The sequence below is a fragment of the Clostridium sp. genome, assembly GCF_050717515.1.
Lineage (GTDB): Bacteria > Bacillota > Clostridia > Clostridiales > Clostridiaceae > Clostridium_AD.
In genome coordinates this window covers 1-57671 of the sequence record NZ_JBOITL010000022.1, presented here as the reverse complement: position 1 = coordinate 57671, position 57671 = coordinate 1, and the positions used below count along the sequence as shown (strand labels likewise).

Genomic DNA, 57671 nt, shown 5'->3' with positions numbered 1-57671 from the left:
TATACCTACTGTGGGTTGGAGTTTCATGTTTGGATGGGGAGAACCATTTACCTTTATGCAGATAGTACAAATAGTTGCCGTGTTTGCTAGCGCTACAGTGGTAGGAATGGGGATTATTTCATTATTAATGCTGCTAGCAACATTAGTAAAAAGTAATGGATCAACTATAGGAATAGGAACAGTAGTAATGTCTATTTTACCAATAATAATTACACTTTTCTATGGAAAATATGTTTGGTTTGATAAAATGTACGAGGATACATTATCTTATAATTGGGCTTTGGCAACATCTATAAGGTCAACTAATGGTGAGATTTTAAAGGCTGTAGTGGTTGGATTTATAACATTAGTAATAGCTACTGCCGCTGGAATAACTATATTTAAGAAACAGGATATCAAATAGGGTTTATTTTAAAAAAGGAGTGAGTAAAATGCGTTGGTTAATTATGTTTCTGATTATAATCATTGTTATTTTGGTTACTCTTATTTTTAGATATAAAAGAGATATTAAATATATTTCAAAGCAAATTACAAAAAATAAAGATGGATATCCTAATATTAGAATAAATACATTAGATAAGGATATTGAAAATTTAGTTTTGTGTATTAATGATTTATATGAAAAGAATCAAAAGATAAATATTAAAGTAAGACATAGAGAAGAAGAGCTAAGGCGCAGTATAGCTAATTTATCCCATGATTTAAGAACCCCTCTTACATCTATAATGGGATATATGCAGCTGGTAAAGACTAAAAATTTGAGGGTAGAAGACAGTGCAAAATATATTGATATAATTGAAAGAAGAACTGTAACATTGCAAAGTCTTATTACAAGCTTTTTCGAATTATCAAGAATTGAATCCAATGAATATAAGTTTGATTTGAAGGCTGTTAATTTGAGTGATTTGTTATGTGAAACTATAGCATTGTTTTATAATGATTTTGTTAATAAGGCTATTGAGCCGGATATCAAAGTTAATGAAAAGGTTCCTTCTATAATTGCTGATGAAAAAGCAGTAATGCGCATATTTTCAAATTTGATAGATAATATGCTCAAATATGGGGAAAAGAATGTAATTATAGCCTTAAGAAAAGAAAAAGATTATATAGTTACAGAATTTAAAAATTATGCTCCAAACTTAAAAGGAGAACATGTAGAGCATATTTTTGACAGGTTTTTCACTGCAGATTTAGCAAGGAGTGATAAGCATACGGGGCTTGGACTTAGTATAACCAAGGCTCTGGTTGAACATTTGGGTCACAAAATAGAGGCTGTGCTTAATGATGGAATGTTAATCATAAAAATAATATGGAAATAAGGTTCTTCTAAGTAGTACATTTATTTTAGCAATTAAGATATCCATAGAATAGATGTAAATTATAATTTAATGACTCCTTAAATTTAAGGAGTCATTTTTGTTAAGATTAAGCTAATACTTCAAAGTTCCTACATTTTTTATAGATTTCTTCATGTACCAAAGCTTTGATATGAGTCCCTCCTTCAATATAATCCTCATTAATAACATTAGAATTTTCATGAAGTAATGAAATTAATTTTTGCTCATCATAAGGGATAATAAATTCTCTTTCTATTAATTTAATTGGAATTTCTATACCTATAATATGCAGTAATTCATGTAAATTTAGTTCCTTTAGAGCACTGACTTCTATTACTTTTTCACCTTTTAAGAAATCACGTACTCCCTTTAAATTTTTATGGGAGGCTTTATCAACTTTGTTTAAAACAATTATAGTATTTTTATCTTTAGCATTAAGCTCATTAAGAACTATATTTACTGACTGTATTTGTTTTATTGCCTCTTCATTGGCTGCATCTACCACATGTAAAAGTAAATCAGCGGAAGTAACCTCTTCTAAGGTGGATTTAAAAGCGTTAACAAGCTCATGAGGAAGTTTACTAATAAAACCAACAGTATCCGATAAAGCAATTTTTCTGTTGTCACTTAAAGTTATAGCTCTAACGGTAGTATCTAATGTTGCAAAAAGCATATTAGCTTCTAGAACGCCTTCTTTATTTATATTATTGGATGAAGAAATTTCACAGAGCTTATTTCTTAAAGTTGATTTGCCTGCATTGGTGTATCCCACAATAGCTACATTGCTTATATTATTCTTAGTTCTTTTTATTTTTTGGACAGCTCGCCCCTCTATTACCTTAGACAGTTGGTTCTTTATTTCTTCTATTCTGTATTCTATGTGCCGTCTATCAGTTTCAAGTTTTTTCTCTCCAGGGCCTCTTGATCCAACGCCACCTTTTACACCGACACCACCTTTGATTCTTGAAAGGTTTGCATTGGCATCTCTTAATTTAGGAAGCTTATGATTAAGAATAGCAAGCTCAACTTGCAGTATACCTTCCTTGCTTTTAGCACGTCTTGCAAAGATATCTAGGATCAAGGTAGTTCTATCTATTACTTTGCATTTAATAACTTCTTCTAAATTTCTAACCTGAGAACCTGATAGCTCATCATCAAATATTACTACATTTGCATTTTTTATCTGTGTTAAATGTGCTATTTCCTGAACTTTACCTTGCCCTGTATAATAAGCAGAGTCTACTTTATTTCTCTTTTGAAGTACTTTGCATACAGAAGTAACATTGCAAGCCTGGGCAAGATTGTCAAGTTCCTCAAGACTTTCTTCGCCATCAGTTCCCACTAAAATAGCCCTTTCTACATCATCTTCATAGTTGATTAGGTTACCAGTTAGCTTATCAATATAAGTTACTTTATCTCTAAAATTTAATTGTAATGAAGCGTCGACGCTTAAGCTTTCAAGCTCTTTAAAGGTTAGGATATTATTAAAAACATCACAGAAACCTATATTTATCTTAACATCTTCCATGTTTTCTTTAACACCAATTGCAGCAATAGCATCTAACTTTAGGTCTACTAAGGCTGAAGTGTCCATTGAAGATAGTGTGCTGTCACCGGTAGGATGGGTATGAATTACCCTAAATCCACTTAACTTTTTACCGGGAATATCCATAGAAGGTATTTCAGCACTATTGATGTTACCAACTGAAATGGCAGTGAGTTTACCTCGCCTATTAATAACCACGCATAGTTCTTTTTTTATTGCTTTACTAATTTCATTCATTTCTGCCACCAATTCATAAGAAAAAACGCTGTCATTATCTATTGTTAATTTATATAAGTTTTCTAGTCTTTCAAGTATTATTTTTTTTATTCCATTAATATTTCCTGTTATCATATAATTTCCTCCAATCAAAATATATTTATAATATAAATTCTTCAATTGTTTCTATCTATATAAATTTAAACCTCATTTTTTTAGCCTCCTATGCAGATTTTTAACTTTTTATTGATCAGTTAATATTATTATTTTAGGCTCATTTCTAACTCCCCCTAAGGTGATTTTGTGCTAGCTATTTTTTAAGCTGCATAAATATATAAAAGCCGCAGAAACAATGTAAACTACAGAAGTATACATTGCTTTGCGGCTAAAATATTGATAAAAATCTAAAATCAAAAAACCGCAGATTTTCTCTGCGGTTTTTTTATACAAATTTAAATAGATGCAAAAACTGAAAAAACAATTCAGCTTACTTTCTATTTAATAGGACCAATTTCTAACTTGGTTCCTTGAAATATAACAAAACCGCAGATATGAAGTCTGCGGTCGAAATTTTTAAACATCAAATAATATAGTATATTAAATCATAATATACTTAAATTACCGACAGCAGACTGTATATTTTATTGATTGAGTGAGATTTAATCTTATCTTTATAAATTAACATTTTACAGTCTCCTTTCAGAATCTATTAATATATTTTATGTTTTTATTATAACCCAAATTTTCTCGGTTGTAAATACTTATTTTAGAATAAAAAGAATATGTAGGTAAAAATAAGTATATTTACTAGGGTATTTTTTATATGAAAGCTTACTGAAAATTTCAATTGATACTATTATTAAATATACTGCATGGAGAAGTGTTTGTATTATGGTACTGTGCCTTACCATAAACAAATTCAAAACAATACTTGGAATACGGTTTATAATATAATAAGATATATTATAAATAACTATTTACTTGTACATAACAAAAATGCAAATAAATTGTAAAATGTGGGTTCGGTGTGGTGTACAGGTTTTAGAGGGAAAATAAACTTAAAAAGATCGTAAATTTTGAGGGGAAGGGAGGGAACGTTTATATTATGAGAGCAGAAAGATTTTTATCAATTTTAATAATTATTTCTCAAAAAGGTTTAGTGACGGGAAGAGCACTTGCTGAGCATTTTGAGGTGTCTCTAAGAACAATATATCGGGATATAGAAAAGATAAGTGAAGCAGGAGTGCCTATAGCAGCTACTGGCGGTAAGGGTGGAGGCTATTATATTATGGAAAATTATACTTTAAATAACCTATTTTTAAATAAAAAAGAAGTTGAGCCGTTGATTGCTGTAATGGATAATTTAAAGTTTTTATTTGGGAACAACCCACAATTTAATGATATAGTGCTTAAGTTTGAAACTTTACGCAACAGTGAAAAAAAGGAATGTGATAATCTTAGTATAGATATGTCTCACTTTAGTATGGAGAAGGAACTCAGGGAGTATTTATTTTTGATAAATAAAGCTATTGAAGATAATAGGATATTGGAATTTGAATATATAAATAGAAAAATGGAATATTTAAAGAGAATAGTGGAACCAATTCAGATAGAATTCACCAATGGACATTGGCATATTATTGCCTTTTGTAGGATAAGAAAAGACTATAGAAAGTTTAAACTTGTTAGAGTAAGAAATATGAAGCTAGGTGGGTGCTTTATAAAAAATCCAATTTCAAAAGAGGAAATAGAAAATATATTTAGTAAAAGTTATGAAGAAAATAGTATATTAGTTACATTAAAGTTTTCTAGTGAAATAGGTGGGCAATTAAGTGAATATTTTTCAAAAGAGAAAATTATACTTTTAGAAAATGGAACATATATAGTTGAAGATTTTTTTCCAGAGGATGAAGGACTAAAGAAATTCATTTTAGGATTTGGTAGTGACTGCGAAGTAATAGGTCCAGATAAATTAAGAAGAGAAATGGTGGAATACATAAAAAATATATATAGCAAGTATAATCACTGACATATAGGTGTCAGTCATTGTATTTTATAATAGAAGAATAGAACTTTGAAGAAATTAAAAAAATATTTAACAAGCAATAAATTAAAGGAAGAAGGTTATAAAATGAATGTATGTGTTTTTTATTATGATGGTTTTTGTGAATTTGAAGTTGTGTTTGCAGTTAATCAGTTTAGGGATAATATTTGCTCAGTAGCTTTAGAAAATCGCGTATATATAAGTGAAGAAAAACAAAAATTCTTGCCGGATAAAACAATACAAGAAATAAACCCAGAGGATATTGATCTTTTTATTATTCCTGGTGGAAACCCTGTGCAACTTTATGAAAAAACAGAACTAAAAGAATTTATGTTAAAATTAAATGAAAAAAATAAATTCATTGCAGGTATTTGTGGTGGGGCTGAACTTATGGCATATCATGGATTGCTTAATAATAAAGAAGCTAACGGTGATACTGAGGGCTTTAGAGTAGATGAAAGTAATAAGCACATATATGAAAAAATAAATATAGTAGATAAGGATGTTGTTCGAGATGGAAACTGTATAACTTCAATAGGACAAGCATTCATCGAATTCTCTGTTGAATTAGGCAAAGTAATGAATATTTATAAAAATGATGAGGAAATTAAAGATACCTATAACTGGTTAAAAAATATTAAAGACAAAAAATAGAAGTGGAGACATAAAATTATATGAATTTAAGGAGTTTTAAGTGAAATGTTAAAAAGAGAACTAAGACCAGGAATAATACAGTATATATTTGACCCACTACCTGGGAATCACTTTGGAAACAGCATAACAGCTTTGATTAATGATAATAAAGCTCTTCTGATAGATACTGCATACGAGGACCAAGCTTTACTGGTACTTCAAGATATGAAAAGCAATGGACTATATATTGAAAAAATAATCATCTCGCATTTTCATGATGATCATATGCAAGGGCTAAAAGTATTGCCCAGAGAATCAGTATATGGTAGCAAGCATTATAAGACTACATTAGACCTGTGGACAGAAAGGGAAGAGCATAAGTATTTTATTCCAACAACCTTAATTGAAGAGCAATTTTGTATTAAATTCGGCAAACATCAGCTTACATTGATTCCTTTTCCAGGACATTCATTATGTACTATTATTGTAAAAATCAATGAGCAGTATATATATATTGCTGATGAACTAATGTTTTCGAATGATGGTAAGCCACTACTACCCTCAACAGACCCCAATTGTATAAAAAGGCATATGGAATCTTTAAACAAATTAAAAGAATACACTTCTTATACTTTGTTACCAAGTCATGGGTTGCAAATTAGTGGTAGGGAAAGAGTAGAAAATGAGATTAATAATAGGATTGCATATTTTGATGCAATCCTAAGCAGTAATAGAAAGATTTCCTATGAAGAAGCTATAAAAGATTGTGACTGCGAATTCTTAGACAGTAAATGGCATGAATGTGTTTATGATTAAGAGTTAAGTATATTTTTATAAAGACGGTTGATATTAATCCATTGAATCCTATAGGGACTATCTTTTGAGATAGTCCCTATAGGATTTATATGCTTTTTATTGGAATATAAATTTTCATTGAAACCTTATCGTATTCCCATGGGTGACAATGCTCGTCATAGTGCTCAAAGTCAAATTTACTTTCATCAATTTCATATTGTGAATTTGGGAACCATTGCTGAAGTATATAGGACCAGGTTCCATTAATGGAATCTACAAAGTCATCTTCATGTACCTGTGGAGATGTAAATATAGCATAGGTAGCAGCGGGAATCTCTAAGTTGTACATATCATCAGTGGCTTTATCAAAGTTATCAACACCAACGGCCATTAGATATGAAAAGTCATCAGTAGCCATATTAGTATTAATACAGATACAATACTCTCCATGTTTTGGCGGATTTAGCTGCTTATACAATTTTTCCTCGCAATTGTTATCATCAAAACCACGTTGGGCCCAGAAGGCTGGAATATCGCTTGAACGTAATATATTTTTAAGGTTATTTTTAAATTCATACCCAACCACCTTAAAGCTAGGCATTTCAATTATTTTAGGTTCCATAATTATCCCTCCAGTTAAATTTTCTTTTAAATATTTTAAATTAATTTTTGGTGGTAATCCCTTTGGAGCATGAAGTCTGTATAGACTTGGGGGATAACCAAAAGCACGCTTAAAGGCTTTATTAAAACCGGCATGAGTTTCAAAGCCATAATCCATTGCGATATCAATTATCTTTGCTCCAGTGGTTAGGTCATGTAAAGCAAACTGTAGTTTTCGCTTTGTCACATAATCCATTACTGACATATGGACAAAACTACTGAATATTTTATAGTAATGGTAGGTTGAAAAACTTGCAATTGAAGCTAGCATATCTACAGATATATTATCTTGGATATGATCATCAATATAATCAATAGTTTTTTGAATGGAGTTAATATAATTCATCAAGTCACCTCATTTAAAATCCTTAATTCCCGTACGGTAATTATATAATAACATTTATAAAAAAAATGTCTTATCCTAATTTGTTAATATTGAAATTAAAAAATAGGAAAGGAAATTATGGACTAAAACCGGTTAAAGATAAAAAATAGCTTCAACAAAATAAAAGTTATTTAATTTATTTTGTTAAAAAAGATTTATAAAGGATTTATAACTAAGATTATTGAAGTAGAGTAAAGAATATTTAAATTTATTTATTTGTTGATTAACCATTTTATAAATGGCGTCACTATATATATGAAGACAATAAAGGACCGCAAAATTAATTTAGGGAATTGGTGAAATATGGACAAACAACAAGTTGTTTATGAAAAAATAATAGATTGTATGAAGACTATATTTGCTTTTTGTCTTTCGCGGACTTCAAACAGTAAAGATGCTGAAGATTTGTCACAGGAAATAGTGAAGGAAGTTTTAAAGAATGCGAATTCACTTCGTGATGAACAGGCTTTTTATGGTTGGATGTGGGCTATTGCAAATAACGTGTACAAAGGGTACCTGCGTAAGCGTAAAAAAACAGAGCATTATGGTATTGATGAAAACTTGGTAGATAGCTTATGTGAAATGCCTGAAACAGTAGTGGTTCAAAATGATGAACTAAACATTTTAAAAAGAGAGCTTTCTTTGTTATCAGAGCGTCATCGAAAAGCCACCATAATGTACTATATTGATAATAAAAGCTGTAACCAAATCTCACAGGAACTCCGAATTTCTTTGGAAATGGTCAAATATTTGCTCTTCAAATCTAGAAAAATATTGAGAGAAGGTATGAATATGACAAGAGAATATGGAGAAAAAAGTTATAATCCAGGAATTTTCAGTGTGGATGTGTGGATAAATGAAATGGAATATAAGCTTTATTATGAGTTGTTTGAGAGAAAATTACCAGGAAACATTTTATTAGCTGCATATTATAATCCAATGACAATTGCAGAAATGAGTATTGAATTAGGGGTAGCAGTTCCTTATTTAGAAGATGAGATTAAAATTCTTATGAAACACAATTTAATAACGCTGCTTCATAAGGCTAGATATCAAACAAATATAATTATTTTTACTCAAAGCTGTGAAGAAGAGGTATATACGAAAACGAAGGATATTTATCCTTCGGTAGCAAACGAGCTTTTTCAATGTATTGAAAAGAATGAGGATAAAATAAGAAAGATCAATTTTATAGGGGCTGATTGTAATAAAAATAGGATTTATTGGTTAGCGACTCATATAGCTTTATTGAGGGGTTTGTCACAGGCGAAAGATGAGGAACTTGAAAATACAGAAGGTTTTCCGTTATTGTCTAATGGTACTCACGGGTATATTTGGGGGAATAATAACCTTAGGGGAAACGATTTGTTTAATGGATTATATGGAGAATGTGAAGTGAAAGCTGATAGTGACTGGATTAATGTATGCAATTTTAGAATTATAGAGAAGTGTCAAGAATTTCATCCAAGAGATGATAAGGTTGATATGCTTATAAAAACGGCAAGACATGATATAAAGGAAGATAATAACGAAGTTCTTGCCGAACTTATTAGTGAAGGCTATATTACAAATAATAATAGAGAATATAATGTTAAATTTCCTGTGTTTACGGAAAGTCAGTACCATGCTTTTGTACATTTAATGGAGCCGGCTATTAAAATAATAAAAGAAAATATAAAACTAACGGCTTTTGAGTCAACAAAGGTTGTACAAAATCACGCACCATCACAATTGATAGATATATGTCCTGCGGTTTCGCAAATGAAATATAAAGTGGATTCAGTTGGATATATCGCTGAACAAATGTGTACCAAGGGATATTTAATTGTACCTAATTCTTTAGAAAAACTAGGTATGTATGCAGTATTGAAATAGAAATAGTAAAAAACATGGGGGGCTATTTTAAATGGCAATAAAGTGTAGAAGATTTCAAGGGGAACAGGATTATTTTAAGTTAAGAGAGTTTTTGCAAGAAAGCATTTCAGTATCAGGACCTAAGTTTTATTTTAATTTAAATGAGTTAGAATTTGGCATTGATATTGTGGAAGGTAAAAGCTTTTTAGAGTCAATTACTGAAGAGCTAGGTAATTCATTTTTTTGGTTTGAAGATGATAAACTTATTGGAGGTATATGGCCATTTAATAAAATTCAGTTATTTATAAATCCTAAAAACAAGCATCTTTTTAATGAAATGTTTAAGACTGCAAAAGAAGCTGTAAATGAATTTATAAAAGAAGGCAGTGAAGACATTGGTATTAGTGACTTTAATGAATGTTCATGGTGTCCTTTTGATGGTGATACTGAGTTAGAAGATGTTTTAATAGAAAATGGATATTGTAAAACAGATGAGTATTGGGTTCTAAGATATTTTAATTATAGTGAACCTGTAGAGGAGCCTAGATTACCAAAAGGATATTATATAAAAACGCTTGAAGAACTTTCAGATATAAGTGAAGTAATTCACATATATAGCCAATGTCTTGGTATGGATTTTAATGAACAGGCATTAAGAAATACAAGAAAGTTTGATACTTACAGAAATGAATTGGATATCATAGTTATGGGGCCAGAGCACACACCAGTTGCATTATGTAGTGGAAGATATGATGAAAAGAATAGAATGGTGAGTTTTGAGGCTGTTGCTTGTTTCCGTGAGCACAGAAAAAAAGGTATAAGTAAGGCAATGATGCTATATGCATTAAAGGCGGCAAGAGGTTTAGGCGCGGAGGTATCAACAGTGCTTACGCTTACTCCAGAGCAGTTTCCAGCACCAAATAGGTTATATGAAGCAGCTGGATTTAAGTTAGTTGGAAACAGATATACATGGAAAAAAGCGTCTAGTTGATAACTGAACCACGCACACTCGTTACTTAAGTGATGAGTAATGTGAAATTCAGATTTGCAAGGCAGGAATGGTATGAGATTTATAGGGTGGCGGGTAATAAACTTCCATAAACAGGTAACATGAGTTTAAATTATCTAATGATGCAAGTTAAGTCTACGTTTACTCGGTACGATGAATCGTATCACAAGTGACGTAGACTTTTTTTAGCTAAGTACTTATATCCGTTGCTATTAATATAACATCATCTATGGAGTAGCCATGGATGCTTTCAAAACTTGAATAATTATTCTTTATCTTTTTATAAAGATTTCTCGTATAGGACATTCTAAAAGGATAATATTTCTCAATATTTTTAATATATTCTTTACTATACAAGTTATAGTTTTGTGAAATTGCTTCAAAAATAAGAGAAACTAGATTTTTATTTAAGAAAGTTTTCATTTTATGAGCTTCTTTTGAAGTAAAACCTTCATCTAAATCTATTATTTTGTTGGAAAAATGAAATAGAGCATTGGTAATATTATCTAAAGGCCATTTTTCTGAGGTCCCCGAAAATATAGTCATATGCCCATTTTTAAAATCTTCTTTTGCATCTTGTAAATCATCACAAAATTGAAGCAGTGCGCCATAAGCAAATATAAAGTCTGCTTCCGCTTCAGAAAGACTTCCATGTACAAGATAAGCATCTGCAAGTACGGAACAACCACCTTTTTCAGTGCTTATTCCCAGAATATCCTTCTCGTAAGGTGAAGTCATACCTTTTTGTTGTGTAAGACTATCACATTGAGCAGCATGGATGCATAAAAGACTTTCATATACTTCACTATAGTGTGACCTAGGATATTGAACCTCAATTATACTAACTAGTTTAAATAGTGCTTTTTCGTAGGAGTTACTCCATTCTATTTCTTCACCTTCTAATCTTAATTTGAATCTCTCATTAATTAATTTTTTATCTTCAAATGATATTTCAGTACTGTCTAAATAATTATCAGTATAGGGATAAAGCATGCTATAAGCAAAAATTGAGGGGGTGTATTCCACCTTAATGTTAAAAAGAACTTGGAGTATATTCATAATCCAAACATTCCTCAAGGCTTGTACCATTTTATCTAAGGTTATATTACTATCAAATTCTTTTACATTACAAATAAATTTATGAGTTATAATTGGAAGGGATTTTGAAAAATCACCGTTAATTTCATCTTCAGTAAAGCCAGAAGTGTGACCAAAGTTTTTTATCATGGTCCAGAGTGTATTTCTCCAATCTGCGCGATCTTTTTCATCTTTAGGGCATTTCTTTAAGTGAGAAAATAGAGTATTCAAAAACTTATTCATAAGCTTTTCTCGTATAATTTTCTCTTTAAAACTAATTTCTTCGTTAAAGATAGGAGAACATTTATCTGTGTCCCACCATAATTTCATATATTTACCTTTAAGCTTTTTTACCATATTGCATACAACAAAGTTACCCATAATTAACCTCCAAATCTAATTTTAAAACTAGTTCTATCATTCATTAAATTAGTTCATAGCCCTTTGTATAAGTTTTCAAACTGTATCCTTTATTTTAAATATTTCCTACTATTGTAAGATGTGTAATACATGTAACCATTTAAATAAATCTCTTTACGTTATTATTTTCCACATATTTAAAATATAACACAAAACACATAATATAGAAATGCCTTACATACGCTTCATGCCATAGCACCAGCGCAGCTGTTCATCTTCTTTGAAGTGGCAATATTAAATATATAAGTCTCTGTATTTAACTTTATTTGACATTTGCACTAAAAGTATAGTAGAGTATACATATAACGTATAGTTAACTATACTTGGACTAACGTGAGAGGAGGCTTAAATGGGAAATAAATATATTATATACAATAGAGTAAAGGATTTACGTAATAAAAATAATTTGACTCAAGAGCAGTTAGCGGAGTTGGCGGATGTAACTCGACTTACAATTATTTCTATAGAAAAGCAAAGATATGAGCCTTCACTAGGCTTGGCTATAATGTTGTCCAAGGCTTTAGGAACATCTATTGAGCAGTTATTCTGGATGAAGGAGGAGTAAAATGACTTATCTGTACCGTTTCTTAATTAAAGTAATTTTGTCTATTGTACTGATATCACGAAGTTTCTCTCTATTTACTTATTCGCTATATGTGCAGGGAGGGGGTTATTGGGTTCTACCTTTGATAACAGTAATATTTGTTGCATGGACTGTAATTGAATATATATCGCTTTTAAAATCAGGAATGTGGTATAAATTAGTAAGAGATAAAGATGAACGGATAGAAGCACATGCACAAAAAGCTGGATATATAACATTTTGGATAAATATGATTGGGAATGTTTTTATGTTTGTATTATATTCCTATATAGGAATTAATAAAATTAACCTTCTCAATTATGTAGGTATAATGTTTATTATTAGCATAATAAGTTTTATCGGTCTAAAAACTTATTTCATTCACGAAAAGTAATGATGGAGGTGTTAAACATGAACAGAAACAATGATGTACCAATAAAACATACCTTGATTGGCAAGATATCAATTGGAATTGCATTTATTCTTGTAGTGATTATTATTAATGAATTTGTTCAGATATTTCCTACACATAAAACTAAATTACAAGGATCATTAATCTTATTACCCTTATTTGTTGCACCTATTGGTGTAATTCTGGGGTTGATTCCATTAAGAAAAAACAAGGATGATATTGCAAAGTGGGGTTTAATATTAAATATTATTTTATTCCTTTTTCCAATGCTTTATATGGTGTTAGGAACTCTGATATTCGGAGTTTAAGTCTTCATTTTATAATAAGCCTGTACTCCACATAAGATATTAACTTTATCTTATGTGGAGTACTATTTTTTTACTGACACGTTACGCTCTCTTTAGACAATCAATGTATAAAGGGCGTATTTTTTATGTTATTAAAATCAGAAGGTCTTACTAAAATATTTGGTTCTTTTGCAGGATACATGATATCTGTATCTATGAGAGCTTATTTATTAAAATATTAAATATTTCTAAATTGTTGGAAAAAATATAAAAATATGGTAATATGTACAAGAAGAGTATAAACAAAATATTACCAATTTACTATAAAAAGTAAAGGAGAAAAAGGGGGATTATTATGAAAAAATTTTTATCATCTATTTTGATCATGGCTACATTATTTTTAACCACGACACCTGTTTTTGCATTAGGTGGAAATGAATTAGTGCTTAAAGCACCAGAGAAGATAATAGAGCAACCACAAAAATCAGTCCAAAAGGAAACAAAGAAAGTATCAGAAGTTATTGAAAAAGTAAATGAATCTGTAGTTGCTGTCATAGGAAAAAATACAAAATATAGAGAACAAGATGCGATATTCTCTAAGCTACCTAAAAATTTACAACATGGTTCTGGAGTTGTAATAGGCAAGGAAGGGAAAATTCTGACCAATAATCACGTAGTAGATGGCCTTGAGGATATTTATGTGGTTACATATGATGGTAATGTTTACAAAGCAGAACTTTTATATGCAGATAAGGAAATTGATTTAGCATTATTAAAGATCAATAAGACAGATTTAAAGCCTATAAAATTAGCAATTGAAAGTGAAATAAAAGTTGGAGATGATGTTGTAGCAGTAGGAACACCTTTGTCTTTTGGATATAGAAATAGTGCTTCTAAAGGAATTGTAAGTGGACTAGATAGACCTGTAGAAAGTATGTACACATATTTACAGACAGATGCAGCTATAAACCCAGGTAACAGTGGCGGTCCGCTTATTAATATGAACTGCGAGTTAGTTGGTATAAACACATTAGGATATATGTTTTATCAAGGAATGAGTTTTTCAATTCCTGTGGGAAACATTAATTATTTTGTAGACCATTATAATAAATTTGGTAGAATAAAAAGATGTTTTATTGGTGTTGAGTTTGAAGAAAACTGGGCAGCAATGCTTGGACTTCCTACTAATCAAGGGTTAAAAGTAGTTACACTTCAAAAGGATGCAGTGGTAACGGAGGGTCAGGTAAAAGAAGGAGATATGTTGGATTCTATAGATAATAAGCCTACTAATTCTATAGCTCATTATAACGAGATTTTAAAAGCACATTTGCCTGGTGATAAAGTAAAATTAACCTTTAGTCGCCAAGGTAAAAAATTTGATGTAACAGTAGTTTTAAAGGAAGAAACAAGTAAAGAAAAGAAAAAAGGAAAGGAGCAATAGTTATGAATAAGAATAAGGCTACGGCAATTGTGCTTACTCTTTGTTTATCGATTGGGCTAAATGCGCAAGCAGTTCAAGCTAAAGTAGATGATGGGAAAATTGATTTATATCAAGTGTTTTCTAACAAAGCAGATCAAAATAAAACTGGAGTAGGAAGTCGCATATATAAATGGTCTATGCACCTACCTGACGATGGGATTGTTTTTAAGTCAGAGGGTGCAAATGCTTTCAATATGGCAACAGCTAGTTATAAGGCTGGGGTTCAATTACAAGTGGAAAAAAACAAGGATGAGCTATCATTGGAAGAGTTACTATATAAAATGCAAAATGCTACAACAAGGGATTTATTTAGAGTTGAACAGGAAAAAGAATTGGTTATAAATATAGCTAAAGATAATTCAGGAGAACAATATATTCGTATAATTAAATCTAATCCATTTATAGATTATCTTTTAGTGGACGAGGCAGCGCAAGAATTAGGAGAATATGTTGAAAATAGAATTTATATAAAAAATAATTATATATACAATTTAACAATAACTATGAAAGGAGAATTTTATAGAGGGCATCAAGAAATGTTTGATAAATTGACAGCTTCTTTTAAACTTTCTTTTGATGAAAAAAATACATTAATTAAGGAATTATCAGACTCAGTTAGTACTACTAGAGAATATAAAAATACAAGCTATGGCTGGAAAATGATAATGAGTCCTTACTGGAGAGTGGAAGGAGTACCTAATGCACGTACTCAAAAATTCACTCCAGTATATAGTGATGAGGAGCTAGAACAGGTAGAAAAGAAAGTGAAAAATGATGAAAAGGAATTTAAAGTACCGGAAGGGGTAGCTGTTAGCTTGATAAGTTCAGCAGCAAAAGATGAAACTGCTTCAAAATGGGCAGCAGAAGAAATACAAGTACTAAAAGATAAGTATAATAGTGAGGTTTATGAAATACTGAGAAATGAAACAAAAACACAGGCAAATATTAATCTTCATCATGTAGTAATTCGCTATAAAACAGTTACTAAAAATCAGTATATTGTACATCAATTGTACGTTGTAGGAAATGGATATAAATACTTAGTCACTGCTACAATGAAGGAAGAACAATATAATGATGCAAAAAAGAAAAATGCTTTTGAAAATATGATAAATTCATTTAGCTTAGATAAAAAGTGTATAAGTGAATATTTAGGTGAAATTATTACAGCTAAGTCTTTAATAAATTTAAAAGATTCAAAAGAAGTAAAAATGAAAAAGTATGATTTTGGAACAAAGGTAACAAAAAGTTTTAATACTTCTAGAAATGGATATGATTTTAATGATAGCTATGCTGGAACTAACTATATGTACGCTGATCCAAACTATAGAGGGGATATCAGTAACAATGAGTATATTAGTGCACTTGAACCCACTAGTAATGTGCGTGTAGATATGTATTCAGGACTCGATACAAAGGAAATAAGTGATACTATTAAAAATAGAGTTGAGATCTATTTAAAGGATGACGAAATTCGCATGGGACTCGCAAATATCAAGATTCAATCAGGTGAATATAATGGGTCACAATTGTATTATATTGAAAAAGAATATGATTTGAATGCTATTAAAAAATTTGTAAAAGAAGATGAAACCAAGATATATGATCTAGAAAGTCTAAAAAACCAGTATGAATATATCATAAAAACAGGAAAAGATATTTATACTGAAAGTATAACTCTACCTGTTTCTAATATGACATCAAACAACAAAGCTAAAGTAAATAGTATCTGGGAAAATACTACTATAAGTAAAATAAATTATAGCAAAGTAAGTATTCAATGGAAGCACCATAAACTTTCTGAGTTTGATAAAGAAAAAAACAAGTAAAATAAAATAGACAAAAGACAGGGTGAAATTTACACCCTGTCTTTTGTCTATTTTATTTATTTTCATGGGCCTAAATTTTTTATTAGCCCATGTGAGACATAGCTCCAGAGATAAAAGGAATCAACCAAATAATCCAAACTATTATACTGAATTTATGAAATTTTGATATCATATCTTCATTTTTCCGAGTAAGAACCACTGCGGCCCATATAGCATGAATGAGCATTAGAGCTATAGCAATAACACCAGTAATTCCATGTGTATTAAAGCCTGATACTACTCCAGCTGAATTACTTGCTATACTCTCCATAAGTAATGTACCGGTTGTATCACAGACGAGACCAATTAGGAATAAACCCAAATGCCATGGTTTAAGCGTTCCTTGAAGTTTTTCACTCCAAACACCAATTGTATAAAATACAAGAGCTAAGGTTATAAAAATAATTGCATAAATTAACATATTACATCCTCCATTTTTTTATATATTTAGAATTTGAAAATAAGATTTTTTTAATTGAATTACACATTATGAACTATGTTCATATAGATTTAAAAGAATATCTTATATTACTTTCTAATATAAGATAAATATTTACTATTAAATTTTTAAATTATCATATAGTTCATCAAAGCTTATAAATTTATTTTTGTTAAGATACATTAAGTTAGAAACAATAAGTTCTGCAAGTTTATAAGAAGAAAGAGCGGAGCGTACATTACCCTTAGATTTTTCAATATCTAACAATTCACTTATTTTAGTGTATAGAACATCATATCTATTAGATTCTCTACATCTATAATCATTTCCACTAAGCATAGCCATTTCATAAAAAATTGGTATGTAACTATTTACAAACATTCCAATAGATACATATATTTTTCTGATTTTTTCTTTGCAAGGCTCATTCGTAAGCTTTAGATCCTCTACTAGATTAGATACTTTTTTCCAATCTTCTCTAAAGATTTCTACTACAAGTTCTTCTTTAGTGGAAAAATAATTATAAAAAGTCCCTGTGCCAATGTTGCAACTTTTAGCAATTTCTCTTATGCTTAAATCTTTAAAATTATGATTTAATAGAATGTTTTTAGCTTCTAAGAGTATAGTTTCTCTTAAATTTTCGATAACTTTGGGCATATTGTCACCTCTTTTATGAACTGTGTTCATTATATCAGTATTATTTTAATAATTCAAGTATATAAAAAAATATATTAGCATATTTGACTTGTTATTTATTTTCAGCCACCTAATTGTAAAATTCATAAAAAATCCTATTGAAATTTACATAACCTTGCAGTATACTAATTATGAAAGCGGTAACATATTTCAGAAAATTAAGTAGTTAATATAGCATACTCAGGGTATGATGTAATACTTGTATACTGGATTATAAACTAGGCTTTATATTTATTCAGAGTCCTGTAAGCGTTTTCTCTAATGTGAGGAGGATTAAAATGACAGTGACAATAAGTGATATTGCGGTAAGGGTTGGTGTATCCCATGCAACAGTATCAAGAGTTCTAAATAGTTCAGGTTATGTAAAGGATGAAACAAGAGAAAAAGTTCTAAAGGCGATAAAAGAGCTGAATTATACGCCAAGTGCTATAGCTAGAAGCTTGTCTACAAGTAAAACTAATACCATTGGAGTTATAATTCCCGATATAAACAATCTATTTTTTGGTGAGATAATTAAAGGTATTACTGAAATTGCTGATGAGAATAACTTAAATATAATTCTTTGTAATACTGATGAGGATAAAGATAAAGAATTAAAGGCTATTAATGTTCTTAAAGAGCAAAGGATTCAAGGCCTCATTATAACGCCAACCTTCTACAGGAATTCAGACAATAGTGAAAACTTAAATGTGCTTAAGAACCTAGGAATCCCAATAATTTTAATAGATGGTCATGTTGAATATCTGGAATTTAGTGGGGTTTTTATAGATCACATAAAGGGCGCTTATGATGGAACCCTTGCTTTAATAGAAGCAGGTCATAGAAAAATAGCTATAATTACAGGGGACATGAAGTCTAGACCAGCAAAAGAGAGATTGCTAGGATATGAAAAAGCATTAGAAGCTAATAATATCCCTATAGATAATGAATATATCTTTTATGGTGATTATACGCACCAGACTGCATATAAAATTACAAAAGAAATATTGAAAATGAATAAGAGGCCTACTGCTGTTTTTGTAAGTAGTAATACCACTATTTTAGGATGTATGAAAGCTTTTTATGAAGAAAAGATAGATATACCGCGCGATATGGCTATTATAGGGTTTGATAAGGTTGATGTTTTAAATATAATAGGTATGAATATTAGTTTTATAAATGGCCCCTCCACCGAACTTGGTAGAATTGGTATGAAAATGTTATTAGAAAATCTGAATAGCAAAGAGCCCAGGTCGATAAAAAGACAAACCATTTTGCCAGAGCTTATTTTAAAAGGATCGGAAAAACATATAGAAAAATAGACAGTAAAATAAATTTATAAAATATAAAGGAGAAGATTAGTATGAAAATAGAACAATATATAGACCATACACTATTAAAACCACAAGCAAGTGAGGAAGATATTATAAAAGTTTGTGATGAGGCTAAAAAATACGGATTTGCTTCAGTGTGCGCTAATGCATATTACGCACCACTAGTAAGTAGTGAGTTAAAAGGAAGTAACGTAAAAACTTGTATCGTTGTTGGATTCCCATTGGGAGCTACTACTAAGGAAGTAAAAGCATTTGAAGCTAAACAAGCAATTGAAAATGGTGCAGATGAAATAGATATGGTAGTTAATATTGGAGCTATAAAATCAAATAAATATGATGTAGTAAAAGAAGACATCAAAGCGGTTGTTGAAGTTGCGAGTGGCCTGGCAATAGTAAAGGTAATAATAGAAACTTGTCTTTTAACTGACGCGGAAAAAGTTAAGGTATGTGAAATAGCTAAAGAAGTTAGTGCTAATTTTGTAAAAACTTCAACAGGATTCTCAACAGGTGGAGCAACAGTTCATGATATAAAATTAATGAGACAAACTGTTGGACCTGACATGGGAGTTAAGGCTTCTGGAGCAGTAAGAACAACTGAAGATGCAAAAGCTGTTATTGAAGCTGGTGCTAGTAGAATAGGGGCTAGTAGTTCTATAGCAATAGTTGAGGGAACTAAGGATTCAAATTCTAATTATTAAATTTGAATACATGCGAAAAATAAAATAAATAATTAGGAGTTGAATACCATGAGAATGTACGATTTAATAATGAAAAAAAGAAATGGCGACGAACTTACTACAGAAGAAATTAATTTTTTTGTAGGTGGATATACAGATGGGACTATTCCAGATTATCAAGTTTCAGCACTGCTTATGGCTATATACTTTCAAAAGATGAATAAGAGGGAAACAGCTGATTTAACAATGGCAATGGTTAATAGTGGTGAGACTATTGATTTATCAGCTATTGAGGGTGTAAAAGTTGATAAACATAGTACTGGTGGTGTAGGTGATACAACTACACTAATACTTGGGCCTATTGTTGCAGCCGCTGGCGTACCAGTTGCTAAAATGTCAGGAAGAGGACTTGGACATACTGGTGGAACTATTGATAAGCTAGAAGCTTTTGAGGGCTTCTCAGTAGCTATGTCCATTGAAAAGTTTATGCAAAATGTAAATGAAGTTAAAATTGCAATAGGCGGTCAAACTGCTGATTTAGCACCAGCAGACAAAAAGCTATATGCACTTCGTGATGTTACTGCAACTGTTGATAATATGTCTTTAATTGCAGGGAGCATAATGAGTAAAAAAATAGCCTCAGGTGCAGATGCTATAGTACTTGATATAAAAACAGGTAGTGGTGCATTTATGAAAAATGAAGATGATGCGTTTGAACTTGCAAGAGAAATGGTTGATATAGGGAATAGTGTTTCCAGAAACACCATTGGTGTAATAACTGATATGGACCAACCATTAGGATTTGCAGTTGGTAATGCATTAGAAGTAAAAGAAGCTATAGATACATTAAAAGGTGAAGGCCCAGAAGATCTTACAGAACTTTGTTTAACATTAGGAGCACATATGCTTGTACTAGGGAAAAAAGCAAAGGATGCACAGGAAGCAAGAAAAATACTTAAAGACATTATAAAATCTGGAAAAGGTCTTCAAAAATTAAGAGAACTTGTAGTAGCACAAGGTGGAAATCCAGCTTATGTAGATGATCCATCATTATTCCCAGTGCCAGTTATTGTAGAGGAAGTTACATCAAAGGTTGAAGGTTATGTAAAAGCAATAAAGGCTGATGATATAGGAAGAGCGGCACTAGTTTTAGGCGCTGGCCGTGAAACTAAAGAAAGTATAATAGATTTAGCAGTAGGTATTGTTCTTCATAAGAAAATCGGCGATTTTGTAAAGAAAGGCGAGGCTATTGCAACTATTTATGCTAATGATGCGCAAAAACAAAAAATATCTACAAAAATGATAATTGATGCATATGAAATTGTACAAGAAAAAATAATAGCTAAACCATTAATTAAAGGCATTGTTACAAAAGATGGCATAACAAGATATTAATTAAATGTTCTAGAAAGCAGTGAATAGAAGGTTGTATACCTTCTATTTTTTTATTTTATATTCTTTTAGTATATTCCAATCTTTAGCCGGACAAGAAAAGTGCATGTTTGAGCGCTAGCGAGTTTGCACTTTTTAGCATCTTTCAGTAAAATTAGTTAAGAATTTCTCAGCGATGCGAAATGAAGTTGTAATAATATATACTTTCCCGGCACTTTCGAGTTACAATGTATATAGGACTTAGGGGGAGGCGTAGATAATGAATATTCTAATTGTAGAAGATGAGCAGGATATAAGAGAATTGCTAGAGATTCATTTATCAAAAGAAGGATATAAGATTTTCACAGCAGAAGATGGAGTACAAGCCTTAGATATATTTCAAAATAAAGATATAGATATAGATATTGCACTACTTGACGTTATGATTCCGAAAATTGATGGATTTAAGGTTTTAAAAAAGATTAGAGAAACTAGCGAAATGCCTGTAATTTTTATAACAGCAAGAGAAGAAGAGTCGGATAAAATCCTGGGTCTTGGACTAGGTGCAGATGATTATGTTATAAAACCTTTTAGTCCTATTGAAATAATTGCACGGGTTCAAGCTCAACTGAGGCGGTATTATAAATATTCTAATAAAACTCATAAAACTGTAATAATAATTGGTGAGATAAGGTTGGACAAGGAAAGTTGTAGCATATATAAAAACAATATAGAGCTAGCTTTAAATCCAAAGGAGTATAGGCTACTTGGGTTTATTTTAGAGAATCCGGGAAAGGTATACACTAAAAAGCAACTATATGAAATAGTTTGGGAAAGCCCATATTATGGAGATTCGAATACTATTATGGTGCATATAAGCCATATTAGAGAGAAAATTGAAGATGATCCTAAGAATCCTAAATATTTAAAAACTATAAGAGGCATAGGGTATAAAATGGAGCAACACCATGATTAATAGAAAAAAAATAAAAAAAGTAGCCACATACTTTAAAAGCAAAAAAATGGAGACTCAACTATTTAAAAATTATATCCTATTTTTGATTATTTTAATTGGAATATTTCTTCTAACCATGGGAGCTTTATTGTTTTATTTTTCTATTAATTATGTGGGAACAGCGAAAGATAATACTAAAGCCTTATATATTATAAAGGAAAATTATAAGGATATTAATGTTTCAAATTTTATAAAGTATAAGGGCTATGTTGAAGTGCTTGATAAAAACCTAGTCATTGTTATGGAAAATGGAAGCAATCATAAAGCAGGATTTAAATACTCACCGCAATATTATCAAGAGATGATTACTAATAATTTAAAGGATGGCTATTTTTATACTAGTAAACATGGGGAGAAGGAAGACTTTATTTTAATTACAGCTATGCCTAACAGTATTTTTGATACCTATACCTGGGGACTTGAACATAAAGAACAACTAGAAGGCGCGAATAAACATAAAAAGAGTGGCCTAACTTTTTTAAGAATATTTCCTTTTATTATAGTTATATTTTTAATATCTACAATGGTGCTTTATTCTAAGCTTACATCAAGGATTTTTGTTAAACCCCTAAAAAAACTTTTAGAAGGAGTTAATACACTGAAAGATGGCGAATATTCAGCGAGGGTTGAAATTAATTCTTTAAATGAAATAGGACAATTAAAGGATGCTTTTAATCTAATGGCAGAAAAAATACAACAAGAAAAATTATTAAAGAAAAAAGCAGAGAATAACAGGAAAAGAATGATTCTTAACATATCGCATGATTTAAAAAATCCGTTAACTAGTATATTGGGGTATTCAGAATTTTTACTAGAAAATAATGATATTTTACAAGAAGATAAAAACAAGTTATTAAAAGTTATTAACAATAATAGTAGACGAGCAAATGACTTAATTCAAGATCTTTTTGAGTTTTCACGTGTTGAAAGTACGGAATATAAATTAGATATGGCCAGGCATGATATAGGTGAATTTTTAAGAGAACTTATTGCAGGCTATGTCCCCGTGATGGAGCAAAAGGGTGTGCAATATCAATTTGATATTGCAGAAGATGAAGTAGAGTTTTTATTTGACAGAAAAAACTTAGATAGAGCCTTAAGTAATATTATACTAAATAGTATTAAATATAATAATCCAGGCGTTACTATTAGTATCAAATTTTTAATGGCTGACGGAAAGGCCGTAATTATTATTGAAGATGACGGAATAGGAATACCTAAAGAATTTGCCAGGAATATTTTTGATCCTTTTGTTAGAGTAGATGCTACAAGAAATTCCAAGAATGGTGGTACAGGGCTTGGGCTTGCAATATCAAAGTCCATAATTGAAAAGCACGGTGGAAATATATGTTTAGTGCAGGACATAGATAAAGGTTGCAAATTTATAATCAAATTGTAGGAAGAAGAAAATACTTTTGGGGCATAATTAAGTATAGAGAGTAAAATTAGTGCTACAATAAATAGAAAGGAACAAGATTATGATTATAGGTACAGGTAAAATATATTTATATGCAAATTGGGTTCATTCCTTAAAGGAAAAAAGAATGATACTAAAAAGCACCATAGCCAAAGTGAAAAACAAGTATAATGTTTCTATAGCTGAGGTTGAAAATCAAGATTTACATCAATCTATTGTAATTGGGATTGCCTGTGTTAGTAATGATTCAAGACATGCCAGTAGTATGATACAAAATGTGTTGGACTTTATAGAAGACAATACAGAAGCTATTGTGGAAAAAGTAGAGATGGAAATTTTATAAATTTTATCTTATCCAAAGGGTTTTAGACTTAAGTGTAGAAATATTATATATGAGTAGTTTTAATAAAACAAATAATTTATTTACTAGAAGTCTGATATTGAAGGGAGAAATGAAATGTTACAAAGAATTAAAGTGAATTTAGAAGCAGTAGAGGCCATGCTTTATTTTTGGATGGCTGCAAGTGAAAAAGAAAATGTAGCAGAAAAATTTTTCTACGATGTAGCTGAGATGCCAGGTTTAACCTGTGCCTATGATGAGGAATTTAATGGGGAATCAGTAAGAAGAGCTTTAAGTGCAATAAAGAATAGGGAGCCTTTTTCTGGAAATAAAAAGGAGCTAAAATTTTGGAACAATAACATGTGGATGATGGAGGATTTCGAATATACAAATGCTATGGCGTCTCCAGTAAAGAAACTTAACTTAGATAATCTAGTAGGAAACCTGGCGCAACTTGCAGGTGCTAATAAATATGATGAATTAGAGGTTATATTTTCACCATTGCATTCAGATGAGTATATAATTACAGAAAATAAATTAGTGATTAATTTCTTTAGAGTAAGGCCTGATTTTGTAGAGGGCAAAACATATATCGGAGAAATTGAACTTAATGAATACATAGAAGAAAAGTTAAAGGAATTAATAAATAAATAAATGATAACCAATATAGGAGTTAACGTAATGTTGGTATTTTTTGTTTCATAATTTATATTCTTTAGTAGGTTTAAAAGCCTATATTATGACTAATGTATTTGTAATAATATAGGCTTTTTTTGTATTAATCATGGTTTTTGTGATAAACTTATAGAGTTAAATATACAAGGAGGAGATTAGTTGGATAAATCAAAACAATTAGGGGAAGAAAATATAGGCAAGCTACTTATGAAGTTTTCTATTCCAGCCATCGTAGGCATGCTAGTTAATGCACTATATAATGTTGTAGATAGAATATTTATAGGACATATAGGGGGAGGCGTAGGAAAACTTGCCCTAACAGGAGTGACAGTTACGTTTCCCATTTCTACTATAATTATGGCTTTTGGAATGCTAGTAGGAATTGGAACTGCTGCACTTATATCTATAAAGCTTGGGCAACAAAAAAAAGAAGAGGCGGAACATATTTTAGGAAATGCCTTTACCCTCATTATTATAACCTCACTTATAGTAACTGCTTTAGGGCTTATATTTTTAGAACCCATGTTACTAAAATTTGGAGCTAGTAGTGAGACCTTACCTTATGCCAAGGAGTACATAACAGTAATACTTATCGGTGTAATTTTCCAAAACATAGGTTTTGGATTGAATAATACTATACGATCTGAAGGAAATCCACGAGTGGCTATGTTTACCATGTTAATTGGTGGAATATTAAATACAATTTTAGACCCTATTTTTATTTTTGTTTTTCATATGGGAACTAGAGGAGCAGCTATAGCAACTGTTATTTCTCAAACTGCAAATACTATATGGGTATTATACTATTTCTTTGGTGGCAGTAGTGTATTAAAAATACGTTTGAAAAATTTGAAACTAGATTTTAAGGTTGTAATGGGCATTTTTGCTATAGGTATGTCTCCATTTTCCATGCAAATAGCGGCAAGTGTAGTAACTATTATTTCTAATAGAAGTTTGGTTAAATATGGTGGTGATTCAGCGTTAGGGGCTATGGGAGTCATTATGAGTATAGTAATGATGGTGCTAATGCCGATTTTTGGAATAAACCAAGGATCGCAACCAATTATTGGCTATAACTATGGAGCGAAAAAGTATAATCGTGTAAAGCAGGCTTTAAAACTGGCTATATTATCAGCTACAATCATTACGACAAGTGGATTTATAATCATACAGTTATTTCCGAAACAACTTATAAGCATATTTAATAATGATCCGGAGCTAATAGCAACAGGTATTCATGGTATTAGAATTTACCTGCTTATGTTGCCTATAATAGGATTTCAAATAGTTAGTTCTAACTATTTTCAAGCTATAGGTAAAGCTAAAATATCCATATTTTTAGGCTTAAGTAGGCAAGTAATAATTCTTATACCATTATTACTTATACTGCCAAGGTTCTTTGAATTAAAGGGTGTATGGATGTCAGGGCCTATCTCCGATGCATTAGCATCAATTTTAACAGCAATATTCTTATTTGTAGAAATTAAGCATTTAAATAAATTGCATGGTGAGGATAATGAAGTAGTTATATAGGACACATTCAAAAAAATAGAAAAAATAGTAACGTATGATTGTTGCTATTTTTTCTATTATAGAAAGTTACTATTTTTTATTATCAATTTTATGGAGTTCCTTTTCAAGGGTTTTTATACGGGTTTCTATTTTCTTTAAGGTATTACAATAATCTATTAGGGAATCGTCAATGTGTTTGTTATTTTTAAAAATTGTGTATAATTCTTTTCCCATATCTTTGTAGAGATCCTCCATACTATTTTCCTGCGAATGAATTTTATATTTAAGTTTAGATATTTCAATAAGATTTTCAGACTTGTTTGAGATAATATCAAAACTATTGCTAATTGAATCTTTTATTTTGTTTATTTTAGGTGACGAATGCATAATATTCTCTCCTTTATGTTATTATTTAACTAAATGGATAGACTTAATAATATATTATTTAATGGGATGTATATATGTGACTTAAAAATTTGGTTAGGGTAATATATAGCTTCTGTTTTATAAATTAAATGTACAATTTATAATCTTAATATGGTGGTGATAATGTGAATAATAAAGAAAGACCAATAGGTTTTTTTGACTCAGGGGTTGGTGGGATAAGCGTGTTAAAGGAATCCTTAAAAATACTTCCAAATGAAGATTTTGTGTATTTCGGAGATTCATCAAATGCGCCTTATGGAACTAAGGATGTAAATGAAGTTAAAAAATTAACCTTTAATGCAGTAGATTTTCTTTTGGACAAAGGGGTAAAAGTAATAGTAATTGCTTGTAATACTGCCACTAGTGCAGCTATAGATGATCTTCGAGGGAAATATAAGGACATACCTATAATTGGTATAGAGCCTGCACTAAAGCCTGCTGTAGAAATAAGTATGGGTAAAAGTATAATTATTATGGCTACTCCAATGACACTTTCTGAAAAGAAGTTTAGTAATTTAATGGAGCAATATAAAAAAGAAGTGAATATGATATCTCTTCCTTGTGCAGGTCTTGTTGAGCTAATAGAAAATGGAATTATAGAAGGAGATCAAATCCAAAGTTATTTAAGGGATAAGTTAAAAGAGTTCGTAGGAATAGACATTGCATCTATAGTACTTGGATGCACTCATTATCCATTTATAAAAAAGGAATTAAGTAAAATAGTTGGAGAAAAAACAATTATAATTGATGGAAGCATAGGCACGGTAAATCAACTAAAAAGGCAGCTTATTCTTAATAATATGTTAAATGAAAAGAAAACAAAGGGGAGTGTAACTATATATAATTCTGCGATAAATACCAGTTCAGCCACAAGTAGCGGTTCTGATATAAATAGTAGCATGATAGATTTAAGTTATAAATTATTAAAATCATAAATACATTTTAATGTGGATACATGTAAAAATAGTCTAAAACTAAATTAAGTATAGCAACATCACTACTAGGTGAATACACTAAATTATGGCACATGAAAATAAATAACAAGTCAATTTATACTAGTATACCGACTTGTTATTTGTTTGTTTTTGCCTTATATGAAATAACATCAGAAATAAGGTGATGAAGAAATGAGAGTATTCAAATTAGAAAAAAACAATGAACATCACATAGGTCATGATATATTTAATATGAAGATTGAAGAAAGAAAAAAAATCAATTGTATAATAATTAATAATCCAGTGCAAAGTAATTGTTTATGTGTTATAAATCATCTAGTATGTAAATCTGAAGAAAATAAAAATATTGCACATTTAATCATTGCAAGTGAGGATAAACAGTTAGAAGATATAACTAGATTCGGTAGTTTAAATGTTGGCTATGAATATGATAGAGCAGAAGCTTCTGGTAATTTAGAAATAGATATAGTTAATATTGATAAAAATCGAGAGATAGATATGCTAGAGGAACATTTTCTAATAATACTTCCAGGAGGAAATATTCATATAAAACTCGAGGAACCTCAAGAAAAGATGTTTTTGAAAATAAGCCTGGGGCAACAAGTTATTTAGAGCATTATTGGTTAAAGCGCCTAAAAAAAATTATTAGGATGATTTGCGAGTAATTTTTTTAGGTGCTTAAATTATAAAAAATAGTAAATAATATAAAATGTGATATAATTTATAATGAATACATAATAAAAGGAGAGATAAATATATGAATCCAATAGTAACAATTAATATGGAAAATGGCAATATCATAAAGGCAGAATTATACCCAGAGGTTGCACCCAACACAGTAAATAATTTTATTAGTCTTATTAACAAGGGATTTTACAACGGAATCAGTTTTCATAGAGTAATTCCAGGTTTTATGATTCAAGGTGGATGCCCTGAAGGAACAGGAGTTGGCGGACCAGGATATTCAATAAAAGGAGAGTTTTCTTCTAATAAATTTAAAAATGATTTAAAACATTCAACTGGTGTTTTATCAATGGCTAGATCTAATGATTCAGATTCAGCAGGAAGCCAGTTTTTTCTTATGGTAGCTAATTCTCCTCATTTAGATGGAAGTTATGCAGGTTTTGGTAAAGTGATTGAGGGTATGGAACATGCTTTAGAAATAGCTAAGGTAGAAAGAGATTTTAGAGATAAACCAAAGCAAGAGCAAAAAATCAAAAGTATGAGCGTTGAAACATTTGACGCTACGTACAGTGAACCACAAAAAATGTAATAAAATTATAGACGTCTAATTCTAAAAAAATAACAAATTGTATACAGGGGGGAAGATAGTGTGGAGATTATTAATGAAAGACTTATCCTTGCATATGGATTAACTGACATGGAAAAAGAAAAACTTAATAGTGTACTATCAAAACAAGGTATATTACCTTGCAAAGTAATTGAGAAAAACATGGGTGAACTAACAATTAAAGAAATATTATGTAACATAGAAGCTAAGGAAAGTAATATTGAATTACCCCATGAACAATTACTTTTATTTCACAACTATCAAGATAAGCAGCTATATGATCTAATTGATAGCATAAAAGAAGTTAAAAACCCTCAGACTATACTAGCCGCTGTAACACCAAGATCTATAAAATGGACCCTTAGGTATCTTTTGCAGCACTTGATGGAAGAAAGAGAAGCTTACAGGGAAAGGTAATAGGATACATGGAAATATAAATCTTCTGCTATATGTAGAAGATTTATATTTTGTGCTAAAATGTAATAAAGGCTTTTATATGGACTTAAAATGGTGTATACTTCCACATAACTGGAATATTTAGAAATGTTTTAAAAATAATTATTCAATTGGAAAGGCGGAGAATTATGAGCAGGGTAGGAGATAAGATTAAACAAGTGAGAGAGGCAAAAGCAATAACTCAAAAGCAATTAGGTAAGAAAATTGGAGTATCTGAAAGTTTTATTAATGAAGTAGAATTGGGCAAAAAAGTTATAAATGAAAAATTTCTAGAAAAAATATCTAAGATTTTAGGAGAAGAAATTGAAGATACTTCTGTATCCTTTCAAGCTGATGCCTATGTGGAGGAAAGAAAACCTAAATTTGAAAGACCGAGTACGGAAAAAGTACAAGAGGTGTGGAACGATGCATTTAACTCAGTTTTAAAAGATGTTGCCATTTATAAATATGATTTAGCAAAAGCTATAGGTATAAAACAAATGCCTATAATATCTAATAAAGTAGACGGCTATGCTCAAGATAAAGTATTGTTTTTAGAAATAGAGAATGACGATATGAGTGGGTTTAGAATTTGCAAGGGAGATATTGCTTTTGCTCATTTGACACATGAAATAGAAAATAACTCTATTTCACTAGTTGATTATAATGGAGAAAGAGTATTAAGACAAATAAAAAAACTGGAGGCTAATAAAATATTGCTTCTAAGCAATAGAAGCTCTATAAGAACGGACACCGTTAAACATACAGATATTAAAGTAATTGCAAGGTTAGATAGAGTAGAGTTTAAGGTATAGTTAACAGTAATTCATGAGAAAATAAAATGAAATTCATGAATTAACGACAAATATTATTAACAAAGTGTTTGTATTAGGTTATAATGTGTATTAAGGAGAAGAACTTAGTGGCATATTAAAGAGAAGACTTACTTAATAATTTATATAACAGAAAATTAACAATAGACAAAATAGGGGGATTAACATTATGAAAGGAACAGTAGTAGCGACTTGGATGAAAACTTGTAGAAAACTTTATGGTGAGAGTGTAGTTGATAGTGCTATGGAATCTGTGGGGTGGAATTCCAGTAAAATATTTTCACCAGTGGAGAATGTAGATGATGGACAAGTTAAGAATGTAATTGGTAATATATCGAAAAAACAAAACATACCCATTGATAAATTGTGGGGAATCATAGGAAAAGACAATTTAATAGCTTTTCATAGAGACTTTCCTGCGTTTTTTGATACTGAAAATGTATATTCATTTTTAAAATCGCTATTTGATATACATGTGGTAATGACGAAAAAATTTGCTGGAGCGAAACCACCATTAGTAGGTATAACACCTATTTCAAGTCGCCAGGCTATCTTTACTTATAATTCTAAAAGAGGAATGTTTGATTATTTTCTAGGTCTTTTAGATGGAACTTGTGAGTACTTTAATGAGAAAATCGAAATTGAACAATTAGAAAAAACATCAGATAGTTTAAGTTTAAAGCTTACCTTTGAAAAGGATATTTATTATAAGAAAACATATAAAATTAATAAAATGTTATCTTTAGGCTTTATTAAGAATATACCCGGAAAGGTAGGGGCATTTACTTTTATTATATCTTTACTAGTAGCTATGCCAATAGTGGGATTAGATAATATGGTAAAGGCATTAGTCCTTGCTGTAATTTCTGGAACTACTTCAAGCCTTGCCTCTTTTATAATGGGAAGACCTGCAAAACTAATTTCACAAACTATAGACCAAATTAATAGCAATAATTACGTTGAAGATGGAGATATAGTTACTGGAGATGAATATGAAGAGCTATATAAAAAACTTAAAGAGTATAAAAAAGGGTTTAGAACAGATTTTGTTGAGTTTAAAGGTGTAACTGATGAGATGGATACTTTCGCTGAAAATATAAATAAAATCTCACATACTATGAATAATACCTCTGAAGACATATCAGGAGTGGTTGATCAAATGGCTAGCTGTTCTGTAAGTCAAGCAGAGAATACTGAAAATGCTGTCTTAATTTTAAATGACAATATTAGATCACTGAAGGATATTGTTAAAAATGAAAATGACAATAAGGATGAACTAGAAAAAGCTATTGTAAAGATAAATAATAGCTATGAAAGTGTTGATAGTACGAGCAAAAATATACTTGGAACATTAGAGAAATTTCAAGAGGTTAAGGATAATGGTATTAGACTAGAAACAAAGGCTCGTGACATTACCAATATAGTATCAATTGTTTCTCAAATAGCGGAGCAAACAAATCTACTTGCCCTAAATGCATCTATAGAAGCAGCCCGTGCAGGTGAACAAGGTAGGGGTTTTGCTGTGGTTGCAGATGAGGTTAGAAAACTGGCAGAACAGTCTAAGAGTGCTGTAGAAGAAATTAATAGCAATTTAGTACAATTTGCTAAGGATATAAATATACTTGTTGATAAAATTGGTGACCAGTATGATATCCTCCAAAATGAAACTAAGGGGCTAGAAGACGTAAGAGATATAAGTTATGAAGCTACAATGTCTGTTAGAACAGTTTCAACATCAATGATAAATACTATAAATGACTTAGACAGAGAAGCAAAATCTATTGCAAGTATATATGAAACAATAGAGTCTCTAGCTGCAATTGCAGAAGAAAATTCTGCATCTTCAGAAGAGGTAAGTGCAAGCGTTGGAAGTTATACAAATGAAATAAAGAAGCTTATTGACAGTATATTTGAATTTAAGAAGATAACAAGCTCTTTTAAAGATGAATTGAAAAGATATAAAATATAGTTTTTATAAAGGTGTTCATGATTAAAATCATGGACACCTTTTGCTTATAAAAAATCATTATTTTCAAGAAAATTAATACTTAACTTAAATCAAAGTCAGGTACAAAGTCAATAGATGCAGTTCCACTTTCTTGAATGAAGCATTTAGTTATACCTAGGTTTATGCAGTAGTCAATTAGAGTATCATAATGATTAGGGTTTAAGGGCTTGTTTATTTCAGGATATTTATTCGCCTTATGCATAGGGATATATTGATTCATTAAGCTGATATACACTGAATCATTAAAGGTAGAATATATAAAATCTATTACTTTTTTAGAATCAAATAATAAGCCTGGTAGCATTAGGTGTCTAATTATTACTCCCTTTTGAATTAGTCCTGCATCATCAAATTTAACTTCGCCTACTTGGGAAATCATTTCAGTGATAATCTGGCTAGCTGTGTTAAAATAATTAGGAGCATTTGAATATTTAAGTGCATATTTATCTTTATAATATTTTAAGTCTGGTAAATAAACATCAATAAAACCACTTAAGGCTTTAATTGTATCTATACTTTCATATGCATTTGAATTATAGAGAATTGGAATGTTAAGACCCCTTGCTTTAGCAATTTTTAGTGCTTCTATTATCTGTGGCACATAGTGGGTTGGCGTAACTAAATTTATATTGTGGGCACCCAGCATTTGTTGCTCTAAAAAGATTTCACTAAGGTTATCTATTGATACTGTTTTACCAGTACATTCCTGACTTATGGTATGATTCTGACAGAATACACATTTTAGATTGCAATTGGAAAAAAATACAGTTCCAGAACCAAATGTACCAGAAATACAGGGTTCTTCCCATTGATGTAAGCTAACTTTAGCTATTTTAACATCCTCAGAAGCGTTACAAAAGCCTAATTCTCCATCTAATCTATTAACAGAGCATTTTCTAGGACATAAAGTGCATTTTTCTAGCAGACTTAAAAAACTGGAATTATTTAATTCTTCTGTACATTTATTAATCATTTTAATCTCCTTGCACTATAAGTTTAATTTATAGGTGCATTTAAATAAATAGCAAATCAGCGTATTAAGCATAGTGAGCATCTTTCATTTGTTATTCAGTTTCATGCATCTTAGAATATATAAGAATTGTACAATTGGATATATATAATGTCAATTCTGTTTTTTAGTGGTTTTCATATAAAATATAATACATTGAATTAAGAAAATAAGACTTATTGCACCAAAACCGGGATAAAGGACCTTAATCAAATTTTTAAAGCCAATTTGAGAAATAGGTAAAGCTACGATAAGTATTAAAAATACAGCTTTTTTATAAGAGATATTAAACTTTTTCTCTAGAGTTTTGCCTACACTATAAATATCAGAAACTTCAGTGGAAAACATCTCAAACCAAATTACGCAAAGTAGAAGTATTTGCATTAATACACCAAAACGGTTTGTTATATATAGTAGTGGAATATCGTATTTGAAAATTTGAGGTATATTTAATAAAAGCATTATATTTATCAAATAGCATAATATGGTTAAACCTAAAGCGCCTATAATAACTCCGGGAATAAGAATACGTTTATGTTTCATTTCCTGACTTAGTGGGACTAGTACCCCACTACAGCATAGCATATTAAAACCAGCATAGAGTAAGGTTGAAAAAAACCATTGAGCAGGGATCATATTAATTTTATAAGAAGGAATTTGTTTTATATAGGAAGCACTTACCATATCTTTGTAGAACACTAAATATAAAACGAATATAGTTATAATAATTGTGGTAAGAACAGGCACTATAAATGAATTTATAGTTATTAGGCCTTTGGTATCCTTAAGCAGTGTGTATAAAGAAATTATAGACATAAGTAAAATTCCTACCCATTTTGAGATACCAAAATACTGATGAACAAGTGCACCGCTTCCAGCTAAAATTATGGCAGCACCGCTAATTAAAAAGAAACTGGTAAAAATATCTGTAATTACACCAAAAAAACCTGGGCTTACAAGAGTTATAAGTTCAGTATAGGAACTTAATTTATGTTTTATACTTATAGAAATTATAATTGAACTAATTAAGATATAGATTAAACCGCATATGAGAATTCCCCAAAAGCTTATATATCCATAAGTACTAAAAAATTGAGTTATCTCTTGGCCGGAAGCAAGTCCAGCACCAACTATTGTGCCTATAAACACAGCTGTAGTTTGAAATATTGAACGGATGTTTTTTTTCAAAATATCTCCTCCATAAAATTATTAAATTGTGAATTATATACAAGAAAGATGCTTGTCTTTATAAATATATGTATATTAATTAATAAAAAATAATGATTTTATAAATTAAAATTTTATTTAGTGGGAAACTATAATTAGCATAATGAATTTAACTTTGTAAAGTTAAAAAATAAGAGCAATTATATGATCTATCATTGAAGCAAAGTTGAATTAAAGAGGAGTGAAAATATTGAAAAAGATTTTAAGTTGTTTATTAATAGTATTTTATGTTTTGTCTTTTACAGGATGTTCAAAAAAAGAGAGTGAAGAAAAGCCAAAAGTAAATGCTTTTGAGATTAAATCCGCAGCTAATGTAGTCCAGAATTATATGAATTTTATAATGAAGGAAGATTACGAAAATGGTAAGAAGTTATATACTAAGGAGTTATTTAAAAAAATTTCAAGTATGCCCCTTAGTGATACCAAGATAAAGGGTTATAAAGTTACAGAAAGCAATGAAGTCGGTAGAACTGGAGTTTTTAAGGTCAGAGTTACAAGAACCTCTATGGTTAGTTCAATGTGTAGCTTGGATGAATATTCTATTAAAGTTGTTAAAGATGGTGCAGAATACAGAATAAGTGAAGTTAATAGCATGCCGCAAAAGGAAGCTTTTGTTGAAGGAATAGGTATTAGATTTAGAGATAAAAAAAATGTAAAGACCAATTTGATTATTGATGTAGCTGGGTTTCCTAAATATGTATATTCACAGGAAGATATAGCACAGTTGTATAAAATAATGGTGCCTTTAAAAGAATTCAGTTCAATAAATTTTAGCTATGAAGGAGAAAAACTTGCAGTTAGTACCTATAACAAAAATTCCTTTATTGGTATTGTTAATATTGATGAATCTCTATCGGTCCAAGGAGATGCTGGAAAATCAGGGAGTCAGTCCACGCAAGGTGGAGGATCTGATGTAATAGCTAAGGAGAAACCGATTGGAAAGGAGCTAATTCCTGTAGATTTGCTTGTCAATTGCAAAGTGGAGTTTATGACATTTTCCTTAGATGAAAAGTTTCTGCTTGTACAATATACTAAGGAAAACCTGGGAAAATATATTAGGGTTTATAAAGTAGATAGCGGAGATATGATTCCTGTTAATTTTGAAAAAGATTATCCTATAGAAAAAGTACAAATAGTATTTTCTTCTTTTGGTGAGGATACTATGATATATGAAGTAATTCCTAAATCAAATGTTAATAGTTCAGAAACAGACATTATTGGCAAATGGAAATTAGATTTAAAGGACTTTACATTAGATAAATTATAATTAATACATTCTTTATAGGCTATAAGGTATAATTAGCATAGTCTTTAATAAAATAACTAATCTAATGATTAGTTATTTTATTTGATTATGTAATAGAGAAAGGGTGAGATTAATGCAGAAAACATGGGGTGACAAAAGATATCACAGTTTGAATTATTTTTTAAGGGAGAAGTTCGGTGATAAGGTTTTTAAGATTGCTTTGGACGCTGGATTTTCTTGTCCTAATAGAGATGGAACTATTAGCAGTGGAGGATGTTTGTTTTGTAGCGAGCGGGGTTCAGGAGATTTTGGTGGGGATAGGAGATTTTCTATCACAAGCCAATTTGAAGATATAGTTAATATGATGAGCAAAAAATGGAAAACAGGAAAGTATATTGCTTATTTTCAGGCCTATACCAATACCTATGGTTCTATAGAAGTATTAAGAGAAAAGTATGAGGAAGCAATATCACAAGAGGGGGTAGTGGCACTTGCTATAGCTACTAGACCTGATTGCTTAGGCGAAGATGTATTAGATCTTATAGAAGAATATTCGCGCAGTGTATACACCTGGGTAGAATTAGGACTTCAGACCTGTAATGATGAAAGTGCGGAAATTATTAATAGAGGATATAAATTATCCAAATTTGAAGAGGCTCTAAAAGGGCTCAATAAAAGAAATATTGATGTGGTGGTTCATACTATTTTTGGCTTACCTGGAGAGACTGCAGAGGATATGTTAAAAACAATAGACTATGTGGCATGCAAAGATATAAAGGGCATTAAAATGCATTTACTATATCTAGTGGAAAATACACCAATGGTTGAGTTATACAACGGTGGAAAGCTTAAGTTTTTGGAAAAAGATGAGTACATAGATATAATTACCAGATCAATAGCTATGCTTCCACCTAACATGGTTATTCATAGATTAACAGGGGATGCACCAAGGGAGCTGCTAATAGGGCCTATGTGGAGTTTGAAAAAATGGGAAGTCTTAAATTCCATAGATAATAAATTAAAGGAATTAGATTTATATCAAGGGAAAAATTTTGAGATTTAAAATAAGGGCATTTGTGTCTTTCTACAAATTAGCTTTACCACTTTTGGGGGTTTTGCAAATAGATAATTGTGGTTTAAAGGTTTACAATATGTATATATAGAAAAACATATAGAATATAAATGTAGGAGGAATATATTATGTCAAATTTATCATTAAGGCACTTATACAAGGTTTATACTGGAAATGTAACAGCGGTTAAGGATTTTAATCTTGAAATAGAAGATAAAGAATTTATAGTTTTTGTAGGACCATCAGGTTGTGGTAAATCAACAACTTTAAGAATGATAGCAGGTCTTGAAGAAATATCACAAGGTGAAATATATATTGGTGATAAACTCGTAAATGATATGGCACCTAAGGACAGAGATATTGCTATGGTTTTTCAAAACTATGCATTGTATCCTCATATGTCTGTATATGACAATATGGCATTTGGACTAAAACTAAGAAAAATGCCAAAAGATGAAATAAAACAAAAGGTCACTGATGTAGCTAAAACACTTGATATAGAACATTTACTTGATAGAAAACCAAAGGCATTATCAGGTGGACAAAGGCAAAGGGTAGCACTTGGAAGAGCTATAGTAAGAAATCCAAAGGTATTCTTAATGGACGAGCCACTATCAAATTTAGATGCTAAACTTAGAGTTCAGATGAGAACAGAAATAGCAAAACTTCATCATAAACTTCAAACAACTTTTATATATGTAACTCATGATCAAACAGAAGCTATGACTATGGGAACAAGAATAGTTGTAATGAAAGATGGACTCGCCCAACAAGTAGATACTCCTCATAACATATATGAGCACCCAGTTAATATGTTTGTTGCTGGATTTATAGGAAGTCCTCAAATGAATTTTATGGAAGCTATGGTTTTAGAGCAAAAGGGTGAAGTAGTGTTATCTTTTAATAATGAAATTATAATACTACCAAAGGGTAAAGCTCAAATTTTAAAAGAAAAATCCTTCATAGGAAAAACTGTTGTAATGGGTATTAGACCAGAGGATATTGATGATGGCGTTGATTTTATTGAAAAAAATAAAAATTCAGTTATAGAAGCAAAAGTTGAGGTTACAGAGCTTATGGGAGCAGAGACTAATATTTATTTATCAAAAGGAGATACTAGTATCGTAGCTAGAGTTAATGGTTCGTCGTTAGCTAAAGTTGGAGATAAAATTAAAATCGCTTTAGATACAAATAAAATTCATGTCTTTGATAAAGAAACTGAAAACACAATAATATAGGGGGAAATTCAATATGTACAATTTTACAGAATTCTTGAAGGATTTAAGTCATTCTTCAAACATACCATTTAATGTAGTTACAGAAGATGGTATTGCACTATATATTAGTGACTTAGATATTAAAAATTCACATACAACCAACTTTACTATTATGCTTGGAGCTGTTAAAGGCATAATAAGTTTAGAAAAGAAGTATGAAAATTGTACATCTTTACTTCAATATATTATCGAAAACAAATATACAGAGCATTTTTCAACTAAAGAACAAGCGGTAATAGATATTTTAGAAAATAGAGAAATTTCGATTGATAATATTAATCACAATTTACCTTTTCTTAAAAATGGGTGTTATATCCTATTAATAAGCGTAGATGGAAGTAAGTATGAATCTCTTAATATAATAAAGCAAATATATGATAGTGAGCCAGTTGTAAGTTTAATGTATAATGATAGTATAATTGTAATTGGTGATTTTGATGAAGTCGAGGACCACACAGAAAGTATAAAGGAATCTATCTCATCAGATTTGTATTGTAAATGTTATGTAAGTTATGCAGATAGATCTTATGATATAAAAGGTCTTAAAAAAGCTTATACTGATTCTGTGCAATGTATGGAACTAGGAAAAAAATTTGATATAAAAGACCATACATTTAGTTACAATAAAATGCTATTTGAAAAAATTGTATATAATGTAGACATTAAAATTAAGCAGGAATTGCTAGGGATGCTCAAAGACAAATTCGATGCTATGGATAGTGAAATGATAGTAACTATTGAGCAATTTGTAAATTGTGGTCTTAATATCAGTGATGCCGCTAGGAAACTATATGTTCATAGGAATACTCTTATCTATAGATTAGACAAGATTAAGAAAGAAACAAATTTTGATATCAGAAACTTTAAAGATGCATCTGTGTTTCTTATAGGTTTTTTGATATGGAAAGAAAATAAGGAATAGGTGGGTAAGAACTTATTTCAAAAATGCACAGTGCGTTTTACTATTTGAAAATTAATTTATTAAGTAAATATTATATGATAAAAATCCACCAAATAGTTAAATGTTTGGTGGATTTATTATTTAGTGTAAAATAAATGTATACATATTTATATTTGAAACGTCATAATAACAGAAGTACTTCAAAACTAAAACTACTAAATAACTTGCTTTATGGAAGGGGGATATGATGAGCAATGAATTAATCAATGAGATGTTCGACAAAAAGATGAAGCTCATACATAAGTATTTGATTAAACTTGGATGTAGCCAAGTCAATGCTGAAGACATAGTCCAAGACACCTTCTATAAAGCACTAAAGTACATTGATGGTATACAGGCAGATAAGTTATCCTCATGGCTTTTTAAGGTAGCTACCAATAAATATTATGATTTGTGTAGAAGAAATAGCAGAAATGTTCATCTGAGTATTGATGAAGAAATTTTTAAAGAGAGCCTAACAGATAGTAAGTTAGTTGAAGATTTCATATTGGATCTAGAAAAAAAAGAAGAAATTCTTGTGATTCTAAATTCCATTAGTGATATTCATAAAAATCTGTTATTTTTTAAATACGACATGGGCTTGTCTTATAAGGAAATAGCGGAACTCTTAGATATAAATGAAAATACAGTTAAAACCTATCTCTTTAGAGCTAGGGAACAATTTAAAAAAGTTTGGAGGGATAAGTATGAAAAGTGATGATGAAAAATTAAGAGAATTGTTTGAAGTGAAAGAAAAACCTACTTTTAATAATGCCATTAAAAGAGCAAAAAATTTTTCAATAATAAGAAATATAATAGTAAGTTTTATGATACTCATTATCGTTAGCTTTATAGTATTAATGTTAAATGCAACTATTTTAAATACGATGAGTAATAAAACGGAGGATGACTTAGAAGATTGGTTTAATGTAGCCATGCCTAATGCTTATGTTGGGAATATACAGGTTGATGACAGAATAATGGTTGGTCAAATAGATTATGTTAGGTATAGATTTTTAGGAAATAGGCCTATAACTGATGGAAATTATAAAGAGGGGTATACCTATATGCCTTTGATTAATGGTATTTATGGTGACATGAGTGAGTATTTATTTACTAACTCTGGTGAATCATCAAAAGAATCAGATGAGATAATAAACTATAATAAAGTAGACAAGCGTGTTATGAAGTTTTATAATCCATCAATAAAATATGAAAGCTATATAAATGATTTAGAAAATCTTAATGAAATAGTTAGCAATAAATTAATGGAGATATCTCTATCCTTTGATAAAACTTATAGCCTTGAACAAGTTAAAACGATGATTCCCAGGGGCATTACTTTAAATTGGTATTGGGTAAATACCTTCTCTAAAAATGATAAACATGATTCAAGTAAATCAATACTTGAGGAATACGATGTATATGGGATAAAAGTTTTGGATAGTGGAGGAACAACAATTAAGGAGCCTGAAAAAGACTTCATAAATGCAATTATTAGAGGAAAAGAGAAAAAAGATCATAGCAGTATATATGAAAGTATATATGACACTTTGAGTAATGGAAAAGGTGAAATTAATAAAGAGGATTTAAAAATAATAGGAGTAGTTGTAAGTGGAAATGTGGGGGATTTAAAAGCCTTAAAGGATAAAAGTTATATTAAGGCGGCTACAATAGGCGCTGTAACAGATAAATATTAATAAAGGAGGCACATACATGAAGACATACTTTAAGCTAGAATTTAAAAAAACCATATTTTCCTTGCGAACTATAATTTTCATTTTAATAATTTTAACATCACTTGTGATACCTTATTTACAAGAAATAGCTTTTCCATTTCCAGGGTTAGATGGGGTGGATTATTATATAAGAATTTCTAGTTTTTCCTATATAGGGTTTATAGGACCAGTGCTAGCAGGTTTAATTTATTCTACATCAATAATTAAAGATAAGGAGTCGGGATTTATAAATAAGTTACTGGAAATTATAAATATAAAAACTTATTTTAAAGTTAAATTAGCAGTAAATACTTTAATAACTTTCATTGTTTTTGCAGTTGGCCATGGTGTTTTTATGGTGTATCTTATTATTACCAAAGGGGTAAGCAATACAGTTGTAAAAGATATTGCTTTCGGTGCATTTACCAGTATATATGATGTTTCAAAGATATCATATATTATGCTAATGTTGTTAGTTATATCTCTGTCTTCAGCTGCTTTTTCAATCTTTATGTTGGGAGTAATAACAGCTACACAGAAGAAGTTTATAGCATATATACTACCTGGATTTTATGTAATAACTACAGCAATCTTATTTGAGATATGGCCACTCAATAATATAGTTGACTTTAATGTGACAAAATTGTTCAATTTGATAATGAATAATAATACAAGAGGGGGAAGTGTAATAATATATGATTTAATATTAATGTTACTTGGAGTGCTTCTATTATATAAATTTGGATATAAGCGATTTTTAGCTTTAGATGAGGATACTACATATAAGTTAACATAAGCATATATGAAAAAGTACACATTTAATTCATTCTAGACTATTATATAAAATAGAAATATGTACTATAATTATATGTAGGCCACATAAGGCAAAAGAAGTGTTAAAGTGAAGGAGAGCAAAACATATGAAAATAGATATAATAGTTTCTGCGGATGATATAAAAAAAGAGAAAATAGCAAATAAAACAGTGGTAGTAATAGATATGCTTAGGGCAACTAGTGTAATATCTACTGCAATGAATAATGGATGCAAAGGTGTTATTCCTGTTTTAACAGTGGAAGATGCAGCGGGTATTGTGAGAAATAACAAAGAAGAGTTTATGCTTGGTGGAGAGAGAAAGGCATTGAAAATAGAGGGATTTCATTATTCTAATTCTCCATTAGAATATACCAGAGAGAGCATAGAAGGTAAGACTCTTGTTATGACTACAACTAATGGCACTAAAGCTATAAAGGGCTGCGTAAGTGCCAGCAATATTTTAATAGGTGCCATGGTAAACGCTAAGGCTACTGCAAAAAGAATAGTGGAATTAAATAAAGATGTAGTAATAGTTAATGCTGGAACTGATGGTGAATTTTCTATAGATGATTTTTTATGTAGTGGGTACATAATAGATTGTGTATTAAAATTGGTACAAGCAGAGCTTTCAGATATAGCTTTTACTTCTCATTATATTTATAAAAACAATGAAGATATTCACAGATTTATAAAATATGCAAGTCATTATAAAAGAATTACAGAGCTAGGACTTGAAGCAGATTTGGAATACTGCTGTAGAAAAGATATTATAGATAAGGTTCCAGAATATAAGAATGGGATTATAGTTTAATAAAAATACGGTGCTATATTAAAATAGCATCGTATTTTTTTAAATGTTTTCTTTAATTGGTGAACCAATACAACTATATTTGTGTCTAATATATGTAAACAAAAACTTGCAAGTTATTTTGTTTTTAATTTAATATTTATAATTTTGTATAGGTGGTGTAAAGTTGGAACTAGAATTTGAAATCAGACAAGCAATTGAAGGAAATAAAGACTCATTCGTAAACTTAATTAAGCGCTTTGAACAGTTACTGTATAAGGTTGCAAAATCTATGCTTGAATCAGATGATGATTGTGCTGATGCAATTCAGGAAGCGATTCTTAAAGCGTATAAGTCAATTGATAATCTAAAAGAGATACAGTTCTTTAGAACATGGCTAGTAAGAATTTTGATTAATGAGTGTCATAACATTAATAAGGTGAAAAGCAAGATAATTCCTGTCAATGAAATTAGAGAAACGGCTTGCGATAAGTCAATGATTACAACTATTGATGATAATATTGAAATGCAAGAAATACTTAATTGTTTAGAGAATGATTTAAAAAGTGTAGTTGTACTATATTATTTTGAGGAATTCTCTATAAAAGAAATATCTAGTATGATAGGTATACCCGAGGGTACAGTAAAATCAAGACTTTCAAGAGCACGATTAAAACTTAAAGGTATTTTGAATAACCACTTTGATGGGAGTGAATGCTATGAAAGATAAGCTATTCGATATGGAATTTATAAACAAGGCAAAGAACAGTAAAACTAATTTACCACCTGTGGTTTTAGACAGGATAGACAAGACTCTGGCCCTATTACCTGAAAAGAAAATAGAGAATAAAAAAAGAAAACATGGAAGCAAAATTCTTAAAAATAAAAGGGTAAGACAGTCCATAGCCGCGGCCGCCGTAACGTTAACAGTTTTAACTATTTCAGCTACGATATCACCAGTAATGGCTAATACTCTAAGTAATATTCCAGTAATAGGTTCCGTATTTAAATTGTTTGGAGATAAAGGATTAAAACTTGCCAGTGAAAAAGGGGTATCGTCATTAGTAGGGCAACCAAAAGTAGATAAAGGTATAAAAGTTACAATCAGAGACATACTTTATGATGGTGCAAGGATGTCTGTTGGATATACTATGGAAGGTAATAACATTGGAGAACTTGGCAAGTCTGATTTGCTGGTTAATGATACGCCTATAAACGCCGCAATGTCCTATACTGGAAGCGCGGTAACAAAAAACACTTATGCAGGAGTAATTAATGTTAGTCCTACAAGTGAACTACCAGAAAATTTTAAACTTACAGTATTACTTAATAAGATAGGAAATACAAAAGGTAACTGGGAATTTAAAAATATTCCTGTAAAAAAACAAAAATCTTCGGTTAATTCTAAAGTTACAACTCCGATGGTTACTAAACCAATAGGAAAAGGAAGTATAACTATAGAAAAAATACTTGTTTCGGATACTACAATAAAGTTAAATATTATTGAAACCAATTTACCAAGAGAAAAATTTTACAGTTATCAGGTAATAGATAACTACGGTAATGTGCTAAAACCTTTAAGCGGAAGTGGACTTGGCGAAGGTAGTATTATGAACCAAGAATATACATTTGAGCCCCTAAATAATAATCCTAAACATTTTGTTATAAAAGTAAGCGATAGAAATGAAAACGCGGGATCTGAAATTATAGATGTAAAAGTAAAAGTAGAAGATAAATTTCCGATTATTCTTTCACAGGGTGATAAAGGAGGGCAAGTTTCTGTAAACAAAATAGAATATCTAAAGGATAAAACTTTAGTACATTATACTTATAAGGGTAATGACCCATATGGCAATGGGCTGTGTGTTTGGGTAGAAGATAAAAAAGGTAATAACCTTGATAACCCTAGACAATCCACTCAAAGGAATATAGATGGTTCATATATATTAGAGTGTTTTCGTATTAATAAGAATAAGAAAATTAAAGTTGCAACAAGGGAACTTTCAGAATCAAAATTTCTTTTGGAGTTTGAAATACCATTAAAATAGGCCTAAAGGATAAAATAAGATTTAACTTTAAGCGCGTTAAAAAAGTATATATTACGTAAAATGCATTTGAATAAGCTTTAGTAATTTTAAAATAAATTTTAGAATTACTAAAGCAAAGGGAAAGCATTTGTAGTAATATATACTTTTTTTCTTTTAAACCACTTGGAATATATAGAATTTTAAGTAGTAAGATTCATCAGAATTCCATAGTATAGGATGATCTGCTGCTTGAGTTCTGAACTCTACTTGTCTAAGAGTTCTTTTAGCATCTAATGCAGCTTCAGCTATGGTATCTCTAAATAAATCAGGGTACATAAAATGAGAGCAAGAGCAAGTTACAAAATATCCGCCCGGCTTAACCAATTTAATACCACGTAGATTTATTTCTTTATATCCTCTTGTAGCACCATCTATAGTAGAACGGGACTTTGTAAATGCAGGTGGATCTAGTATTACTACATCGTATTGTCTTCCTTCTCTAGACCATTCGCGTAGCACGTCAAAGGCATTATGGGATTCAAATTTAACTATATCTGAAAGTCCGTTAAGCTCTGCATTTTTTCTAGAGCATTCTACTGCATAATCAGAAATATCTACTCCAAGTACACTTTTAGCACCAGCTATACCTGCATTAAGTGCAAAAGAACCTGTGTGAGTAAAACAATCTAAAACATCAGCATCCTTGCATAATCTCTGGATAGCCGCTCTGTTTTCCTTTTGATCTAGGAAAAATCCAGTCTTTTGGCCATTTTCGATGTCAACGTTATATTTAACACCGTTTTCAATAATTTCTAAATTAGTATCGAAGGGCTCTGTTAAAAAGCCTTTTGTCTGCTGCATACCTTCAAGTTCGCGTACTCTAGCGTCACTTCTTTCATATACGCCCTTTGCATTATATTCATCTGTTAGTAGCTTAACAATTATATCTTTATATTTATCTATACCTAGTGCTAAAGATTGAATAACATAATAGTCTTCATATTTATCTATAATCATTCCAGGTACAAAATCTGCTTCTCCAAACAAGAATCTACAACTAGAAGTATCTATAACTGTTTGTCTATATGTCCAAGCAGCACGAAGTTTTTTTCTGAAAAACTCTTCATTTATTTCTTCGGTAATATCTCTGGTCATTATTCTTATGGCAATTTTAGAAACGTCGTTTATAAAGCCTTTTCCAATAAACTCTCCTCTAAAATTATAGGCTTCAATTATATCTCCATTTTCATATTCACCATCAACGTTTTCGATTTCGTTGGCATATATCCAAAGGTGACCATTTTCTGCATTTCTGCCTTTACCTCTATATAAGTAAAATTTACAACTCATTTTAAATTCCTCCTGTATTGTTAGATAGTGTTAACACCATCTATATGTTTAGGGTAATAAAGTGATTTTTAATTGAAAATATCAAGTTATTTATCTATAGTAGTATACCACATTGAATTAACTTCTAATATAAAATCCATAAAATTCTTTTGACAAAAGTGCAGTTATAAATTACACTAATATATGTGCCATTTTTAAATGCACACTTGGATTAAGGGTATTTAGATAAAAACTGGAGGAATTTTCTTTGGTTGAGAATTCATATATAATATCCAGTTATTAAAAACAAATAAGTGTATGAGTAGAAATACTTTTTAAATATAAAAAAATAAAAATATAAAAATTACACTATATTAAGGAGAAAAACAAATGAGTAGATTAGTAGTAAAAAACATGAGCCATGGATTTGGTGACAGATCAATATTTGAAGATGTATCTTTTAGATTACTTAAAGGCGAACACATAGCGCTTATAGGAGCTAACGGAGAAGGTAAATCAACCTTTATGAATATTATTACAGGTAAGCTTATGCCAGATGAAGGGGAAGTTCAATGGTCAAGCAGCGTAAGAGTAGGGTATATGGATCAGCATACCGTTTTGGAAAAAGGAAAAACTATTCGGGAAGTTTTAAGGGAGGCCTTTAAATATCTTTTTGACTTAGAAGAGGAAATGATAGGTGTAACAGACAAGATGGGAGATGCATCACCTGAGGAGCTAGAAAAATTATTAGATAGAATGGGAACAATACAAGATCAGTTGGATAATAATGGATTCTACGCTATTGATTCTAAAATAGATGAGGTAGCTGCAGGAATTGGACTTAAAGATGTTGGCCTTGAAAATGATGTTGCAGATTTAAGTGGAGGACAAAGGACGAAAGTTCTTCTTGTAAAACTTTTATTAGAAGCTCCAGATGTTTTGCTTCTGGATGAGCCTACTAACTTTTTGGATGAGCAGCATGTAGAGTGGCTTAAGAGGTATCTTCAAAATTATGAAAGCGCATTTATCCTAATATCCCATGATATTGAATTCCTAAAAGGTGCAATTAATATAATATATCATGTAGAAAATAAAAAGTTAACTAGATATATAGGCTCTTATGAAGAATTTTTGAGGATTCATGAGGCTAAAAGGCTACAAATGGAAGCTGATTATGAAAGACAGCAAAAGGAAATTACTAGACTAGAGGTTTTTGTTGCTAAAAATAAAGCAAGAGCTTCTACTAGTGGAATGGCAAAATCAAGACAAAAGAAATTGGATAAAATTGATAGAATAGAAGTTACAAAAGATAAACCAAAACCACAATTTAATTTTAAATCTGCAAGAGCTTCAGGGAAAATAATATTTAAAACTGTGGATTTAGTTACTGGATATGATAGCCCATTATCTAAGCCCTTAGATTTATATATGGAAAGAGGACAAAAGATTGCTTTAACTGGTGCTAATGGTGTTGGAAAAACAACACTATTAAAGAGTCTTATGGGTGATATAAAAGCTCTTTCGGGTCATACAAACTTAGGAGATTATCAATATATAGGATACTATGAACAAGAAATAAAGGGAGTCAACCGCAATAATTGTATTGAAGAATTTTGGCAAGAATTCCCTAGCTTCACTCAAGGTGAGGTAAGATCTGCACTTGCTAAGTGCGGACTTACTACAAAGCATATTGAAAGTAAAGTTACTGTGCTTAGTGGTGGAGAGCAAGCAAAGGTAAGACTTGCGAAACTTCTAAACAGGGAAACAAATATATTAATCCTAGACGAACCTACCAATCACTTAGATGTAGATGCTAAAGATGAGTTAAAAAGAGCCCTAAAAGAATATACAGGAAGTATACTCTTAGTTTGTCATGAACCTGAATTCTATCAGGACGTAGTAACAGATGTATGGGATTGCGAAGAGTGGACAACTAAAATAGTTTAGTAGTTCCATAATAAAAGAGTTAGTTTATACAACTAGCTCTTTTATCATATTAATTAAAAATGGGCTTTGTGATGTAGTGATACACTCTTAATTGGGTGTATTTTTTTATTGCAAATTCATTAAATGTAACAATATTTTATAAATAATAAAAAACTACTTGATAATGTGAAGTAGTACACTTTGCTCCTGTTTAGAAAAGATAACAATTATTTAAGGGGATTTCTTAAAGTAAATAGTCTAAAGATTCTACATAGTCTAAATCAAGCGAATCATTAATAAAGTCCCTTAACAGTTTTAAATGGCCTCCTCCATATAAGACTAATATACGGTCGTCACTATTACAAATATGCTTTAAATTAGAGAAAATATGAAGATTTCGTTTATACCATGAAGCAACAAAATCAATTCCTACGGAGTCTTCTCCTATTTCGATATAATTAAAGGGTAAAAATGAAGTTGTATGCTGCAATTCATTAGTTTCTTTATTATTTAAAAATCTATATATTTTTTCTATACTGGTTTCTTCAGTAAACATGTCATAATATTTATTTGCAAATTCCATAAATGATTCATTGAGTTTTTGGTATAAAGCATCATTTTCCTTTGCTTTCTCAAATACAAGGGGTTGAGTCCAACCATCGTAGTAGTCAATACCATATATATGATTAATTTTATTGTATTTAGCTAAGTTGAATGCAAACTTAATGCGTTCATCTATATGATTAGTAATGTTATAATCGGCTCCTTTTATACTGATTTTAGATAAACTGTTACTTAAATCCAAATTTGGTTTATGTAAAAATTCTTGAAAAAGTTCATTGTGTTTTTCTTCTTCACTAGGTCTTAATTCAATACATAATTTATTAGGGTTAAATTGTGAAATTTTTTTTGTAATTTCTTCTAATTCATTTTGACGATTTTCATTTTGAATTTTAATAATTTTAGTGCCTTCTTCAGTACCAAAGTGGAAGGTACCTAAAATCATAATTTTTGGCTTATTCATATTGTCTCCTTTCTGATTTTGATGTTAAAACATTGTTTATTTTTAAAGTGTTTCCCAATGACTTTTAAAATTTTACAATTATACAATATAAAACTAATAATTAATCCTATTTTATGTAATTAAGCAATAATTGTCAATATAATCCTTCGTGAATGGATGCTTTTAGTTTTTGCTATTAATTTCATAGCATTATTATTTGTATATTGAACAAAATAGTAGGGTTATACTAGAATTAAATTTTTATCAAGGGAGGTATAAATGCTATGGGTGAAAAAAAGGATCCTTCTTGTGCAAGCCAACAAGAAAAGGAGAAAAAGGTAAATAATTTAGGAACTAAACATAATAAAAAGACACATAAAAAAGATTAATGTTAGATTAATTTTAAAAGGCATATATTTTAAAAATATATGCCTTTTGCTGATTTTAAGAAACTGTATCTTCTTGGTTATTAACAGTGTCATCTTGGGTAATTATGATATCTTTTTTTATCCACCCTCTATTATTAATGTTAGTCTGAGATTTTATAGATACCTCATACCATGAAATATCAAAAATCTCAGCACAATCTTGAATTTCTACGGAAGTGCTTTTAACTAGATTAGATAGAACTGGTGAATTTTCCATAGGGCTTAGATATAGACTGCAAGCCTCTTTTGTAGTTCCTGATTTAAAGAGTGGTGCCTTGTATTTTATTATAATAGGTCCCTCAGCACTTCGCGCGCTTGCAATTTTTGATTTGAATTCTCTATTTTGTCTAGAAATAATCTTTAGTTGAGTTTTTTGCGTTGATAATTTTTGGTTCATTAAAGTATAATATACGCCAAAACATATCAAAAGAACTGAGATTATAAAAATATTCAATAGTATCTCTCCTTCAAAAGTACTTATTTAAAACAACTATGTATTAATATAATAGAGGTTAACTCAAAAATTTGTGCATATGTTATATTTATGCTTAGTATATACTATTCTATAGAAAACCAAAAAATTCATAAAAAAAACCCATGTAATTACATGAGTTTTAAATGGCTGTAGTTAATTCATGATATTCAATTATAAATAGATCTGCATGATTAATAATATCTTCTTTTTGTTCTTTGGAAAAATCATCATATACACCTACTACCTTCATTCCAGCAGCTTTTGCACCTTTAACTGCAGGGAGTATATCTTCAAATACAATACATTCTGTCGGCTCTACACCTAATCTTTCAGCGGCAAGTAAATATACATCAGGAAAGTTTTTACCCCTAGATACTTCACTCGTAAGAGTTATAGAATCAAAATAGTGATAGATACCATTAGCCTGAAGAACAGCTTCTAGCAGTTCTTTACTATTACTTGTAGCAAGTCCAATTTTTATATTCAAAGTTTTAAGTAGAGATAAAAACTCAACTACTCCAGGCTTTAACTTTACATTGTTAAGATATTCTACATAGGCAAAATCCGTCCATTCCTTTTTAATTTCTTCTATAGTATCTAATATACCAAAATTACTTTTAAAATATGCTGCAGTGTCATCAAAGCTAAGATGTTCTATTTGGCTTTTTAGATTGGAAGGTAGATCCATATTTCTAATTCTAAAATAATCTTCATCTATTTTGCCCCAAACCCACATAGAGTCGATAAGGGTACCATCTAAATCAAAAATTGCAGCTTTAATATTTGTTAGCATTTAATCACCTCTTATAAAATTATAACATGAATAAATATAGTAATATACTGAGATTTGAAAAGGAGTTATGGGCATTAATTAATAACAGCTACCAGGAAAATTGAGCTGGTAGCTGCTCCTAATTATTTTTATAGGTCTTAAAAAAATCTGTAAGTAAGAAAAGAACAGGTAATTCCTAAAAAAGCACCCACAATCACATCTGTAGGGTAATGAACCCCTATATACATTCTTGAAATCCCTACACAACATGCTAAGGGTATAGTTATAAATCCAAAAATAGGGAAATATAAGGCTATTATCACAGCTAATGAAAATGCACCGGTAGTATGACCTGATGGGAAGGAGTATTTATCTATACCTATTTTTTTTATATTTAAATTTGGGATATTTATAAAAGGTCTTAATCTAGTAACGCTTATCTTAAGAAGCTTACCAATGCCAGTACTGATTGTTATAGAAATCATAGCGCGAATAGCCATGACGTGAATCAGTGTATTACCTAACAAAAAGAGAACAGCGCAAAATATAAACATAAAAGAAAAAGATCCTAAGTAAGTCATAGATGGCATTACAATATCTAAGAACCTACACTTCCAAGAATTATTTATAATTCTAAGTATGTTAATGTCTCTATGACTTATATATTCAAATAACGCTTTCATAAAACCCTCCCATCTGCACAGTAAATTATTTTTTAATTACTTAATATTGTATCATATTTTAGCTCTAATTTATATTGTAAAATATTTACTAAAACTCTCTGTGAAATATTTTGGTCTTATCTTTATCTTTAAAATCCGCAGCACTATTAATTCCAATTCTATTTAGGATTTCATTCATACAATCGCTATCTATGGATACTCTAATCTTTGAATTTTCTGCGAATTCATCTACTCTAACTTTTCCCGAACTTGCATGGATTAATGATTTAGGTCCTCCAACGCAACCACCAACACAGCCCATTCCTTCTAAAAAATTTGCGTTAATTTCATCGCTTTGAGCTTTAGTAAGCAATTCTTTACATTCTTTCACACCGTTTCCTTGAATAGGATTAAATAAATTGTATTTTTCAGGAAATAATCTTTCGATAACCTCTCCAATAGCTATAGATACGCCTCCCGTCCTGGCATAAAGCCTACCGCCCCTAGAAGCATATTCACTAGATATATCTGCTTGAAGTTTTTCAGGCTCAATATTTAATGTATCAAAAATATCCTTAAGTTCGGAGAAGGTAAGCACATAATCTATGTCACCTAAAATGTCCCGATCCTTTGCTTCGCCTTTTTTTGCAATGCAGGGTCCTATAAAGACTACTTTGCAGTCAGGATTTAGTTGTTTTAAAATTCTACCAGCAGCAATCATAGGAGAAATGGAGGGAGATACATGTGTAACTAAATTATGGTATACCTTCTTTAACATTCCTACCCACATAGGACAACAGCAAGAGGTAATCATTAAATCTTCTTTTCCTTTGACATGTTCATCAAATTCGATAGCCTCTTTTAATGTAAGCATATCTGCGAAAAAAGCAACTTCAACCATATCTGTGAACCCAATTTTTTTAAAGGCAGTTCTAAGATTATCTATACCAACATTTTCTCCAAATTGTCCAGTAATGGCAGGAGCTACAGCGGCTATCACTGTAGAATTATCTTTTAACAAATTTAAAAGGGGAATAAATTCTACTTTATCCATTAAGGCGCCAGTAGGACATGCATCTATGCAAAATCCACAGTCTATGCATTTATCATTATCAATATAGGTAGTGTTACATTTACTATCAATTAATATAGCATCGAATGGGCAAGAAGCTTGACAAAGGGTTTTTCCATGCTTATCTGCACACTCCATGTCACAATGTTTAACTTTATTTACAATTTTGTGATTTGATTCATAACACTGGATAGCTTGTTTTAAATCTTCTATATAATTAGTTGAAAAGACTACATCAACACCACAAAGTGAAGAAATTATAGAACTTAACTCAGTTTTATTAATATTATCTTTTGACAGTAACTCATGTAGCTTATTTTCAAAATTATCTTCATGATAGGATTTAATTAGGGTCTTAAAAATTTCATTATAGATTTCATTCAAAATAATCACTCCTAAGTTGTTATTAGCCACGTAATAATGTTGGCATAATATTTAGAAAAAACAATAAAATAGTATAATATTGTTTATCTTGTGAAAAAGGAGTGGTTTTATACTTAAAGCATGAAAAATTAACAATAAAAAAAGAGTTGCCGTTAGACAACTCTTTTTTTGGTCGGGGTGACAGGGATTGAACCTGCGACCTCATGGTCCCAAACCACGCGCGCTCCCAGCTGCGCTACACCCCGATGACTTCTTTATTATATAATAGGAAGGTATAAATGTCAACAGTATTTACAAGTATTTTTCCATATGCAAGAAATATAGGATTTATGTATTGTAAAATTATTTAAAAAAATAGAGCAGTGTTTCAGATGATATTAAGACAACATCATCTGAAACACTGCTCTATTTCTATTATTTTTTAACATCCCTCTCTTTATCGCCAACACCTCTGGTAGGTACAGTAGACATAATGAAACCTACTAGTATAGACACTAAGGCAGGGGCTACTACGTTGATATATACTATATATCTTGTTTTGTACAAAACTAGTGCAGTAAGAGCAGTGACTGATGCGCTAGCTACAAAAATAATAATTATAAATTTTGCAAAAGAACTCATAAATTTTTCATATAATCTATGACGAGTTGGGCCGCTTATAACACTTCTAAATAGAAAATAAGAAGAGAATATTATTATTATATCTACTATAGCCGAAACTAGAAAATTTTTCATTATACATACCTCCAAAATAAATTTTCCTAGTTAGTGTTACCAAAGATTAATGCTTTTACGCAATATAATTATAAAAAGTGAAACTAAAATACATAAATATAAGTATTTACATTAGTAGATTATTTTGGTAGTATAAAATTCTGCTATTTTTAAATGTAAAAATAATGAAAAACACAAAGGGGGGTATTATGTCACAAATCATTGTCAAAAACTTAGTAAAAACATTTCAAATAGCTAAACGAAAAACAGGTTTATGGAATGCCACAAAAGGGCTTATTCATAGGGAATATAGTACTGTAAACGCGTTGGAAGGAATTTCATTTAAAATGGAGGAAGGAGAATTAGTAGGCTATATTGGCCCTAATGGAGCTGGGAAATCCACTACAGTTAAAGTGTTAAGTGGAATTCTTGTTCCAGATTCAGGACGTTGTGAGGTTTTAGGTAATATACCTTGGAAAAATAGAATTTCTCACGTTAAAAACATAGGAGTTGTATTCGGACAACGTTCCCAGCTATGGTGGGATCTGCCTGTTATTGATTCTTTTGAACTTTTGAAGGACATATATAATGTACCTGAAAAACAGTATAAGATTACTAAGGATGAGTTAGTTGAAAGATTAAACCTTCAGCAAATATTAGAAGTTCCTGTACGTCAATTAAGTTTAGGTCAAAGGATGCGATGTGAAATATCAGCATCATTACTTCATACACCACCAATTCTCTTTCTTGATGAACCAACTATTGGCCTGGATGCTGTATCAAAACTGGCGGTGCGAGAATTTATAAAAGAACTTAACAAAAAACATGAAACAACTGTTATTTTAACTACTCATGATATGGATGATATCGAGGCATTATGTTCTAGAGTTATGGTAATTGGGAAAGGGCAAATTCTTTTAGATGGAACTATTAATGAGATTAGAAATACAGTCTCTAAAGAACGAAGACTAATAATAGACTTAGAAGAGCAAATTACGGAGATATCTATAGAGGAAGCTAAAGTAGTAAAAGTAGAAGGGAATAGAGCTTATTTAGATTTTAATCCAGACAAAATAACACCAGCACAATTAATAGGAAATATATCATCTAAATATAAGATAAAAGATTTATTTATTGAAAATCCACCTATAGATGAAGTAATTGCTAAATTTTATGGAGAATTTAAGATATGAGAGCATATGTATCCATTGTAAAATTAAGATTTATGTTATTAATACAGTATAGAGTTGCAGCTATAGCGGGGATTTGTACACAATTTTTATTTGGGTTTGTTAGAGTTATGGTTATTGCGGCATTTTATGCCTCAACTACAGCTAGCCAACCTATGTCCTATGTGCAAACAGTTACATATATATGGATTAGTCAAGCGCTCTTAGGGATACAACCTTGGAATGGAGATGCTGAAATTCAGCAAATGATTAGCTCTGGTAATGTGGCTTATGAATTGTGCAGACCTTTAGATTTATATAATCATTGGTTTTGTAGGGCATTTGCACTGAGAACTGCACCCACCTTACTTCGCGCAATACCACTATTTATAGTTACTTTGTTTTGCTTGCCACAAAAGTATAGTATGCAGCCACCAAATTCATTTGCTTCCTTTGGAGCCTGGATTTTGGTTACATTTGGTGCGTTGATGCTTTCCTGCTCCATAACCAATTTATTAAACATTTCAATGCTCTGGACTATATCAGGCGATGGAATTAAAAGATTATTGCCTTCAGTAGTCATGATTTTTTCTGGTATGATAGTGCCATTGCCATTGTTCCCCACCTGGATGCAGCCAATACTTAAAGTACTTCCTTTTAGTGGGCTCGTAGATACACCTATGAGATTTTATTTAGGGCATATAAAGCCAAGTAGTATATTACCATTCCTTTTTCATCAGCTCATTTGGACATGTATATTAATTTTATATGGGAAATGGTTAATTTCACGAGGACTAAAACGTGTTGAGGTACAAGGAGGTTAATAATTGAAGAATGCTATTAAACTTTATTTAAGATATATAAGTGTTTCAATTCAAAGTCAAATGCAATACAAGGCATCCTTTATAATGATGGCTATAGCTCAGTTTGCAATAACCTTTATAGATTTTATAGGTATTTGGGTTTTATTTGATAGGTTTGGTGCTATAAAAGGGTGGAATTTACCTGAGATTGCGCTTTTCTATGGAATGATACACATGGCTTTTGCTATAGCAGAAACGGCAGCTAGAGGCTTTGATACCTTTGAACGTCAAGTTAGAACAGGTGAATTTGATAGAATGCTTTTGAGACCGAGAAGTCTTGTACTTCAAATTGTTGGGCAAGAATTTCAATTGATGAGAATAGGTAGATTTACACAGGGGTTTGTAGTACTCCTTTGGGCTATGTGGTCCTTAAATAATAGCTTAAGCTTTATTAAGGTTATGCTTATAATTATTTCAATCTTTGGAGGAGCATTTTTGTTTTCAGGATTATTTGTGCTTCAAGCAACCATATCCTTTTGGTCTGTGCAGAGCCTTGAGGTTGTTAATATGGTTACATATGGAGGAGTCGAGATAGCTCAATTTCCTGTAACTATATATGATTCTTGGTTTAGAAAGTTTTTTATATTTGTAGTTCCACTGGCTTGTGTTAATTATTTCCCAGCCATGGGAATTTTAAATAAAACTGATCCTTTAAATTCGCCGTTTTGGTTACCTTGGGTATCACCATTTGTAGGAATAGTTTTTTACACTCTTGCATTGCAAGTGTTTAAATTTGGAGTTAAACATTATAAATCTACTGGAAGTTGAATCATAACCATGTATTGACAAATAGGATAAAAGAGAATAGACTATGTTTAATGGATTAAACAAAAGAACGGAGTGTAATTATGAGTAATGAAAAAAGTCCTCACGCGGAAACCTTGAATATGTTTAGGGAGGCAATCCCTTTACTACAAGTTTTATCTGATACAACAAGGCAAGATATTATTTTAGCCTTAGCAGAAAATGAAAGCTTAAATGTCAATCAGCTTGCAGAAAAATTACCATTATCTAGGCCAGCTATTTCACATCATCTTAAGAGTTTAAAGCAGACTGGACTTATAGATATGGAGCAAAGAGGTACAGGAAATTATTATTTTTTAACTCTCAGAGACTCAGTAAGCATGTTGAAAGGACTATTAAATTCTATAGAAAAAAATTGTATTATTAGATAATTAGGTATGTTTATAAAATAATGTTATAGGGGGAGAGCTAAATAATGAACAATATACAGATGGTTTTAGAAAAGCAAAGGGCCTATTTTCATACAGGAGCTACAAGAGATATAAATTTTCGATTGGAGAAATTAAATAACTTAAAAAAGTCTATACAAAAAAATGAAAAGCAAATATTAGAGGCATTGTGGTCCGATTTGCATAAATCTGAATTTGAAGCTTATGCTACTGAAATAGGAATAGTTCTAGAAGAAATAAGTTTTGTTATGAAACATTTAAGGTCCTGGTCAAAAACTAAAAAAGTAAGAACTCCATTAACACATTTTTTATCTTCTAGTTATATTTATTCAGAGCCTTATGGAGTAAGTCTAATTATTTCTCCATGGAATTATCCATTCCAATTAACAATGGCACCATTGATTGGCTCCATAGCTGCTGGAAACTGTTCTATGTTAAAGCCAGCAAAATATTCTCCTAAAACAACTGAAGTTATTGGTAAAATTATTAAAGAATGTTTTTCAGAAGAATTTGCTTGTGTGGTTGAACCTTATGGGGGCAGAGAATCTATTCAAGCACTACTAGAAGAAGAGTTTGACTATATATTCTTTACAGGGAGTGTACCTGTTGGTAAAGTCGTAATGGAGAAAGCTTCAAGGCATCTTACTCCTGTAACTTTAGAATTAGGTGGAAAAAGTCCTTGTATAGTGGATGCGGATTCTGATATAAAACTAGCTGCAAAAAGAATAACTTGGGGTAAATTTTTAAATGCGGGACAAACTTGTGTTGCACCAGATTATTTACTAGTTCACAAAAGTGTTAAGAAAGAGCTTTTAAATGAAATAGTGGGTTGTATAAAAGAGTTTTTCGGAGAAGACCCATCAAAAAGCAAGGACTTCCCAAGAATAGTAAATGAAAGACAATTTGAAAGGCTTATAGGGCTTTTGGATAAAGGTCATATTGTGACTGGAGGAGAGTACAATAAGGAAGAACGCTATATGGCACCAACTATTATCGATAATATAAGTTGGGGAGATCCAGTTATGTTAGATGAAATATTTGGACCCATAATTCCAGTTATAGAATTTGAAGACTTAGAGGAAGTTATAAAAACGGTTAACTCAAAGCCTAAGCCTCTTGCATTATATTTCTTTTCTGATAACAAAAAGCACCAAGAAAGAGTAATAAAAATGATTTCTTATGGTGGAGGGTGTATAAATGATACAATTATACATGTGGCATCTGCATATGCACCTTTTGGTGGAGTAGGGGCTAGTGGTATGGGGTCCTACCATGGTAAAGGAAGCTTTGATCTATTTTCACATAAAAAAAGTGTAATAAAGAAGAGTAATATTATAGATATTAAGATTAGATATGCGCCATACAATGATAAAATTAAATGGCTAAAGAAACTTATGAAATAGTATAATACCCTAAAAAAGCCCTGCAAAATAAAGTGGACCCTGTGTCAAGGACATTTTAAAAAAAGAGCCTTAAGAATACCCTTAATGTCACAATTGTGATATAAGGGTATTCTTTTTATATTTTTATAGGGTACTCACCTGTTTTTAAATA

Annotated in this window: 57 protein-coding genes and 1 tRNA gene (1 of these 58 running past the window's edge); 42 read left to right on the top strand and 16 right to left on the bottom strand. The window is 30.6% G+C overall.

The window, feature by feature from the left end:
- Positions 1-403, top strand: partial view of a DUF2705 family protein gene (locus tag ACREV6_RS07320; RefSeq protein ID WP_431577354.1) — the 3' end only. 467 nt of this gene lie to the left of the window's left edge; 403 of the gene's 870 nt are visible here — the last part of the coding sequence; its start codon lies off the left edge, out of view; the stop codon is at positions 401-403.
- A 28-nt stretch (positions 404-431) separates the two neighbouring features.
- The gene (locus tag ACREV6_RS07315) at positions 432-1319 is read left to right on the top strand and encodes a sensor histidine kinase (RefSeq protein ID WP_431577353.1); all 888 of its coding nucleotides are present in this window, start codon (positions 432-434) and stop codon (positions 1317-1319) included.
- Positions 1320-1425: 106 nt separating this feature from the next.
- On the opposite strand, the gene hflX is transcribed toward ACREV6_RS07315, so the two are convergent.
- Entirely contained in the window at positions 1426-3234 is a 1809-nt protein-coding gene (gene hflX / locus ACREV6_RS07310) for a GTPase HflX (RefSeq protein WP_431577352.1), read from the bottom strand.
- A gap of 970 nt (positions 3235-4204) precedes the next feature.
- On the opposite strand from hflX, the gene ACREV6_RS07305 reads away from it, so the two are divergent.
- From ACREV6_RS07305 to ACREV6_RS07295, 3 genes are read left to right on the top strand one after another with little or no spacing between them, the layout of a single operon-like run.
- A complete protein-coding gene (locus tag ACREV6_RS07305) occupies positions 4205-5128 on the top strand; it encodes a helix-turn-helix transcriptional regulator (RefSeq protein WP_431577351.1) in 924 nt (307 codons plus the stop codon).
- 45 nt (positions 5129-5173) lie between these two features.
- The gene (locus ACREV6_RS07300; RefSeq protein ID WP_431577350.1) at positions 5174-5797 is read left to right on the top strand and encodes a DJ-1/PfpI family protein; all 624 of its coding nucleotides are present in this window, start codon (positions 5174-5176) and stop codon (positions 5795-5797) included.
- A 45-nt stretch (positions 5798-5842) separates the two neighbouring features.
- Positions 5843-6592, top strand: a complete 750-nt coding sequence (locus ACREV6_RS07295) for an MBL fold metallo-hydrolase (RefSeq protein ID WP_431577349.1) — start codon at positions 5843-5845, stop codon at positions 6590-6592.
- An 85-nt stretch (positions 6593-6677) separates the two neighbouring features.
- Here ACREV6_RS07295 and ACREV6_RS07290 read toward each other — a convergent pair whose 3' ends face one another.
- Positions 6678-7577, bottom strand: a complete 900-nt coding sequence (locus tag ACREV6_RS07290) for an AraC family transcriptional regulator (protein WP_431577348.1) — start codon at positions 7575-7577, stop codon at positions 6678-6680.
- A gap of 342 nt (positions 7578-7919) precedes the next feature.
- Here ACREV6_RS07290 and ACREV6_RS07285 point away from each other — a divergent pair, with 342 nt between their 5' ends.
- Together ACREV6_RS07285 and ACREV6_RS07280 are read left to right on the top strand one after the other, a co-directional pair.
- Entirely contained in the window at positions 7920-9491 is a 1572-nt protein-coding gene (locus ACREV6_RS07285; protein ID WP_431577347.1) for an RNA polymerase sigma factor, read from the top strand.
- A gap of 31 nt (positions 9492-9522) precedes the next feature.
- The gene (locus ACREV6_RS07280) at positions 9523-10461 is read left to right on the top strand and encodes a GNAT family N-acetyltransferase (protein ID WP_431577346.1); all 939 of its coding nucleotides are present in this window, start codon (positions 9523-9525) and stop codon (positions 10459-10461) included.
- 207 nt (positions 10462-10668) lie between these two features.
- Here ACREV6_RS07280 and ACREV6_RS07275 read toward each other — a convergent pair whose 3' ends face one another.
- On the bottom strand, positions 10669-11937 hold the full coding sequence (locus ACREV6_RS07275) for a hypothetical protein (RefSeq protein ID WP_431577345.1): 1269 nt from the start codon (positions 11935-11937) through the stop codon (positions 10669-10671).
- A 388-nt stretch (positions 11938-12325) separates the two neighbouring features.
- Between ACREV6_RS07275 and ACREV6_RS07270 the strand changes: the two genes are divergently transcribed.
- The 5 genes from ACREV6_RS07270 (at position 12326) to ACREV6_RS07250 (ending at position 16567) form a co-directional block, all read left to right on the top strand.
- Positions 12326-12541: a helix-turn-helix transcriptional regulator gene (locus tag ACREV6_RS07270; RefSeq protein WP_431577344.1), complete on the top strand. Its 216-nt coding sequence runs from the start codon at positions 12326-12328 to the stop codon at positions 12539-12541.
- Between the two features lie 121 nt (positions 12542-12662).
- On the top strand, positions 12663-12953 hold the full coding sequence (locus ACREV6_RS07265; RefSeq protein ID WP_431577343.1) for a hypothetical protein: 291 nt from the start codon (positions 12663-12665) through the stop codon (positions 12951-12953).
- Between the two features lie 17 nt (positions 12954-12970).
- On the top strand, positions 12971-13279 hold the full coding sequence (locus tag ACREV6_RS07260; protein ID WP_431577342.1) for a YnaG family membrane protein: 309 nt from the start codon (positions 12971-12973) through the stop codon (positions 13277-13279).
- Between the two features lie 334 nt (positions 13280-13613).
- A complete protein-coding gene (locus ACREV6_RS07255; protein WP_431577341.1) occupies positions 13614-14699 on the top strand; it encodes a S1C family serine protease in 1086 nt (361 codons plus the stop codon).
- A gap of 2 nt (positions 14700-14701) precedes the next feature.
- On the top strand, positions 14702-16567 hold the full coding sequence (locus tag ACREV6_RS07250) for a hypothetical protein (protein WP_431577340.1): 1866 nt from the start codon (positions 14702-14704) through the stop codon (positions 16565-16567).
- Between the two features lie 82 nt (positions 16568-16649).
- Here ACREV6_RS07250 and ACREV6_RS07245 read toward each other — a convergent pair whose 3' ends face one another.
- Positions 16650-17027 (bottom strand): HsmA family protein, encoded by a 378-nt coding sequence (locus ACREV6_RS07245; RefSeq protein ID WP_431577339.1) that lies wholly within the window; start codon positions 17025-17027, stop codon positions 16650-16652.
- Between the two features lie 138 nt (positions 17028-17165).
- Complete coding sequence (locus ACREV6_RS07240) at positions 17166-17702, bottom strand: TetR/AcrR family transcriptional regulator (RefSeq protein ID WP_431577338.1); 537 nt, start codon at positions 17700-17702, stop codon at positions 17166-17168.
- A gap of 317 nt (positions 17703-18019) precedes the next feature.
- On the opposite strand from ACREV6_RS07240, the gene ACREV6_RS07235 reads away from it, so the two are divergent.
- From ACREV6_RS07235 to ACREV6_RS07200, 8 genes are all read left to right on the top strand, one after another.
- Positions 18020-19042: a LacI family DNA-binding transcriptional regulator gene (locus tag ACREV6_RS07235; protein ID WP_431577337.1), complete on the top strand. Its 1023-nt coding sequence runs from the start codon at positions 18020-18022 to the stop codon at positions 19040-19042.
- Between the two features lie 41 nt (positions 19043-19083).
- Positions 19084-19752 carry a deoxyribose-phosphate aldolase gene (deoC, locus tag ACREV6_RS07230; protein WP_431577336.1) on the top strand — a complete coding sequence of 223 codons (669 nt, stop codon included), beginning with the start codon at positions 19084-19086 and terminating at the stop codon, positions 19750-19752.
- A gap of 48 nt (positions 19753-19800) precedes the next feature.
- The gene (locus ACREV6_RS07225; protein ID WP_431577335.1) at positions 19801-21126 is read left to right on the top strand and encodes a pyrimidine-nucleoside phosphorylase; all 1326 of its coding nucleotides are present in this window, start codon (positions 19801-19803) and stop codon (positions 21124-21126) included.
- A gap of 256 nt (positions 21127-21382) precedes the next feature.
- A complete protein-coding gene (locus tag ACREV6_RS07220) occupies positions 21383-22078 on the top strand; it encodes a response regulator transcription factor (RefSeq protein ID WP_431577334.1) in 696 nt (231 codons plus the stop codon).
- Positions 22071-23516, top strand: a complete 1446-nt coding sequence (locus tag ACREV6_RS07215; protein ID WP_431577333.1) for a HAMP domain-containing sensor histidine kinase — start codon at positions 22071-22073, stop codon at positions 23514-23516. Before ACREV6_RS07220 ends, ACREV6_RS07215 begins: the two co-directional genes overlap by 8 nt.
- A 79-nt stretch (positions 23517-23595) precedes the next feature.
- Positions 23596-23877: a DUF503 domain-containing protein gene (locus ACREV6_RS07210; RefSeq protein ID WP_226173731.1), complete on the top strand. Its 282-nt coding sequence runs from the start codon at positions 23596-23598 to the stop codon at positions 23875-23877.
- Between the two features lie 114 nt (positions 23878-23991).
- Positions 23992-24528 carry a TDE2712 family protein gene (locus ACREV6_RS07205; RefSeq protein WP_431577332.1) on the top strand — a complete coding sequence of 179 codons (537 nt, stop codon included), beginning with the start codon at positions 23992-23994 and terminating at the stop codon, positions 24526-24528.
- Positions 24529-24708: 180 nt separating this feature from the next.
- Entirely contained in the window at positions 24709-26082 is a 1374-nt protein-coding gene (locus ACREV6_RS07200) for an MATE family efflux transporter (RefSeq protein ID WP_431577331.1), read from the top strand.
- 69 nt (positions 26083-26151) lie between these two features.
- Here the strand turns inward: ACREV6_RS07200 and ACREV6_RS07195 are convergent, their stop codons facing one another.
- Positions 26152-26448 (bottom strand): hypothetical protein, encoded by a 297-nt coding sequence (locus ACREV6_RS07195; RefSeq protein WP_431577330.1) that lies wholly within the window; start codon positions 26446-26448, stop codon positions 26152-26154.
- A 164-nt stretch (positions 26449-26612) separates the two neighbouring features.
- On the opposite strand from ACREV6_RS07195, the gene murI reads away from it, so the two are divergent.
- The 6 genes from murI (at position 26613) to ACREV6_RS07165 (ending at position 31971) form a co-directional block, all read left to right on the top strand.
- Positions 26613-27422, top strand: coding sequence for a glutamate racemase (murI, locus tag ACREV6_RS07190; protein ID WP_431577329.1), 810 nt, complete (start codon positions 26613-26615; stop codon positions 27420-27422).
- Positions 27423-27614: 192 nt separating this feature from the next.
- Positions 27615-28055 (top strand): hypothetical protein, encoded by a 441-nt coding sequence (locus ACREV6_RS07185; protein WP_431577328.1) that lies wholly within the window; start codon positions 27615-27617, stop codon positions 28053-28055.
- 145 nt (positions 28056-28200) lie between these two features.
- Positions 28201-28716, top strand: a complete 516-nt coding sequence (locus ACREV6_RS07180) for a peptidylprolyl isomerase (RefSeq protein ID WP_431577327.1) — start codon at positions 28201-28203, stop codon at positions 28714-28716.
- Between the two features lie 60 nt (positions 28717-28776).
- A complete protein-coding gene (locus ACREV6_RS07175) occupies positions 28777-29151 on the top strand; it encodes a DUF3783 domain-containing protein (protein ID WP_431577326.1) in 375 nt (124 codons plus the stop codon).
- A 167-nt stretch (positions 29152-29318) separates the two neighbouring features.
- Positions 29319-29984: a S24 family peptidase gene (locus ACREV6_RS07170; RefSeq protein ID WP_431577325.1), complete on the top strand. Its 666-nt coding sequence runs from the start codon at positions 29319-29321 to the stop codon at positions 29982-29984.
- Between the two features lie 187 nt (positions 29985-30171).
- Positions 30172-31971 carry a heme NO-binding domain-containing protein gene (locus ACREV6_RS07165; RefSeq protein WP_431577324.1) on the top strand — a complete coding sequence of 600 codons (1800 nt, stop codon included), beginning with the start codon at positions 30172-30174 and terminating at the stop codon, positions 31969-31971.
- A gap of 79 nt (positions 31972-32050) precedes the next feature.
- Here the strand turns inward: ACREV6_RS07165 and ACREV6_RS07160 are convergent, their stop codons facing one another.
- Both ACREV6_RS07160 and ACREV6_RS07155 read right to left on the bottom strand, forming a co-directional pair.
- Positions 32051-32983: a radical SAM protein gene (locus ACREV6_RS07160; RefSeq protein WP_431577323.1), complete on the bottom strand. Its 933-nt coding sequence runs from the start codon at positions 32981-32983 to the stop codon at positions 32051-32053.
- Between the two features lie 150 nt (positions 32984-33133).
- Positions 33134-34210 (bottom strand): YkvI family membrane protein, encoded by a 1077-nt coding sequence (locus ACREV6_RS07155; protein ID WP_431577487.1) that lies wholly within the window; start codon positions 34208-34210, stop codon positions 33134-33136.
- A gap of 226 nt (positions 34211-34436) precedes the next feature.
- Here ACREV6_RS07155 and ACREV6_RS07150 point away from each other — a divergent pair, with 226 nt between their 5' ends.
- The 10 genes from ACREV6_RS07150 (at position 34437) to ACREV6_RS07105 (ending at position 44148) form a co-directional block, all read left to right on the top strand.
- On the top strand, positions 34437-35513 hold the full coding sequence (locus tag ACREV6_RS07150) for a hypothetical protein (RefSeq protein WP_431577322.1): 1077 nt from the start codon (positions 34437-34439) through the stop codon (positions 35511-35513).
- A gap of 112 nt (positions 35514-35625) precedes the next feature.
- Positions 35626-36555 (top strand): tRNA modification radical SAM protein MnmL/YtqA, encoded by a 930-nt coding sequence (gene mnmL / locus ACREV6_RS07145; protein WP_431577321.1) that lies wholly within the window; start codon positions 35626-35628, stop codon positions 36553-36555.
- 137 nt (positions 36556-36692) lie between these two features.
- Complete coding sequence (locus ACREV6_RS07140) at positions 36693-37802, top strand: ABC transporter ATP-binding protein (protein ID WP_431577320.1); 1110 nt, start codon at positions 36693-36695, stop codon at positions 37800-37802.
- A gap of 13 nt (positions 37803-37815) precedes the next feature.
- Complete coding sequence (locus ACREV6_RS07135; RefSeq protein ID WP_431577319.1) at positions 37816-38763, top strand: PucR family transcriptional regulator; 948 nt, start codon at positions 37816-37818, stop codon at positions 38761-38763.
- 223 nt (positions 38764-38986) lie between these two features.
- Positions 38987-39499, top strand: coding sequence for an RNA polymerase sigma factor (locus ACREV6_RS07130; protein WP_431577318.1), 513 nt, complete (start codon positions 38987-38989; stop codon positions 39497-39499).
- Complete coding sequence (locus ACREV6_RS07125; RefSeq protein ID WP_431577317.1) at positions 39489-40481, top strand: anti sigma factor C-terminal domain-containing protein; 993 nt, start codon at positions 39489-39491, stop codon at positions 40479-40481. Before ACREV6_RS07130 ends, ACREV6_RS07125 begins: the two co-directional genes overlap by 11 nt.
- Before the next feature lie 16 nt (positions 40482-40497).
- Positions 40498-41295 carry a hypothetical protein gene (locus ACREV6_RS07120; RefSeq protein WP_431577316.1) on the top strand — a complete coding sequence of 266 codons (798 nt, stop codon included), beginning with the start codon at positions 40498-40500 and terminating at the stop codon, positions 41293-41295.
- A 124-nt stretch (positions 41296-41419) separates the two neighbouring features.
- Positions 41420-42124 (top strand): 2-phosphosulfolactate phosphatase family protein, encoded by a 705-nt coding sequence (locus ACREV6_RS07115; RefSeq protein ID WP_431577315.1) that lies wholly within the window; start codon positions 41420-41422, stop codon positions 42122-42124.
- A gap of 163 nt (positions 42125-42287) precedes the next feature.
- The gene (locus tag ACREV6_RS07110) at positions 42288-42830 is read left to right on the top strand and encodes an RNA polymerase sigma factor (protein ID WP_431577314.1); all 543 of its coding nucleotides are present in this window, start codon (positions 42288-42290) and stop codon (positions 42828-42830) included.
- Positions 42820-44148, top strand: a complete 1329-nt coding sequence (locus tag ACREV6_RS07105; RefSeq protein WP_431577313.1) for a DUF4179 domain-containing protein — start codon at positions 42820-42822, stop codon at positions 44146-44148. The genes ACREV6_RS07110 and ACREV6_RS07105 overlap by 11 nt, the downstream gene beginning before the upstream one ends.
- Before the next feature lie 153 nt (positions 44149-44301).
- Here the strand turns inward: ACREV6_RS07105 and ACREV6_RS07100 are convergent, their stop codons facing one another.
- A complete protein-coding gene (locus ACREV6_RS07100; RefSeq protein WP_431577312.1) occupies positions 44302-45477 on the bottom strand; it encodes a class I SAM-dependent rRNA methyltransferase in 1176 nt (391 codons plus the stop codon).
- Between the two features lie 369 nt (positions 45478-45846).
- Here ACREV6_RS07100 and ACREV6_RS07095 point away from each other — a divergent pair, with 369 nt between their 5' ends.
- Positions 45847-47403 carry an ABC-F family ATP-binding cassette domain-containing protein gene (locus tag ACREV6_RS07095; RefSeq protein ID WP_431577311.1) on the top strand — a complete coding sequence of 519 codons (1557 nt, stop codon included), beginning with the start codon at positions 45847-45849 and terminating at the stop codon, positions 47401-47403.
- Positions 47404-47626: 223 nt separating this feature from the next.
- On the opposite strand, the gene ACREV6_RS07090 is transcribed toward ACREV6_RS07095, so the two are convergent.
- The 7 genes from ACREV6_RS07090 to ACREV6_RS07060 form a co-directional block, all read right to left on the bottom strand.
- A complete protein-coding gene (locus tag ACREV6_RS07090; RefSeq protein WP_431577310.1) occupies positions 47627-48406 on the bottom strand; it encodes a DUF5694 domain-containing protein in 780 nt (259 codons plus the stop codon).
- A gap of 423 nt (positions 48407-48829) precedes the next feature.
- Complete coding sequence (locus ACREV6_RS07085) at positions 48830-49267, bottom strand: hypothetical protein (RefSeq protein WP_431577309.1); 438 nt, start codon at positions 49265-49267, stop codon at positions 48830-48832.
- Between the two features lie 160 nt (positions 49268-49427).
- Complete coding sequence (locus ACREV6_RS07080; RefSeq protein ID WP_431577308.1) at positions 49428-50081, bottom strand: HAD family hydrolase; 654 nt, start codon at positions 50079-50081, stop codon at positions 49428-49430.
- Between the two features lie 137 nt (positions 50082-50218).
- Positions 50219-50743: a phosphatase PAP2 family protein gene (locus ACREV6_RS07075; protein WP_431577307.1), complete on the bottom strand. Its 525-nt coding sequence runs from the start codon at positions 50741-50743 to the stop codon at positions 50219-50221.
- An 88-nt stretch (positions 50744-50831) separates the two neighbouring features.
- Entirely contained in the window at positions 50832-52178 is a 1347-nt protein-coding gene (locus ACREV6_RS07070; protein ID WP_431577306.1) for a [Fe-Fe] hydrogenase large subunit C-terminal domain-containing protein, read from the bottom strand.
- Positions 52179-52347: 169 nt separating this feature from the next.
- Positions 52348-52423, bottom strand: a tRNA-Pro gene (locus ACREV6_RS07065).
- Between the two features lie 169 nt (positions 52424-52592).
- Positions 52593-52913 carry a hypothetical protein gene (locus ACREV6_RS07060; RefSeq protein WP_431577305.1) on the bottom strand — a complete coding sequence of 107 codons (321 nt, stop codon included), beginning with the start codon at positions 52911-52913 and terminating at the stop codon, positions 52593-52595.
- Positions 52914-53101: 188 nt separating this feature from the next.
- On the opposite strand from ACREV6_RS07060, the gene ACREV6_RS07055 reads away from it, so the two are divergent.
- The 5 genes from ACREV6_RS07055 (at position 53102) to ACREV6_RS07035 (ending at position 57520) form a co-directional block, all read left to right on the top strand.
- Positions 53102-54085, top strand: coding sequence for an ABC transporter ATP-binding protein (locus tag ACREV6_RS07055; protein ID WP_431577304.1), 984 nt, complete (start codon positions 53102-53104; stop codon positions 54083-54085).
- Entirely contained in the window at positions 54082-54885 is an 804-nt protein-coding gene (locus ACREV6_RS07050; protein ID WP_431577303.1) for an ABC transporter permease, read from the top strand. The genes ACREV6_RS07055 and ACREV6_RS07050 overlap by 4 nt, the downstream gene beginning before the upstream one ends.
- Before the next feature lie 3 nt (positions 54886-54888).
- Positions 54889-55692, top strand: coding sequence for an ABC transporter permease (locus tag ACREV6_RS07045; RefSeq protein ID WP_431577302.1), 804 nt, complete (start codon positions 54889-54891; stop codon positions 55690-55692).
- A gap of 80 nt (positions 55693-55772) precedes the next feature.
- Entirely contained in the window at positions 55773-56099 is a 327-nt protein-coding gene (locus ACREV6_RS07040) for an ArsR/SmtB family transcription factor (protein WP_431577301.1), read from the top strand.
- Positions 56100-56143: 44 nt separating this feature from the next.
- Entirely contained in the window at positions 56144-57520 is a 1377-nt protein-coding gene (locus ACREV6_RS07035; protein ID WP_431577300.1) for an aldehyde dehydrogenase, read from the top strand.
- Positions 57521-57671: the final 151 nt, after the last annotated feature.

Bases quoted from the DNA above. Each gene is read 5' to 3' on its own strand.
- ACREV6_RS07225 (WP_431577335.1), top strand. From the start codon at position 19,801: ATGAGAATGTACGATTTAATAATGAAAAAAAGAAATGGCGACGAACTT.
- ACREV6_RS07075 (WP_431577307.1), bottom strand. From the start codon at position 50,743: ATGAAAGCGTTATTTGAATATATAAGTCATAGAGACATTAACATACTT.
- deoC (WP_431577336.1), top strand. From the start codon at position 19,084: ATGAAAATAGAACAATATATAGACCATACACTATTAAAACCACAAGCA.
- ACREV6_RS07100 (WP_431577312.1), bottom strand. From the start codon at position 45,477: ATGAGTTGTAAATTTTACTTATATAGAGGTAAAGGCAGAAATGCAGAA.
- ACREV6_RS07035 (WP_431577300.1), top strand. From the start codon at position 56,144: ATGAACAATATACAGATGGTTTTAGAAAAGCAAAGGGCCTATTTTCAT.
- ACREV6_RS07040 (WP_431577301.1), top strand. From the start codon at position 55,773: ATGAGTAATGAAAAAAGTCCTCACGCGGAAACCTTGAATATGTTTAGG.
- ACREV6_RS07295 (WP_431577349.1), top strand. From the start codon at position 5,843: ATGTTAAAAAGAGAACTAAGACCAGGAATAATACAGTATATATTTGAC.
- ACREV6_RS07125 (WP_431577317.1), top strand. From the start codon at position 39,489: ATGAAAAGTGATGATGAAAAATTAAGAGAATTGTTTGAAGTGAAAGAA.
- ACREV6_RS07210 (WP_226173731.1), top strand. From the start codon at position 23,596: ATGATTATAGGTACAGGTAAAATATATTTATATGCAAATTGGGTTCAT.
- ACREV6_RS07255 (WP_431577341.1), top strand. From the start codon at position 13,614: ATGAAAAAATTTTTATCATCTATTTTGATCATGGCTACATTATTTTTA.
- ACREV6_RS07135 (WP_431577319.1), top strand. From the start codon at position 37,816: ATGTACAATTTTACAGAATTCTTGAAGGATTTAAGTCATTCTTCAAAC.
- ACREV6_RS07050 (WP_431577303.1), top strand. From the start codon at position 54,082: ATGAGAGCATATGTATCCATTGTAAAATTAAGATTTATGTTATTAATA.
- ACREV6_RS07215 (WP_431577333.1), top strand. From the start codon at position 22,071: ATGATTAATAGAAAAAAAATAAAAAAAGTAGCCACATACTTTAAAAGC.
- ACREV6_RS07235 (WP_431577337.1), top strand. From the start codon at position 18,020: ATGACAGTGACAATAAGTGATATTGCGGTAAGGGTTGGTGTATCCCAT.
- ACREV6_RS07205 (WP_431577332.1), top strand. From the start codon at position 23,992: ATGTTACAAAGAATTAAAGTGAATTTAGAAGCAGTAGAGGCCATGCTT.
- ACREV6_RS07105 (WP_431577313.1), top strand. From the start codon at position 42,820: ATGAAAGATAAGCTATTCGATATGGAATTTATAAACAAGGCAAAGAAC.
- ACREV6_RS07095 (WP_431577311.1), top strand. From the start codon at position 45,847: ATGAGTAGATTAGTAGTAAAAAACATGAGCCATGGATTTGGTGACAGA.
- ACREV6_RS07090 (WP_431577310.1), bottom strand. From the start codon at position 48,406: ATGAATAAGCCAAAAATTATGATTTTAGGTACCTTCCACTTTGGTACT.
- ACREV6_RS07305 (WP_431577351.1), top strand. From the start codon at position 4,205: ATGAGAGCAGAAAGATTTTTATCAATTTTAATAATTATTTCTCAAAAA.
- ACREV6_RS07275 (WP_431577345.1), bottom strand. From the start codon at position 11,937: ATGGGTAACTTTGTTGTATGCAATATGGTAAAAAAGCTTAAAGGTAAA.
- ACREV6_RS07130 (WP_431577318.1), top strand. From the start codon at position 38,987: ATGATGAGCAATGAATTAATCAATGAGATGTTCGACAAAAAGATGAAG.
- ACREV6_RS07060 (WP_431577305.1), bottom strand. From the start codon at position 52,913: ATGAAAAATTTTCTAGTTTCGGCTATAGTAGATATAATAATAATATTC.
- ACREV6_RS07280 (WP_431577346.1), top strand. From the start codon at position 9,523: ATGGCAATAAAGTGTAGAAGATTTCAAGGGGAACAGGATTATTTTAAG.
- ACREV6_RS07290 (WP_431577348.1), bottom strand. From the start codon at position 7,577: ATGAATTATATTAACTCCATTCAAAAAACTATTGATTATATTGATGAT.
- ACREV6_RS07240 (WP_431577338.1), bottom strand. From the start codon at position 17,702: ATGCCCAAAGTTATCGAAAATTTAAGAGAAACTATACTCTTAGAAGCT.
- ACREV6_RS07245 (WP_431577339.1), bottom strand. From the start codon at position 17,027: ATGTTAATTTATGCAATTATTTTTATAACCTTAGCTCTTGTATTTTAT.
- ACREV6_RS07080 (WP_431577308.1), bottom strand. From the start codon at position 50,081: ATGCTAACAAATATTAAAGCTGCAATTTTTGATTTAGATGGTACCCTT.
- hflX (WP_431577352.1), bottom strand. From the start codon at position 3,234: ATGATAACAGGAAATATTAATGGAATAAAAAAAATAATACTTGAAAGA.
- ACREV6_RS07220 (WP_431577334.1), top strand. From the start codon at position 21,383: ATGAATATTCTAATTGTAGAAGATGAGCAGGATATAAGAGAATTGCTA.
- ACREV6_RS07315 (WP_431577353.1), top strand. From the start codon at position 432: ATGCGTTGGTTAATTATGTTTCTGATTATAATCATTGTTATTTTGGTT.
- ACREV6_RS07195 (WP_431577330.1), bottom strand. From the start codon at position 26,448: ATGCATTCGTCACCTAAAATAAACAAAATAAAAGATTCAATTAGCAAT.
- ACREV6_RS07270 (WP_431577344.1), top strand. From the start codon at position 12,326: ATGGGAAATAAATATATTATATACAATAGAGTAAAGGATTTACGTAAT.
- ACREV6_RS07185 (WP_431577328.1), top strand. From the start codon at position 27,615: ATGAGAGTATTCAAATTAGAAAAAAACAATGAACATCACATAGGTCAT.
- ACREV6_RS07160 (WP_431577323.1), bottom strand. From the start codon at position 32,983: ATGATTAATAAATGTACAGAAGAATTAAATAATTCCAGTTTTTTAAGT.
- mnmL (WP_431577321.1), top strand. From the start codon at position 35,626: ATGCAGAAAACATGGGGTGACAAAAGATATCACAGTTTGAATTATTTT.
- ACREV6_RS07180 (WP_431577327.1), top strand. From the start codon at position 28,201: ATGAATCCAATAGTAACAATTAATATGGAAAATGGCAATATCATAAAG.
- ACREV6_RS07165 (WP_431577324.1), top strand. From the start codon at position 30,172: ATGAAAGGAACAGTAGTAGCGACTTGGATGAAAACTTGTAGAAAACTT.
- ACREV6_RS07140 (WP_431577320.1), top strand. From the start codon at position 36,693: ATGTCAAATTTATCATTAAGGCACTTATACAAGGTTTATACTGGAAAT.
- ACREV6_RS07055 (WP_431577304.1), top strand. From the start codon at position 53,102: ATGTCACAAATCATTGTCAAAAACTTAGTAAAAACATTTCAAATAGCT.
- ACREV6_RS07120 (WP_431577316.1), top strand. From the start codon at position 40,498: ATGAAGACATACTTTAAGCTAGAATTTAAAAAAACCATATTTTCCTTG.
- ACREV6_RS07250 (WP_431577340.1), top strand. From the start codon at position 14,702: ATGAATAAGAATAAGGCTACGGCAATTGTGCTTACTCTTTGTTTATCG.
- ACREV6_RS07115 (WP_431577315.1), top strand. From the start codon at position 41,420: ATGAAAATAGATATAATAGTTTCTGCGGATGATATAAAAAAAGAGAAA.
- ACREV6_RS07170 (WP_431577325.1), top strand. From the start codon at position 29,319: ATGAGCAGGGTAGGAGATAAGATTAAACAAGTGAGAGAGGCAAAAGCA.
- ACREV6_RS07285 (WP_431577347.1), top strand. From the start codon at position 7,920: ATGGACAAACAACAAGTTGTTTATGAAAAAATAATAGATTGTATGAAG.
- ACREV6_RS07260 (WP_431577342.1), top strand. From the start codon at position 12,971: ATGAACAGAAACAATGATGTACCAATAAAACATACCTTGATTGGCAAG.